The organism is uncultured Microbacterium sp. (genome assembly GCF_900078385.1).
Taxonomy (GTDB): domain Bacteria; phylum Actinomycetota; class Actinomycetes; order Actinomycetales; family Microbacteriaceae; genus Microbacterium.
Genome location: NZ_FLQR01000006.1, coordinates 55900 through 111310, shown reverse-complemented (window position 1 = coordinate 111310; position 55411 = coordinate 55900). Strand labels below are relative to the sequence as shown.

The 55411-nt window shown below is 72.5% G+C and carries 56 protein-coding genes (2 of these 56 running past the window's edge); 33 read left to right on the top strand and 23 right to left on the bottom strand.

Annotated features, from left to right (window positions below):
• The 3 genes from QZL85_RS05485 to QZL85_RS05475 all read right to left on the bottom strand — a co-directional run.
• Positions 1-89, bottom strand: the 5' end (the start) of a protein-coding gene (locus QZL85_RS05485; RefSeq protein WP_295574647.1) for a VOC family protein. It extends 316 nt beyond the left edge of the window; 89 of the gene's 405 nt are visible here — the first part of the coding sequence; its start codon is at positions 87-89; its stop codon lies beyond the left edge, outside the window.
• Positions 90-155: 66 nt separating this feature from the next.
• Positions 156-1121 (bottom strand): DNA-3-methyladenine glycosylase, encoded by a 966-nt coding sequence (locus QZL85_RS05480; protein WP_295574644.1) that lies wholly within the window; start codon positions 1119-1121, stop codon positions 156-158.
• A gap of 757 nt (positions 1122-1878) precedes the next feature.
• The gene (locus tag QZL85_RS05475; RefSeq protein WP_295574641.1) at positions 1879-2583 is read right to left on the bottom strand and encodes a winged helix-turn-helix domain-containing protein; all 705 of its coding nucleotides are present in this window, start codon (positions 2581-2583) and stop codon (positions 1879-1881) included.
• A 383-nt stretch (positions 2584-2966) separates the two neighbouring features.
• On the opposite strand from QZL85_RS05475, the gene QZL85_RS05470 reads away from it, so the two are divergent.
• The 4 genes from QZL85_RS05470 (at position 2967) to QZL85_RS05455 (ending at position 4608) form a co-directional block, all read left to right on the top strand.
• Positions 2967-3545, top strand: coding sequence for a toxin (locus QZL85_RS05470; RefSeq protein WP_295574638.1), 579 nt, complete (start codon positions 2967-2969; stop codon positions 3543-3545).
• Complete coding sequence (locus QZL85_RS05465) at positions 3542-3838, top strand: GNAT family N-acetyltransferase (RefSeq protein ID WP_295574635.1); 297 nt, start codon at positions 3542-3544, stop codon at positions 3836-3838. The genes QZL85_RS05470 and QZL85_RS05465 overlap by 4 nt, the downstream gene beginning before the upstream one ends.
• 96 nt (positions 3839-3934) lie before the next feature.
• Positions 3935-4237 carry a hypothetical protein gene (locus QZL85_RS05460; protein ID WP_295574633.1) on the top strand — a complete coding sequence of 101 codons (303 nt, stop codon included), beginning with the start codon at positions 3935-3937 and terminating at the stop codon, positions 4235-4237.
• A complete protein-coding gene (locus QZL85_RS05455; protein WP_295574630.1) occupies positions 4234-4608 on the top strand; it encodes a hypothetical protein in 375 nt (124 codons plus the stop codon). Before QZL85_RS05460 ends, QZL85_RS05455 begins: the two co-directional genes overlap by 4 nt.
• Positions 4609-4614: 6 nt before the next feature.
• On the opposite strand, the gene QZL85_RS05450 is transcribed toward QZL85_RS05455, so the two are convergent.
• Entirely contained in the window at positions 4615-5451 is an 837-nt protein-coding gene (locus QZL85_RS05450; RefSeq protein WP_295574627.1) for an alpha/beta fold hydrolase, read from the bottom strand.
• 55 nt (positions 5452-5506) lie between these two features.
• Between QZL85_RS05450 and QZL85_RS05445 the strand changes: the two genes are divergently transcribed.
• The 5 genes from QZL85_RS05445 to QZL85_RS05425 all read left to right on the top strand — a co-directional run bounded on the left by QZL85_RS05445 (position 5507) and on the right by QZL85_RS05425 (position 11402).
• Positions 5507-5791: a DUF2277 domain-containing protein gene (locus QZL85_RS05445; protein WP_295574624.1), complete on the top strand. Its 285-nt coding sequence runs from the start codon at positions 5507-5509 to the stop codon at positions 5789-5791.
• Between the two features lie 59 nt (positions 5792-5850).
• Complete coding sequence (locus tag QZL85_RS05440) at positions 5851-6999, top strand: exonuclease SbcCD subunit D (RefSeq protein ID WP_295574621.1); 1149 nt, start codon at positions 5851-5853, stop codon at positions 6997-6999.
• Positions 6996-9995: an SMC family ATPase gene (locus QZL85_RS05435; RefSeq protein ID WP_295574618.1), complete on the top strand. Its 3000-nt coding sequence runs from the start codon at positions 6996-6998 to the stop codon at positions 9993-9995. Before QZL85_RS05440 ends, QZL85_RS05435 begins: the two co-directional genes overlap by 4 nt.
• A gap of 322 nt (positions 9996-10317) precedes the next feature.
• On the top strand, positions 10318-11187 hold the full coding sequence (locus QZL85_RS05430; protein WP_295574616.1) for a GDSL-type esterase/lipase family protein: 870 nt from the start codon (positions 10318-10320) through the stop codon (positions 11185-11187).
• 35 nt (positions 11188-11222) lie between these two features.
• On the top strand, positions 11223-11402 hold the full coding sequence (locus QZL85_RS05425) for a hypothetical protein (protein WP_295574614.1): 180 nt from the start codon (positions 11223-11225) through the stop codon (positions 11400-11402).
• Between the two features lie 21 nt (positions 11403-11423).
• Here QZL85_RS05425 and QZL85_RS05420 read toward each other — a convergent pair whose 3' ends face one another.
• Entirely contained in the window at positions 11424-11981 is a 558-nt protein-coding gene (locus tag QZL85_RS05420) for a nucleoside phosphorylase (protein ID WP_295574612.1), read from the bottom strand.
• 94 nt (positions 11982-12075) lie between these two features.
• Between QZL85_RS05420 and QZL85_RS05415 the strand changes: the two genes are divergently transcribed.
• On the top strand, positions 12076-12663 hold the full coding sequence (locus QZL85_RS05415; RefSeq protein WP_295574610.1) for a hypothetical protein: 588 nt from the start codon (positions 12076-12078) through the stop codon (positions 12661-12663).
• Positions 12664-12666: 3 nt separating this feature from the next.
• On the opposite strand, the gene QZL85_RS05410 is transcribed toward QZL85_RS05415, so the two are convergent.
• Positions 12667-14763, bottom strand: a complete 2097-nt coding sequence (locus tag QZL85_RS05410) for an NAD(+) synthase (protein ID WP_295574607.1) — start codon at positions 14761-14763, stop codon at positions 12667-12669.
• Between the two features lie 82 nt (positions 14764-14845).
• On the opposite strand from QZL85_RS05410, the gene QZL85_RS05405 reads away from it, so the two are divergent.
• Both QZL85_RS05405 and QZL85_RS05400 read left to right on the top strand, forming a co-directional pair.
• Complete coding sequence (locus tag QZL85_RS05405; RefSeq protein WP_295574604.1) at positions 14846-18361, top strand: bifunctional RecB family nuclease/DEAD/DEAH box helicase; 3516 nt, start codon at positions 14846-14848, stop codon at positions 18359-18361.
• Between the two features lie 38 nt (positions 18362-18399).
• A complete protein-coding gene (locus QZL85_RS05400; protein ID WP_295574602.1) occupies positions 18400-18717 on the top strand; it encodes a DUF3467 domain-containing protein in 318 nt (105 codons plus the stop codon).
• Between the two features lie 19 nt (positions 18718-18736).
• Here QZL85_RS05400 and upp read toward each other — a convergent pair whose 3' ends face one another.
• The gene (upp, locus tag QZL85_RS05395) at positions 18737-19369 is read right to left on the bottom strand and encodes a uracil phosphoribosyltransferase (protein WP_295574585.1); all 633 of its coding nucleotides are present in this window, start codon (positions 19367-19369) and stop codon (positions 18737-18739) included.
• A 32-nt stretch (positions 19370-19401) separates the two neighbouring features.
• On the opposite strand from upp, the gene QZL85_RS05390 reads away from it, so the two are divergent.
• Positions 19402-19863, top strand: coding sequence for a nucleoside deaminase (locus tag QZL85_RS05390; RefSeq protein WP_295574583.1), 462 nt, complete (start codon positions 19402-19404; stop codon positions 19861-19863).
• Between the two features lie 12 nt (positions 19864-19875).
• On the opposite strand, the gene QZL85_RS05385 is transcribed toward QZL85_RS05390, so the two are convergent.
• Together QZL85_RS05385 and QZL85_RS05380 are read right to left on the bottom strand one after the other, a co-directional pair.
• Positions 19876-20844 carry a cation diffusion facilitator family transporter gene (locus QZL85_RS05385; RefSeq protein ID WP_295574581.1) on the bottom strand — a complete coding sequence of 323 codons (969 nt, stop codon included), beginning with the start codon at positions 20842-20844 and terminating at the stop codon, positions 19876-19878.
• 17 nt (positions 20845-20861) lie between these two features.
• Positions 20862-21974, bottom strand: a complete 1113-nt coding sequence (locus QZL85_RS05380; RefSeq protein WP_295574579.1) for an alpha/beta fold hydrolase — start codon at positions 21972-21974, stop codon at positions 20862-20864.
• A gap of 100 nt (positions 21975-22074) precedes the next feature.
• Between QZL85_RS05380 and proC the strand changes: the two genes are divergently transcribed.
• Complete coding sequence (gene proC / locus QZL85_RS05375) at positions 22075-22911, top strand: pyrroline-5-carboxylate reductase (protein ID WP_295574577.1); 837 nt, start codon at positions 22075-22077, stop codon at positions 22909-22911.
• 4 nt (positions 22912-22915) lie between these two features.
• Here proC and QZL85_RS05370 read toward each other — a convergent pair whose 3' ends face one another.
• Both QZL85_RS05370 and QZL85_RS05365 read right to left on the bottom strand, forming a co-directional pair.
• Positions 22916-23587: a TrkA family potassium uptake protein gene (locus QZL85_RS05370; protein ID WP_295574575.1), complete on the bottom strand. Its 672-nt coding sequence runs from the start codon at positions 23585-23587 to the stop codon at positions 22916-22918.
• Positions 23580-25022 (bottom strand): TrkH family potassium uptake protein, encoded by a 1443-nt coding sequence (locus QZL85_RS05365; protein ID WP_295574572.1) that lies wholly within the window; start codon positions 25020-25022, stop codon positions 23580-23582. The genes QZL85_RS05370 and QZL85_RS05365 overlap by 8 nt, the downstream gene beginning before the upstream one ends.
• 67 nt (positions 25023-25089) lie before the next feature.
• Between QZL85_RS05365 and QZL85_RS05360 the strand changes: the two genes are divergently transcribed.
• From QZL85_RS05360 to QZL85_RS05340, 5 genes are all read left to right on the top strand, one after another.
• Positions 25090-25485, top strand: a complete 396-nt coding sequence (locus tag QZL85_RS05360) for a helix-turn-helix transcriptional regulator (RefSeq protein ID WP_295574569.1) — start codon at positions 25090-25092, stop codon at positions 25483-25485.
• A 93-nt stretch (positions 25486-25578) separates the two neighbouring features.
• Positions 25579-25770: a helix-turn-helix domain-containing protein gene (locus QZL85_RS05355; protein WP_295574565.1), complete on the top strand. Its 192-nt coding sequence runs from the start codon at positions 25579-25581 to the stop codon at positions 25768-25770.
• Positions 25771-25852: 82 nt separating this feature from the next.
• On the top strand, positions 25853-25951 hold the full coding sequence (locus QZL85_RS05350; RefSeq protein ID WP_003792170.1) for a 30S ribosomal protein bS22: 99 nt from the start codon (positions 25853-25855) through the stop codon (positions 25949-25951).
• Between the two features lie 89 nt (positions 25952-26040).
• Entirely contained in the window at positions 26041-26298 is a 258-nt protein-coding gene (locus QZL85_RS05345; RefSeq protein WP_295574563.1) for a glutaredoxin family protein, read from the top strand.
• Complete coding sequence (locus QZL85_RS05340; RefSeq protein WP_295574560.1) at positions 26295-26594, top strand: Dabb family protein; 300 nt, start codon at positions 26295-26297, stop codon at positions 26592-26594. The genes QZL85_RS05345 and QZL85_RS05340 overlap by 4 nt, the downstream gene beginning before the upstream one ends.
• Before the next feature lie 6 nt (positions 26595-26600).
• Here the strand turns inward: QZL85_RS05340 and QZL85_RS05335 are convergent, their stop codons facing one another.
• Together QZL85_RS05335 and aspS are read right to left on the bottom strand one after the other, a co-directional pair.
• Entirely contained in the window at positions 26601-26783 is a 183-nt protein-coding gene (locus QZL85_RS05335; protein ID WP_295574557.1) for a YegP family protein, read from the bottom strand.
• Positions 26784-26815: 32 nt separating this feature from the next.
• Entirely contained in the window at positions 26816-28156 is a 1341-nt protein-coding gene (gene aspS / locus QZL85_RS05330) for an aspartate--tRNA(Asn) ligase (RefSeq protein ID WP_295574555.1), read from the bottom strand.
• A 111-nt stretch (positions 28157-28267) separates the two neighbouring features.
• Here aspS and QZL85_RS05325 point away from each other — a divergent pair, with 111 nt between their 5' ends.
• Genes QZL85_RS05325 through ccsB form a run of 5 tightly spaced genes read left to right on the top strand, consistent with a single transcriptional unit; the run spans position 28268 to position 33058 of the window.
• Positions 28268-28897 carry a histidine phosphatase family protein gene (locus QZL85_RS05325; RefSeq protein ID WP_295574552.1) on the top strand — a complete coding sequence of 210 codons (630 nt, stop codon included), beginning with the start codon at positions 28268-28270 and terminating at the stop codon, positions 28895-28897.
• Positions 28894-29490 (top strand): TlpA disulfide reductase family protein, encoded by a 597-nt coding sequence (locus QZL85_RS05320; protein WP_295574549.1) that lies wholly within the window; start codon positions 28894-28896, stop codon positions 29488-29490. The genes QZL85_RS05325 and QZL85_RS05320 overlap by 4 nt, the downstream gene beginning before the upstream one ends.
• Positions 29487-30308, top strand: coding sequence for a cytochrome c biogenesis CcdA family protein (locus QZL85_RS05315; protein WP_295574547.1), 822 nt, complete (start codon positions 29487-29489; stop codon positions 30306-30308). Before QZL85_RS05320 ends, QZL85_RS05315 begins: the two co-directional genes overlap by 4 nt.
• A complete protein-coding gene (locus QZL85_RS05310; protein ID WP_295574544.1) occupies positions 30289-32016 on the top strand; it encodes a cytochrome c biogenesis protein ResB in 1728 nt (575 codons plus the stop codon). Before QZL85_RS05315 ends, QZL85_RS05310 begins: the two co-directional genes overlap by 20 nt.
• A gap of 10 nt (positions 32017-32026) precedes the next feature.
• On the top strand, positions 32027-33058 hold the full coding sequence (gene ccsB / locus QZL85_RS05305) for a c-type cytochrome biogenesis protein CcsB (protein ID WP_295574542.1): 1032 nt from the start codon (positions 32027-32029) through the stop codon (positions 33056-33058).
• A 31-nt stretch (positions 33059-33089) separates the two neighbouring features.
• On the opposite strand, the gene QZL85_RS05300 is transcribed toward ccsB, so the two are convergent.
• Positions 33090-35270 carry a YhgE/Pip domain-containing protein gene (locus tag QZL85_RS05300; RefSeq protein ID WP_295574539.1) on the bottom strand — a complete coding sequence of 727 codons (2181 nt, stop codon included), beginning with the start codon at positions 35268-35270 and terminating at the stop codon, positions 33090-33092.
• Positions 35267-38062, bottom strand: coding sequence for an efflux RND transporter permease subunit (locus tag QZL85_RS05295; RefSeq protein ID WP_295574537.1), 2796 nt, complete (start codon positions 38060-38062; stop codon positions 35267-35269). Before QZL85_RS05295 ends, QZL85_RS05300 begins: the two co-directional genes overlap by 4 nt.
• 134 nt (positions 38063-38196) lie before the next feature.
• Between QZL85_RS05295 and QZL85_RS05290 the strand changes: the two genes are divergently transcribed.
• A complete protein-coding gene (locus tag QZL85_RS05290) occupies positions 38197-38832 on the top strand; it encodes a TetR/AcrR family transcriptional regulator (protein WP_295574534.1) in 636 nt (211 codons plus the stop codon).
• Here QZL85_RS05290 and QZL85_RS05285 read toward each other — a convergent pair.
• Both QZL85_RS05285 and QZL85_RS05280 read right to left on the bottom strand, forming a co-directional pair.
• Positions 38829-39815, bottom strand: a complete 987-nt coding sequence (locus tag QZL85_RS05285) for an o-succinylbenzoate synthase (protein WP_295574531.1) — start codon at positions 39813-39815, stop codon at positions 38829-38831. The genes QZL85_RS05290 and QZL85_RS05285 overlap by 4 nt on opposite strands.
• Before the next feature lie 40 nt (positions 39816-39855).
• The gene (locus QZL85_RS05280) at positions 39856-40017 is read right to left on the bottom strand and encodes a hypothetical protein (RefSeq protein ID WP_295574530.1); all 162 of its coding nucleotides are present in this window, start codon (positions 40015-40017) and stop codon (positions 39856-39858) included.
• 89 nt (positions 40018-40106) lie between these two features.
• On the opposite strand from QZL85_RS05280, the gene QZL85_RS05275 reads away from it, so the two are divergent.
• Genes QZL85_RS05275 through metH form a run of 3 tightly spaced genes read left to right on the top strand, consistent with a single transcriptional unit; the run spans position 40107 to position 45022 of the window.
• Positions 40107-40445, top strand: a complete 339-nt coding sequence (locus QZL85_RS05275) for a PadR family transcriptional regulator (protein WP_295574527.1) — start codon at positions 40107-40109, stop codon at positions 40443-40445.
• The gene (locus QZL85_RS05270) at positions 40442-41383 is read left to right on the top strand and encodes a permease prefix domain 1-containing protein (RefSeq protein WP_295574525.1); all 942 of its coding nucleotides are present in this window, start codon (positions 40442-40444) and stop codon (positions 41381-41383) included. The genes QZL85_RS05275 and QZL85_RS05270 overlap by 4 nt, the downstream gene beginning before the upstream one ends.
• A 21-nt stretch (positions 41384-41404) precedes the next feature.
• On the top strand, positions 41405-45022 hold the full coding sequence (metH, locus tag QZL85_RS05265; RefSeq protein WP_295575641.1) for a methionine synthase: 3618 nt from the start codon (positions 41405-41407) through the stop codon (positions 45020-45022).
• A 10-nt stretch (positions 45023-45032) separates the two neighbouring features.
• On the opposite strand, the gene QZL85_RS05260 is transcribed toward metH, so the two are convergent.
• The 4 genes from QZL85_RS05260 to QZL85_RS05245 are packed head-to-tail and all read right to left on the bottom strand — an operon-like array spanning position 45033 to position 50075.
• Positions 45033-46169 carry a hypothetical protein gene (locus QZL85_RS05260; RefSeq protein WP_295574523.1) on the bottom strand — a complete coding sequence of 379 codons (1137 nt, stop codon included), beginning with the start codon at positions 46167-46169 and terminating at the stop codon, positions 45033-45035.
• Positions 46170-46218: 49 nt separating this feature from the next.
• Positions 46219-46614: a glucose-6-phosphate dehydrogenase gene (locus QZL85_RS05255; protein ID WP_295574520.1), complete on the bottom strand. Its 396-nt coding sequence runs from the start codon at positions 46612-46614 to the stop codon at positions 46219-46221.
• Positions 46615-46653: 39 nt separating this feature from the next.
• Positions 46654-49551, bottom strand: a complete 2898-nt coding sequence (locus QZL85_RS05250; RefSeq protein ID WP_295574518.1) for an ATP-binding cassette domain-containing protein — start codon at positions 49549-49551, stop codon at positions 46654-46656.
• Positions 49548-50075 carry a hypothetical protein gene (locus tag QZL85_RS05245; protein WP_295574516.1) on the bottom strand — a complete coding sequence of 176 codons (528 nt, stop codon included), beginning with the start codon at positions 50073-50075 and terminating at the stop codon, positions 49548-49550. The genes QZL85_RS05250 and QZL85_RS05245 overlap by 4 nt, the downstream gene beginning before the upstream one ends.
• A gap of 66 nt (positions 50076-50141) precedes the next feature.
• Between QZL85_RS05245 and QZL85_RS05240 the strand changes: the two genes are divergently transcribed.
• Together QZL85_RS05240 and QZL85_RS05235 are read left to right on the top strand one after the other, a co-directional pair.
• On the top strand, positions 50142-51044 hold the full coding sequence (locus QZL85_RS05240) for a 1,4-dihydroxy-2-naphthoyl-CoA synthase (protein ID WP_295574513.1): 903 nt from the start codon (positions 50142-50144) through the stop codon (positions 51042-51044).
• Positions 51044-52180, top strand: coding sequence for an AMP-binding protein (locus tag QZL85_RS05235; RefSeq protein ID WP_295574512.1), 1137 nt, complete (start codon positions 51044-51046; stop codon positions 52178-52180). The genes QZL85_RS05240 and QZL85_RS05235 overlap by 1 nt, the downstream gene beginning before the upstream one ends.
• 14 nt (positions 52181-52194) lie before the next feature.
• Here QZL85_RS05235 and QZL85_RS05230 read toward each other — a convergent pair whose 3' ends face one another.
• Positions 52195-52581, bottom strand: a complete 387-nt coding sequence (locus QZL85_RS05230; protein ID WP_295574510.1) for a VOC family protein — start codon at positions 52579-52581, stop codon at positions 52195-52197.
• Between the two features lie 56 nt (positions 52582-52637).
• Between QZL85_RS05230 and QZL85_RS05225 the strand changes: the two genes are divergently transcribed.
• The gene (locus QZL85_RS05225) at positions 52638-53618 is read left to right on the top strand and encodes a 1,4-dihydroxy-2-naphthoate polyprenyltransferase (RefSeq protein ID WP_295574507.1); all 981 of its coding nucleotides are present in this window, start codon (positions 52638-52640) and stop codon (positions 53616-53618) included.
• Positions 53619-53639: 21 nt separating this feature from the next.
• Here QZL85_RS05225 and QZL85_RS05220 read toward each other — a convergent pair whose 3' ends face one another.
• Positions 53640-53894, bottom strand: a complete 255-nt coding sequence (locus tag QZL85_RS05220) for a DUF4229 domain-containing protein (protein WP_295574505.1) — start codon at positions 53892-53894, stop codon at positions 53640-53642.
• 65 nt (positions 53895-53959) lie between these two features.
• Here QZL85_RS05220 and QZL85_RS05215 point away from each other — a divergent pair, with 65 nt between their 5' ends.
• Positions 53960-54388: a PLD nuclease N-terminal domain-containing protein gene (locus tag QZL85_RS05215; protein ID WP_295574502.1), complete on the top strand. Its 429-nt coding sequence runs from the start codon at positions 53960-53962 to the stop codon at positions 54386-54388.
• A gap of 1 nt (position 54389) precedes the next feature.
• Positions 54390-55411 carry the 5' portion of a 2-succinyl-5-enolpyruvyl-6-hydroxy-3-cyclohexene-1-carboxylic-acid synthase gene (gene menD / locus QZL85_RS05210; RefSeq protein ID WP_295574500.1) on the top strand. 793 nt of this gene lie beyond the right edge of the window, so 1022 of the gene's 1815 nt are visible here — the first part of the coding sequence; the start codon lies at positions 54390-54392; its stop codon lies beyond the right edge, outside the window.

The following is a 55411-nucleotide window of genomic DNA, read 5'->3' as shown; positions in this document are numbered from 1 at the left end:
AGCTCGAGATCACCGCCGAGGACCGACTGATAGAACTCCAGCGCCTCGCGCGCCGTGTTCTGGAACGAGATGTACGGGTTGAGGTTCATCGGTGTCCTCTCGTCGACGGTGATGCCGCCAGTGTGGCGCGCGCCTCCGACATCCCGCAACGGGTGTCAGCGTGCCCGGTGATCCTCGGGATGCAGGCGCGGCCCGCGCCGCGGCTCGCGCGCGCCGCTGAGCTCGAGGAGTCGGATGACACGCTGCCGCTGCCCGCGCCACGGCTCGAGCAGCGCGAGCATCCCGTCGTCGTCGGTGCGGTGGCCGGTCAGGGCGTAGCCGACCTCGTGGGCCACGTGGTAGTCGCCGACGCTCACGGCATCCGGATCGCCCCACGTGCGGATGCGCGTCTCGGCGCTCGTCCAGATCCCGACGCCGCGCAGACTCGTGAAGAGACGGTCGCGGGCGTCGCCGTCGACGGCGATCGCAGCGGCCCGCTCGATCGATGCGCGCCGGCGCGCCGCTTCGACGACGGCCCGCGACTGCGGCGGTTCGAGACCCGCCCGGTGCCACGCCCAGCTCGGGATGAGGTGCCAGTCGGCGGGCGGAGCGAACATCGGCCTCGGGGTCGGGCCGGGGGCGCGCTCGCCGAACCACGTCAGGACCGCGCGCCACGCACCGAACGCCTGCAGGCCCGTGACCTTCTGCTCGAAGATCGAGCTCGCGAGCGCGTCGAAGACGAGATCGGTGCCGCCGATGCGGAGGCCCGGGTGGCGGCGATGCATCTCCGCGACCAGCGGATGCGGGGACGCGTCGAAGCCGTCCGGGTCGTCGTCCGCGCCGCAGAGGCGCGGGAGCTGGGCGAGGGCCCAGGCGCTGCCGGGACCCCACGCCGCACCGCGCACGAGACCGCGTTCGACGCGGATGGCGAGGGTCGCGATGCCCTCCGGCGTGCGGGTCGCCCGCCAGATCACGCCGGCGTGCGTGGTCTGGCCCGGGTCGTGCGCTCCGCGCTGCTGATAGCGGATCGCGCGTGCCGCGTCGATGGGCGTGCGCGGCCGGTATTCGGTCTCCAGGGGACGGCCCTGCGCGACGGGCGCGGCCGCGCGCCGCGGCATCCGTCCCGTCGCGACCGTCGTCATGATGCCCACCCTATGTCGCGCTCCTGACAGGGCGGTCGGTCGCGCCCGCATGCCGCGCGCGGCCTCGGTGGTCGGAGCCGGGGCCCGGGCCGCGGCATCCCCCGCCCGCGGCAAAGTGCGGGTGGGTCGCGCCTCTACCCGCCATTCGCCGCGGGTGAATCTCGGCCGAACGGTTCGCCCGCGGCCAAGTGCGGGTGTGTGGCGCCTGGACCCGCCATTCGCCGCGGGTGAACGGGAGGAGGGGTATCAGCGGGCGCCTCGCGCCGGGACCGGCGTCCCGCGTGGCCGAATCTCAGCCGTATCGTTCGTCCGCGGCAGACGGCGGGTGCACGAGGCCAGGACCCGCCATTCGCCGCGGGTGAATCTCGGCCGAACGGTACGCCCGCGGCAGAGTGCGGGTGGGTCGCGCCTGGACCCGCCATTCGCCGCGGGCGGACGAGCGGGCGCTCGCCCGCCAGGCGCCGGGACCGGCGTCCCGCGTAGCCGAATCTCAGCCGTCCGGTTCGTCCGCGGCAGACGGCGGGTGCACAAGGCCAGGACCCGCCATTCGCCGCGGGTGAATCTCGGCCGAACTGTTCGCCCGCGGCAGAGTGCGGGTGTGTCGCGCCTGGACCCGCCATTCGCCGCGGGCGGACGAGCGGGCGCTCGCCCGCCAGGCGCCGGGCGCGCACGCGGGCTGCGCTGCCGACAGCTGCTGAGCAGAACCGCACGGCGTCGTGGATGCGGCGAGCCGAGCCCGCCCGCCACCCCGCGCGGCTCAGAAGCGGTCGGGGGAGGGCGTGCCGTGGCCGTAGCGGATGACGACGTCGGCGTGCCGGTCGAAGCGGTAGCCGATGCCGCGCACCGTGCGGACGATGTCCTCGTACCGGCCCAGCTTGGAGCGCAGGCGGCGCACGTGCACGTCGATCGTGCGCTCGCCGGGGGCCTCGTCGTCGCCGGCGTGGCTCCACAGCGACGCGACGAGCTCGGTGCGCTCGATCGTGCGGCCCTCGCGCAGCACGAGGTACTGCAGCAGCTCGAACTCCTTGAACGTCAGGGGAGCGGCCTCGCCGTCGATGTGCACGCGGCGACGCGAGATGTCGATCGTGACGCCTCCGGGCACGTGGTCGTCGGCGGGCTCGTCCTGCTTGGTGCGGGCGACGGCGCTCGGCTCGTGCAGCGCCAGGCGCACCACGTCGACGTCGCGGCCGCCGGCGCCGGCCGGGGCGAGGGCGACCGTCGCGTACGTCTCGGCGTGCGGGGCGAGCTCGGTGATCGTCCGGCGCAGCGCCTCCACGAGCACGGAGAGGCTGACCCCGTCGGCGGCGGCCTTGATCTCGTCGATGCCGACGTACAGGGCGAAGCCACGGGGTGCGGTGCCGGCGGGAAGGGCGGCTGCCGGGGCGGGCGCTGCCGGGGCGACGTCCTCGACGGCGTGGAGGTGACGGGTGGCGGGACGGGTGAGGAGAGCGGTGTTCGACATGGCGAAGTCCTTCAGGGAGGGAACCCGGGGCGCTGGGCCCGGCACGGGTTCGAGTGTGCTGCGCGGTCGGCCGCAGATCGGCCGATGTGCGAGGCAGCCGGCATCCGCATTGTGGGCGGAGAGTGCCGGTGGCTCGGGGGCTGGCGCACCGCGTTCAGAAGCGGCGGGGCAGCCCGGCGGGGATCACCGTGTCAGCGACACATTCGGCAACACATGACAGCACGCTGCGGCATCATGATGCCGGCAGGTCCGTTCGCCTCCAGGGCGGACAGAGTGCGTGCGTTGTCAGTCATAGGCTTGATTATGACGAAGCGTGTCCACATGTGTCAAACCGCACGGATGCCGTCGTCACAACGTGACGGAATGTGACAGATTGCTCAGTCGTGGCTGAACCACCCGCGCGCCGGGTCCGGATCGTCGGCACCTCGGGTTCCGGCAAGTCGCATCTGGCCGTCCAGCTGGCCGATCTCCTCGGCGTCGCACGCCTCGATCTGGACGCCGTGTTCTGGGATGCCGGGTGGGTCCACCGCGACCTCGAGGACGCGCACGCGCAGCTGCGGGCCTTCGTCGCCGCACACCCGGACGGCTGGGTCGCCGACGGAGACTGGACCCGGCGCCTGGAGGGTCTCCTCGATCCGGGCACGCCCGGCGGGGCCGACGTGTTCGTGTGGCTGGACCATCCCCGCCGCCTGGTCATGCGCCGCGTCATCGCGCGGACGCTGCGCCGCAGCATCAGGCGGGAGGAGCTCTGGCACGGGAACCGGGAGCGCGTGCGCGAATGGCTGCGCTGGGATCCCGAGCGCAACATCATCCGGTGGGCGTGGACCAGTCATCCGCGGGTCCGCGCGCGGATGCTGCAGCGCATCGCGGACGGCGATCCCGTGGTGCGGCTGAGCGGACAGCGAGAGGTCGACGCGTGGCTCAGCTCCCTGTCGGCGAACCGGCGTAGCGTGGAGCCATGAGCTTCACGTTCGCGAACGAACCCGACGCCTCGCGGTACACGCTCCACAAGGGCGACGATCTCGTGAGCGTCCTGGACTACCGCGACGACGGTCACACCGTCGCCATGACCCGCGCCTACACCGTGCCCACTTTCCGTGGCCACGGCTACGCCGGCGAACTCGTCGACCGCGCGGTCGCGGACCTCGCCCGGCGGGGCGACCGCGACGTCAGCCCGGTGTGCTGGTACGTCGCCGACTGGTTCGCCGCGCACCCCGAGCGCGCCGCCCTGCTGGCCGAGCGCCGCGCCAGCTGACCACCTCGGCTACTGCACGAGGCCGGGGCCGTCAACCCTCTGGTCGAGCGCGCGCGGGTGCGCGACGGTGGGGGCACGACCGAGAAGGAGCGTGCCATGGACCACGACACACCCGAGGGCATGATCGACGGGGATCCCGCCGGCGGCTGGGAATCCGGCGACGTCGCCGACCAGGAGACGAGCGAGCAGAATGACGCCGCGATGGGACAGACGTCCCTGGCCGACTCCGGACTGCCGACGGAGACCGCCGACCGGCAGGAGGCCGACCCCGGCCAGGCAGGCGGGGAGGGGGTCCTCGCGCCCGACGGCGTGCAGGTCTCCGACCAGTTCGTCGAGAGCGCCGAGGTCCAGCAGGGACTGGACCCCGACATGGTGACCGACGAGCAGGCCGACCGATGAGCGGCACGACGAACGAGTTCGAACACCCGGGCGGAAACTACCCCGACGTCGGCGGCTCCGACGCCAAGGCGCAGAGCAGTGACGCAGGGGTCGGCGGCGCGATCGCCGACGAGCACCCGGATGACCGTGACGCGACCCCGCCGGGGACGCAGGACGCGTCGGCGGCGGGCACGCAGGACGCCCCCGCCATGGACACGGACGCGCCGTCGGGCGACGACCAGATCGACGGCGTGATCGCGCAGACGCGTTCCGACGGCCAGGGGCAGGATGCCGCCACCGTCGAGAAGCTGCTGCGCAGCCGCCTGGCGGACACCGGCCTGCAGATGGGCGAGGATCGCATCGCCGCCGTCGTCGCCGAGATCTCCCGCTGACGGCGGTCAGTCCGACACGAAGGCCAGGATGCGGCCGGCCGCGGGTCGCGCGTCGCGGATGAGCGTCTCGTGCCCGTGGTCGGCCAGTTCGGCCAGCTGCGCGCCCGGGATGAGCGTCGCGACGCGCTCGCACCACTCGCGCGGCGCGACGTAGTCGTCGGCCCCGCGCAGGACGAGGGCCGGTGTCGTCACCCGCGGGTAGACGACCTCGGGGCGGTGCACGAGCATCGCCGTCATCTTGCGCCGGAGATGCGGTCCGGCGCGCAGATACTCCCTGCCGCCGATCAGGAAGACGCGGGGGCTCTCCACGAGCAGGTCGCGCGCCAGGCGCAGCAGCTGACGCGGCGCCGTCCGAGCGGCCGGATCGACGGTGGGGCCGGCGAGGACGAGCGCTCCGACGAGCGATGGATGGCGCACCGCGAGCTCGACGGCCACCTGCGTGCCCATCGAATGGCCGATGACGACGGCATCCGTCTCCCCGCGGTCGCGCAGCAGCGCCGCGACGAAGTCGGCCATCCGCTCCATCGTGGGGGTGCGCGGCGGCTCCGGCGCTTCGCCGTATCCGGGCTGGTCGAGCATCCAGACGCGGCCATGCGGCGCGAGGTGCGACGCGAGGTCGGCGAAGACGCGCCGCCCCATGCCGATGCCGTGGAGGAGGAGGAACAGGCGCGGACCCGCGCCGCGCTCCTCGAGGACCAGTTCGGCGCCGTCCACCGCGAAGGTGGACGTCACGCCCTCGTCGTCGCGGACGCCGGCGAGCCGGTCGACGAGATCGTCCGCCGCGGCGGCGAACTCGGCACCGGGGTCCGCTCCCGCCTCCGGTCCGTCCTCGCTCGCGCCCATCCGTCGAGCGTAACCGGGCCTGTCGTCCGGCGCGGGCTCGTCGTACCGTGGAGGCATGTGCCGCAACATCCATACTCTGCACAATTTCGAGCCGGCTGCGACCGGCGACGAGGTGCACGCCGCCGCCCTCCAGTACGTCCGCAAGATCGCGGGCACGACCAAGCCGTCGAAGGCCAATCAAGAGGCGTTCGACCGGGCGGTCGCCGAGATCGCCCACGCGACGCACCACCTCCTCGAGGACCTCGTCGCCGTGGCGCCGCCGAAGAACCGCGACGAGGAGGCCGCGAAGGCGCGCGCCCGGGCCGAGAAGTCCGGCCGGTACGCCCCGCGCGTGGCCTGATCCGGGGGAGCGCCGCACGCTTCGCAGAGGATGTCGGGGCTCGCTCGTAGCGTGGAGGCATGCGCATCCTGCACACCTCCGACTGGCACATCGGGCGGACCTTCCACGGTCACTCCACGCTCGATGCGTTGCGCGGCGTGCTGGAGACGCTGACGCGGCAGGTGCGCGACGAGAACGTCGACGTCGTCATCGTCGCGGGTGACGTGTTCGACTCCGGTGCCCCCGCGGCGGCCTGCTACACGCTGCTGTCCGACACGCTGCGCGCGCTCGCCGACACGGGCGCGCAGGTGATCGTCACGAGCGGCAACCACGACTCCGCGGCCCGATTGGGCTTCCAGGCCGGACTGCTCCGAGACGGCATCCACGTGCTCACCGATCCCGCGGCGATCGGGACCCCCATCACCGTGGCGGATGCCGACGGCCCGGTGCACTTCTACGGCATCCCGTTCCTGGAGCCCGCTCTGCTGCGCCACCTGTGGCCCGCCGCGCGCTCGCAGGCCGAGGTGCTCGGCCACGCCATGGACCTCGTCCGCGCCGACCTCGCGCAGCGCGCGGGGCGGTCGGTCGCGATCGCGCACTGCTTCGCCGCGAAGGTCGAGCCGACGCCGCAGCTCGAGCGCGACATCCAGCAGGGCGGACTCGACGTCGTGCCGTGGTCGTGCTTCGAGGGCGTCGACTACATGGCCCTCGGCCACATCCACGGCCGGCAGGAGCTCGCGCTGCACGCCCGCTACTCCGGCGCGCCCCTGCACTACAGCTTCGGCGAGGGATCGAAGCCCCGCGGCAGCTGGCTCGTCGACCTCGGTGCGTCGGGCCTCGGCGACGTCACGTGGCTCGAGCTGCCCGTGCCGCGCCGGCTCGTGACGCTGACGGCCCCGCTCGAAGACCTCCTCACCGACGACCGCTTCGCGGCGCACGCCGAGGACTGGGTCTCGGTGGAGTACACCGACGACCTGCCGCAGCGCGAACCGCTCCGCCGGCTGCAGGCCCGGTTCCCGTACTGCGCGAAGGTCGTGCACGCCCCGGCCGTCGTGCCGGAGCGCGCCGGCGGCAGCTACGTCGACCGCGTGCGGGCGGCGCGCAGCGACCGGGAGCTCGTGGATGCGTTCCTGCAGCACGTGCGCGACGGGGAGGCGGCCTCGGAGCGCGAGGCCGAGCTGCTCGCCGACGTGCTGGACGAGCGCACGAGGGTGGAGGCGCTCGCGTGAAGCTGCATCGACTCGAGCTCACCGGGTTCGGGCCGTTCCGCGCGACGCAGACCGTCGACTTCGACGCGTTCGCCGGCGACGGCGTGTTCCTCATCTCCGGGCGCACGGGCGCCGGCAAGTCCAGCATCCTGGACGGCGTGAGCTTCGCGCTGTACGGCTCGGTGCCGCGGTACGACGGCGGCGAACGCCGCCTGCGCAGCGATCACTGCGCGCTCGGCGACCCCACCGAGGTGCGCCTCGAGTTCACGGTCGGCGAGACCCGCTGGCGCGTCGCCCGCGCCCCCGAGTACGACCGCCCCGCCAAGCGCGGCGTCGGCGTGACCACCGAGCCGACCCGGGCCGAACTCGAGGAACTGGTCGACGGGGTCTGGGTGGGCCGTGCGGCCAAGCCGCGCGATGTCGCGCAGCTGCTCGACGGCATCCTGGGCCTCAACGCGCAGCAGTTCCAGCAGGTCATCCTCCTGGCGCAGAACCGGTTCTCCCGCTTCCTGCTGGCCTCCGCCGGCGACCGGCAGACCCTGTTGCGGACCCTCTTCGGGACGCGGCGCTTCGAGCAGTACAAGGACGACCTGGAGGAGCGGCGTCGCGACGCGCAGCGACGACTGGACGGTGCGGGCGAACGCGCGCGCACGTTCCTCGACGTCGCGGAACGGCTCATCGACGAGCGCGCACTCGGCGGAGAGGCGGAGCGTCCCGAGGGACTCGACCTCGCCGGCCGGCGGGCCGCCGCCGACCTCGCGCTGCAGCGCGCCGAATACCACGTCGAGCAGAGGACGACCGAGCGACAGCGCGCGGATGCCGCGGCGGCGGCAGCCGCCGACGCGCACGCGGCGCTCGTCGCGCGCGCCAAGACGCTCGGCGACCTCGTCGCCGCGCGCGCCGAGCTCGCGCTGCTCGAGGACGACGCGCCGCGCATCGCCGACGAGCGCACCCGGCTCGAGCGGGCGCGGGCGGCCGAGGCGCTGCGGGCGAGCATGGCAGCGGCGACCCGCGCGGAGCAGGCGGCGTCGGCCGCACGCTCCGTGCGCGATGCCGCCGACGCCGAATGGATCGCCGCCGGCGGCGACGCGGCCGACGATCTCGTCGCCCTGATCGAGGAGCTCACCGGCGACCTGGCCGTCTGGGGCGCGGCCGAACAGGCCGAGCGCGACCTCGTCCGGACGGAGGCGGACCTGGCGGCGCGCGAGGCCGACGTGGCCGCGCGCGCGCAGGAGATCGCGACGATCGACGAACAGCGGGCACTCGTGCCGGCCGAGCGGGAGCGGTTGACCGCGCAGCGTCAGGAGGACGCGGCCGTCGCCGCACGTCTGACAGATCTCCGCGAGCGGCGCACCGCCCTGCGCGATCGGCTCGCGGCGGCGCAGGAGGCCGCGCCACTCGCCGAAGAGGCCGCGCGCGCCGAGGTCGAGTACGCCCGCCGCAGCGGCGACGCCGGCCGGGCCGCGGACGCCGTGACCGCCCTCCTGCAGCGGCGGCTGGCCGGTCGCGCCGGCGAGCTCGCCGCTGAGCTCGTCGACGGGCAGCCCTGCAGCGTCTGCGGAGCGGTCGACCACCCGCAGCCGGCCGCGGTGTCCGCCGAGCCCGTCACCGACGACGACCTCGCGGCAGCCGAAGCCACCCGCGACGCCGCGGCCGAGGCCGCGCGCACGACGGGGGAGGCCGCCAAGAGCGCACGCGACCGGCTGGCCGACGCGACCGCCCGCGCGGGGGGCGCCGACGCCGACGACCTCGGGGCGCGCCTCGCCGCGACCGAGGCGGAGGTCCGGGACGCCGCCGACGCGGACACCCGGGTGGGGCGCCTCGACGTGCAGCTCGCCGAGCTCGCGCAGCTCGACGAGGCCGCGCGCACGGCCCGGGGCACCCTCGACGCGCTGCACGCGGACGGCACCGCCGCCGTCGCCGGGCTCCGCGCGGCCGCCGCCGCCCTCCGCGCCGACGTGCGCGCCGCGCGCGGGACCCACGACACGGTCGCCGAGCGGGTGGCCGAGGCCCGTGCCCGGCGCGACCTCGCGCGCGCCTGCCTCACCGCCCGCGAGCGCGCCGAGGAGCAGGGCCGCGCCCTCGCGACCGCCGTCGCCGACCGCGACGCCGGCCTCGCGGCATCCGTGTTCGATTCCGTCGCCGAGGCGTCCGACGCGCTCCTCGACGCCGCCGAGCACGCCGCCGTCGACGCTCGCGTCGCCGCGCACGCGGCGGCCCTGACGGCCACGCGCGCACGACTGCTCAGCCTGGAGCTCGAGATCGTGGACGTCGTCGAGGCGCCCGACCTCGCGGCGTCCGAGGCCGCGGCGACGGCCGCCGACACCGCTCGCGCCGGCGCGATCGCGGCGCAGCAAGACGCGCAGAACACCGTCGACACCCTCCGCGGCCTGCTCGAGCGGACGGATGCCGCCTACGCCGATGTCGCGGCGATCGCCGACGACGCCGCCGCCGTCACGCGCCTCGCCGACACCGTCGCGGGCCGCGCGCCCAACACGATGAAGATGGACCTCGAGACCTTCGTCCTCGCGGCGGAACTCGAGGAGATCGTCGCCGCGGCGAACCTCCGTCTGTCGGAGATGTCGTCGGGGCGCTACTCGCTCCACCACTCCGACGCGCGGCAGGCCCGCAACGCCGCCTCCGGGCTCGGCATCGATGTGCTCGACGCGCACACCGGTCTCCGCCGCTCGCCGCAGTCCCTCTCCGGCGGTGAGACCTTCCTGGCGTCGCTCGCACTCGCCCTCGGACTCGCCGAGGTCGTCACGAACCGCGCGGGCGGGTTGCGGCTGGACACCCTGTTCGTCGACGAGGGATTCGGGTCGCTCGATCCCGAGACGCTCGACCTCGCGATGCGCACGCTCGACGAACTGCGCGCGGGCGGACGGACCGTGGGCGTCATCAGCCACGTCGAGGCGATGAAGGAGCAGCTGCCCGCGCAGCTCGTCGTCACGGCGACCGCGGAGGGGCCGAGCATCATCCGCCAGGATGCCGTGGCGGACGCCCCCGGGCTCCGCTAGCGCCGGCACGCGGCGGCGCTCCGCGGTGCGCCGTCCGCGTGCGCGCCGAAGAGTTTCATCCGCGCCGAATGGTGGGCCGGCGCGCCTCTGACCCGCGTTTCGGCGCGGACGACGCGCGGACTGGTCGTTCATCCGCGTCGAATGGCGGGTGGTCGGGCGCCTGACTCGCTTTTCGCCGCGGGCGAACCGCGGGACGGCGAGGGTACGCCAGCGGCCGCGGCCCGCAGCGCACCTCCTATCCGGGCGCGCGCGGCCGGGTGTAGCGTCGGCGCCAACCCGGGGCGGGCCACGTCCCGACACGCTGTCGTGTTTGGAGCCGCTCATGCCTCTGTCCGCCCGGGTGCACCGCACCCCGTCCGTCCTGTCGACGCGCGTGCGCCGCACCCTGGCGGCCGCCACCGCGGCCGTCGTCCTCGTGGGCGGCCTGCTCGCCGCCGCACCCGCCACGGCCGCCCTGCCCCTGCCGACGCGCATGGCGGCGCTCGGCGACTCGATCACGCAGGCGAGCATGACGTGCTCGCTGCTTCTCGTGTGCCCCTCGAACAGCTGGTCCACCGGCTCGAACTCCACGGTCGCGTCGCACGCGACGCGCCTGCGCGCGCAGGGGACCTCGCTCACCGCGTACAACGACGCCGTCCCGGGCGCCGTGGCCGCCGACCTGCCCGGGCAGGCGCGCTGGGCGGTCGCCCAGCGCGCGCAGTACGTGACGATCGAGATCGGCGCCAATGATGCGTGCGCCGACGACGTCGCCGGCATGACGACGACGGCATCCTTCGCGGGGAGCGTGCAGACGACGCTCGCGACGCTGTCCGCCGGCGCCGCGCAGCCGCAGATCTTCGTCGCCAGCATCCCGAATCTCAAGCGCCTGTGGGAGCTGAACAAGTCCAGTCTGAGCGCGCGCATCGCGTGGGCGGCGTTCGGCTTCTGCGATTCGATGCTCGCCAAGCCCACCAGCACGGCGGCCGCAGACGTCCAGCGGCGCGACGCCGTGCAGCAGCGGGTGAACGAATACAACGACGCTCTCGCCGCCGCGTGCGCCGCCACCGCGCGCTGCCTGTTCGACGGCTACGCCGTCGCGAACTACGCGTTCGCGAAGGCCGACATCTCGACGAAGGACTACTTCCACCCCTCGGTCGCCGGTCAGCGCACGCTCGCCGCTCTCACCTGGGCGGTGTCCCCGTACCGGCCGTGACGCGGGTAGCGGCGGCGCTCTCCTAGGCTGAGAGCATGACCCGCAACAGCCTCTGGACGGTCGTCGGCGTCGTCGTCGCCGTCGTCATCGCCTGGTTCCTCGTCGACGTGATCTTCAGGCTCATGTGGTTCGTCGCCAAGCTGGGCATGGTCGCGATCGTGGCTCTCGTGGTCTTCCTCGTCATCCGGATGCTGTTCCGCCGGAGCGAGGACTGAGTCCCGGACGCGTCGACGGCGTCAGACCCCGTAGAGCTCGCGCACGCGGTCGCGCAGCTGCACGCTGCACGCCGCGACGGCCGCGCGCCAATCCGTGATCGCGTCATCCTGCGCGTTGTCCGAGACCGCCTTGAGCACGCGGATGCGGACGTCGAACTGCCCGGCGACCCAGATGTACGCGTAGGTCTCCATGTCAACGAGCGTCCCGCCCAGAGCGCGGATGGCGGACACCGTCGCCGCGTCGTCGACGAAGTGGTCTCCCGTTGCGATGATCGCGCCTCCGCCGGCGCCGGTCGAGACCTGCGACGGGAGCGAGACGTGCTGGCCGGCGATGCCGTCGATGTCCGACACGTCGTGCTGGATCGCCGCGGTGACCTCGTGGACGCCGATCGTCCCGCGGTCGACCGCGCCTGCCGTGCCGACGACCAGCACCTCGTCGTACTCGCCGGCGTCGAGCGCCCGGGTGAGCGCGTGGGTGGCCTGCAGCTTGCCGGGACCCGTGACGAGCCGGTCGAAGCCGTCCAGGGATTCCGGGAAGGCGGACAGTTCGGACTCGAGGGCGGCGACGAGCAGTTTCACCCCTCCATCCTCCCAGGGTTAGGCACGGCCGGTGCGGCTCCCCGTGGACGGCGCAGGTGGGCCAAGATGGGGGAAGGTCGGACGAGGGAGAGACATGACTCTGCAGACGGTTCTTCTGGACACGCCCGAGGGCATTTCGGCGCGACTCGGGTGGGACCCGGGGACGACGGTGCACGACCGCCGGCGCATCATCGCGAAGGAGCTGATCGCGGCCCAGCTGCGGTGCGAGCCCACCGACATCAAGATCGAGCGCGAAGCGCCTCGCGGGTTCGGCTACCACACGCGTCTCATCGCCTCCCGTGACGGTGCGGAGCTCCCGATCGCGATCGTGACGGCCAGCTTCCGCGCCGCGACGGTCGTCGCCATCTGCGATCCGGGGCTCCCCCTGGGCATCGACATCCGCGACCTGCATCCCGAGGACGCCGACGTGCGGCAGATGAAGAAGCACTCGCACCTGTTCGACGAGAACAACATGAGCGACCTGCTGCAGCACTGGGTGCGCGTGCAGGCCGTCCTCGAGGCCGACGGGCGCGGCGTGCGCGTCGCCCCGGATCATGTGCGCCTCGACGCCGGCCGGCACCGCGGCTGGCTGCCCGACCGCACCATGAAGTACGGGCTCGTCGACGCGTCGCGCGACGGGTGGGTCATCACGCTGGCCTACGGCCTGCTCCCCACCGCCTGACGGTCAGTCCACGAGGTCGGGCAGAGCCGCCTTCAGCTCGGCCAGCCAGGCGTTCGCGTTGCCGTCCGACGGGGCGCGCCAGTCGCCGCGCGGCGAGAGCGACCCCGCGGGCGACACCTTCGGCCCGTTGGGGATCGCGGAGCGCTTGAACTGCGCGAAAGCGAAATAGCGCGTGAGGAACACCTGCAGCCAGCGCACGATCTCGGCACGGTCGTAGGCGTAGTGCTCGTCCGCGGGGAAGCCCGGCGGCCAGGCCCCGGCATCCGCGTCGGACCACGCCTTCTCCGCCAGGAACGCGATCTTCGACGGGCGGAGGCCGTAGCGCAGCACGTGGAACAGCGTGAAGTCGTGCAGCGCGTACGGGCCGATCGTGTCCTGCGTCGACTGCGTCTTGCCGTCTTGATCCGCGGGCACCAGCTCCGGGCTGATCTCGGTGTCCAGCACCGACTGCAGCACCGACTTCGCGGCATCCGTCAGCGACGTGCCCGACTCCTCATCGGAGCTGTGCGCGATCACCCACCGGATGACGTGCTGGATGAGCGTCTTCGGAACCCCCGCGTTGACGGCGTAGTGGCTCATGTGGTCGCCGACCCCGTAGGTGGCCCAGCCCAGCGCGAGCTCGGAGAGGTCGGAGGTGCCGACGACGAAGCCGCCGTTCTGATTCGCGAGCCGGAAGAGGAAGTCGGTGCGGACGCCGGCCTGCACGTTCTCGAAGGTCACGTCGTAGACCGGCTCGCCGTCGGCGAACGGGTGGCCGATCCCCTCCAGGATCTGCGTCGCGGTGGGCCGGATGTCGATCGTCGAGATCGTCGCGCCGATGGCCTCGGCGAGGGCGATCGCGTTGGACTTGGTGTGCTCGCTCGTCGCGAATCCGGGCATCGTGTACGCCAGGATGTCGCTGCGCGGCCGGCCCATCCGGTCCATGGCGCGCGCCACGACGAGGAGGGCGTGCGTGGAGTCGAGTCCGCCGGAGACGCCGATGACCGGCTTCGGGGAGCCGATGGCCCGCATCCGCTGCTCGAGGCCGGACACCTGGATGTTGAAGGCCTCGTAGCAGTCCTGGTCCAGGCGCGCCGGGTCGTCGGGGACGAACGGGAAGCGGTCGACGGGCCGCCGCAGCCCGATGTCGGCGGTCGGCGGGTCGAGCGTGAACGAGACGGTGCGGAAGTCCGCGTCGATGGTCTCGGTGCGGATGCCGAGAGACCGCCGGTTGTCGTCGAACGTGCCCTGCCGGAGGCGATCCTGGCGGATCCGGTCGAGGTCGACGTCGGCGACGGCGCGGCGCGGCCCATCGGGGAACCGCTCGGTCTCCGCGAGGAGGTTGCCCACCTCGTAGATCATCGTCTGCCCGTCCCACGACACGTCGTTGGTGGACTCGCCCTGCCCGGCGGCGGCGTAGACGTAGGCGGAGAGGCAGCGCATCGACTGCGACAGGCAGAGGGTCCTGCGGTCCTCGGCGCGGGCGATCGTGATGGGGCTGCCGGAGAGATTCACGAGCACCGTGGCGCCGGCGAGTGCGGCCCGGGAGGACGGCGGAACGGGCACCCAGACGTCCTCGCAGACCTCGGCGTGCACACGGAGGTCGGGCAGATCCACGGCCTGGAAGATCAGATCGGGGCCGAACGGCGCCGACAGCTCGCCGCGATCGAACCACTCTCCGCGCAGGTCGTCGCCGGCGGCGTACCAGCGGTGCTCGTAGAACTCGCGATAGGTGGGGAGGTACGACTTCGGGGCGATGCCGATCACCTCACCCCGGTGGATGACGACGGCGCAGTTGTAGAGACGATTCCCGTGGCGCAGCGGCGCGCCGACGATGAGCAGGGTGCGCAGGTCCTCGCTCTCCCGCGCGATGCGCAGGAGAGCCGCCTCGACGGCCTCGAGCACGGGGTCCTGCATGACGAGGTCCTCGATCGAGTAGCCCGTGAGGCACAGCTCCGGGAAGACGGCCACGGCGACGCCGTCGTCCTGGCACGCGCGCGCGGCGGTGAGCACGGCATCCGCGTTCGCCTGCGGGTCGGCGATCGCGACGGGGATCGTGCAGGCCGCGACCCGCGCATACCCGTGCCGGTAGACGCTCTCGAACGCTGGTGTCGTGCTCATCCGCCCAGTCTGTCAGGTGCGGCCGGTCCCCGGCAGAGGCGCTGTCGGCGGCCCGGGCTAGTGTCGATTCCGGAAGGGGAACATGCGATACATCGAGGACGAAGGCCGGATCGTCTGGAGCGCGAGCGATCTCAAAGCCGCCGCCGAATGCGAATTCGCGTGGCTGCGGGCGATCGACGCGAAGCTCGGACGGGTCGCCCCCGTCGAGGACCCCGAAGACCTGACGCTCGAGCGCGCCGGGCGGCTCGGCACGCAGCACGAGCTGCGGGTCCTCGCCGACTATCGCGCGGAGTTCCCGGGCGCGGTCGTGGAGATCCCGGAGACGCGCTCCTCGGATGCCGAGGGCCTCGCGCGCGCCGTCGCGCTGACGGGGGACGCGCTCGCCTCCGATGCCGCGGTGGTGTACCAGGCCGCGTTCGCGACCGACGAGTTCGTCGGCTTCGCCGACTTCCTCGTCCGCGACGAGGAGGGTCGCTGGATCGTGCAGGACACCAAGCTCGCCCGGCACGCCCGCGTCACGGCGCTCATGCAGCTTGCGGCATACGCCGACCAGCTCGACCGGATCGGCGTGCCGCGGGCGGACCGCGTCGAGCTCCTGCTTGGCGACGGCACCGTCTCCACTCATGCCGTGCGCGACCTGCACCCGGTGTACGCGCTGCGTCGCGCGCGGCTGCGCGCCCTCATCGCCGACCGCGACCTCGCCGCGGGCGCCGCCGGCGCCGCCATCGGGTGGGGCGATGACCGCGGCGCTCTGCGGGTCATCGCGTGCGGGCGGTGCGCGACGTGCGACCTCGAGGTGATCGCGCACCGCGACCTGCTGCTCGTCGCCGGGATGCGGCCCGTCCAGCGCGAGCGTCTCCGGGCGGCCGGCATCCGCACGATCGACGACCTGACGACGGCGGACGCGCCGCCCGCGCGCATGTCGGCGGACACGTTCGCGAACCTCCGCACCCAGGCGCGACTGCAGGTGGCGAGCCCGGCGGGCGGCATCGTCGCGATCGCCGCGGCGCCCCCGCACGACGGCGCCGCGGCGGCGCATCCCTCCTCGCCGCCGCCCGTGCCGACGTTCGAGGTCGTGTTCCCGAAGGCCCTCGGCGCGCTCCCGCGCCCCGACCACGGCGACCTGTTCTTCGACTTCGAGGGCGACCCGCTGTACACCGAGGGCGGGACGCCGCAGTGGGGGATCGACTATCTCTTCGGCTGGATCGACACCCGTGACGTGTACTCGTCGCTGTGGGCGCACAGCTTCGCCGACGAGCGACAGGCCCTCGAGGACTTCCTCGACCTCGTGGCGCTGCGCCGCGCGCAGCATCCGGGCATGCACATCTACCACTACGCCCCCTACGAGCCCACGCATCTGCTCGCGATGGCCGCCCGGCACGGCGTGCGCGAGCGGGACGTCGACCGGCTGCTCCGCGACGGCGTCTTCGTCGACCTCTATCCCATCGTCCGGCGGGCGTTGCGCGTGGGCTCCCGGTCGTACTCGATCAAGAAGCTCGAGCCGCTCTACATGGGCGACGACGTCCGCACGAGCGACGTGCAGCGCGGCGACGATTCGATCGTGAAGTACGTCGAGGCGCGCAGCCACGCCGACGCCGGCGACGAGGCGTCCGCGCAGCGGATCCTCGACGACCTCGCCGACTACAACCGCTACGACTGCGTCTCGACGCGGCGGCTCCGCGACTGGCTCGTCGACCGGGCCCGGGAGGCACAGCTGCGACCGTCGCTGGAGCCGGATGCCGACGAGCGCGCGTACGAGCCGTCGCCGCGCGCGGAGACGCTCAGCCGCCTCGCCGCCGGTATCGACGACGAGCAGGAGTCGGCGGCCCTGCGGCTGGGGTCGGCGGCGATCGACTACTACCCGCGAGAGGCGAAGACCTTCTGGGCGACGCACTTCCTGCGTCTCCGCGAGCCGGTGACGGTCTGGGAGGACACGCGCGACGTCGTCGTGATCGACCGCGACCGCTGCCGTGTCCTGACCGACTGGCATCTCCCGGAGGGTGCCCGGGCGATCCGGCGCATCGTCGAGCTCCGCGGCGAGGTGGCGCCCGGCACGCGGCTGAGCGTGGACGCCACGCCGTTCGCGGTCTACGAGCTGCCGGCGCCGTTCCCGGTCGAGACCAACCCGCGGTGGATCCACACGGCACGCTCCGTGCGGGTCGTCGACGTGCTGGATGACGGCGTCGTCGTCGAGGAGAACGCCGTCCAGGGCTTCACGTGGGCCGAGCTTCCGGTCGCGCTGACACCGGCCGCGCCGCCCCAGGCCGGCAGCCAGCAGGCGGCGATCGACGAGTGGGCAGACGGCGTGATCCAGGGGGCGCCGGCGTTCCCCGCGGACCCCGCCACCGACCTCCTCCTGCGCCGGCCGCCGCGTACGGGCACCGGCACTCTCGCGCGGGGCGGTGAGGACGACGTCGCCGACATCGTGCGCACGCTCGTCGACCTCGACCACAGCTACCTCGCGGTGCAGGGCCCGCCCGGAACCGGCAAGACGTACGTGGGCTCGCACGTCGTGGCCCGCCTCGTCCGCGAGCGCGGCTTCCGGGTCGGCGTGGTCGCCCAGTCGCACGCCGTGGTCGAGCACATGCTCGACCGGATCGTCGAGGCGGGCGTCCCCACGGCACAGGTCGCGAAGGCGCCGAAGGGTCCGCCCACCGGGTCGGAGTCGTTCACCGTCATCGCGAAGAACGCGATGGCCGCGTACATCGCCGACCAGCCGGCGGGATTCGTCGTGGGCGGCACGGCCTGGGACCTGAGCCACGGCGGGCGCATCGCGCGCCGCAGTCTCGACCTCCTGGTCATCGACGAGGCCGGGCAGTTCTCGCTCGCCTCGACGATCGCCGTCTCGGTCGCCGCGCAGCGGCTCCTCCTGCTGGGCGACCCGCAGCAGCTGCCCCAGGTGAGCCAGGGCACGCACCCGGAGCCGGTCGACACGTCGGCGCTCGGCTGGGTCATGGACGGCGCGGCCGTCATCCCGCCGGACCGCGGGTACTTCCTGGCCCAGACCCGTCGCATGCGTCCCGAGGTCGCGGCGCCGGTGTCGCAGCTCTCGTACGAGGGCAAGCTCGCGGCGCACGAGGGCACGTCCGCCCGTCGCCTCGACGGCGTCGCACCCGGCGTCATCCCGGTCGCGCTGACGCACGTCGGGAACGCGACCCAGTCGCCCGAGGAGGCACAGGTCGTGGTCGGCCTCGTCCGCGACCTCGTGGGGCGGTCGTGGACACCGGATGCCGATTCGGCTCCGCGGCCGGTGACCGCGGCGGACATCATCGTCGTGACGCCGTACAACGCCCAGCAGGTGCTGGTCGAGGAGGCGCTGGCCGCCGCGGGGTTCGGTGACGTCCCGGTCGGGACAGTGGACCGGTTCCAGGGCCAGGAGGCCGCCGTCGCCATCGTGTCGCTCGCCGCGTCGTCGGGGCGCGACGCGCCGCGAGGGCTCGAGTTCCTGCTGCTGCAGAACCGTCTCAACGTCGGCGTCTCCCGCGCGATGCACACGGCGTACGTCGTCTACTCGACCGGGCTCCTCGACGACCTGCCGCGCACGCCCGACGGCGTCGCGCGGCTCAGCGCCTTCGCGCGGCTGGTCGGCGCGGCCTGACGACGAGGCTCGTAGACTTCGGGCACGAGGAGGTCGCCATGGCCGAGGAGCGCCGACAGTTCGAGATCGACCTGCCGCCGGAGGCGATCGCCGGCAGCTACGCCGACTTCGCCAACGTGTGGCACACGCCCGACGTGTTCGTCATGGACTTCGTCTCGCTCACCCGCCCGCCCCAGGACGGCACCGACGCCGAGGGCAATGCCATCACGGTCGTGCCGGCGCGGGTCGTGCAGCGCGTACGCATCCCGCCGCAGCAGGTGTTCGAGCTCGCGAAGGCCCTCACGCAGCAGCTGGAGTTCTGGGAGCAGGAGACCGGGCAGCGCCCGCAGCGTCCCCTCGGTCCCGACGCGCTCTGACCTGCGCAGGCGGGGCGCGTCAGACCGTGCCGTAGAGGCGGTCTCCCGCGTCGCCGAGCCCGGGCACGATGTAGCCCTTCTCGTTGAGCTTCTCGTCGATGGCGCCGAGCACGAGCGTCACGTCGCGGTCGCCGACCTGCCGCTCGATGGCGGCGACGCCCTCGGGCGCCGCGAGGATGCAGATCGCGGTCACGTCCTGCGCGCCGCGGTCGAAGAGGAAGTCGATGGCGGCGCCCAGCGAGCCACCCGTGGCCAGCATGGGGTCCAGCACGAAGCACTGGCGATCGCTCAGATCCGTGGGGAGTCGCTCGGCGTAGGTCGTCGGCTCGAAGGTCTTCTCGTCGCGGGCCATCCCGAGGAAGCCCACCTCGGCCGTGGGGAGGAGCTTCACCATGCCCTCCAGCATGCCGAGCCCGGCGCGGAGGATGGGAACGACCAGCGGGCGCGGCTCGCTGATCCGCACGCCGATCGTGGTGGCCACGGGCGTCGTGATCTCGTGGTCCTCGACGCGGACCGATCGGGTCGCCTCGTAGGCCAGCAGGGTGACCAGTTCCTCGGTCAGCTGCCGGAAGACCGGCGACGATGTGCGCGCGTCGCGCAGCACCGTGAGCTTGTGGGTGATGAGGGGGTGGTCGGCGACGTGGACACGCATGGGTCCAGGCTACCGGGGCCTACTCTGAAGCTGTGACTGTCCCGGCCCATGACTCCGCCGCGATGGACCGCGCGCTGCAGCTCGCCGAGGCCGCCGGTGCCGACGGCGACGTGCCCGTGGGGGCTGTCGTGACGGATGCCGAGGGCACGGTGATCGGCGAAGGCCGCAACCTCCGCGAGGCGACCGGCGACCCCACGGCGCATGCGGAGGTCGTCGCCCTGCGGCAGGCCGCCGCCACCCGGGGGACCTGGAACCTCGAGGGGTGCACCCTGACCGTGACGCTCGAGCCGTGCGTCATGTGCGCGGGCGCCGTGCTGCAGTCCCACGTCTCGCGCCTCGTGTTCGGCGCGTGGGACGACAAGGGCGGTGCGGCCGGCTCGCTGTACGACGTCGTGCGCGATCGGCGGCTGCCGGTGCGCGCGGAGGTTGTGGGCGGCGTCCGTGCCGAGGATGCGGCGCGCCTGCTGCGCGCGTTCTTCGACGCCCGGCGCTGACGTCCGCGCCGGTCAGTCGCTCGAGGGCATGACGATCGTGTCGGTGGGCGGCGCCGGCGCGCCGGCCTCGCGGCGCACGATGTCGGGCTCGAGGTAGATCACCCGCGCCGACGGCACGGCATCCCGGATGCGCCGCTCCACGGCGTCGATGTCCAGCGCCACCTCGCCCAGCGCCTTGTCGTGCGGGAAGGCCAGCTTGGCGGCCACGAGCAGCTCGTCCGGCCCGAGGTAGAGGGTCTTCATGTGGATGAGCCGCTGGGTCTCGCCGCCGGCCTCGATGGCCCGGACGATCGCCGCGTGGTCGTCCGGATTCGCGCCCTCGCCGACCAGCAGGCTCTTGGTCTCGATGCCGAGGGTGATCGCCACGAGGATCAGCAGGGTGCCGATCATGAGGGTGCCGATGGCGTCGAAGATCGGGTTGTGCGTGAGGGCGGTCATTCCGACGCCGAACAGCGCGAAGACGAGGCCGGTGAGCGCCGCGATGTCCTCCAGGAGCACGACGGGGAGCTCCGGCGCCTTCGCGTGCCGGACGAAGGACACCCACGACTGCCCTTCGCGGCGCACGTGGTTCGATTCCCGCACCGCGGTGCGCAGCGAGAAGCTCTCCAGCACGATCGCGATGACGAGCACGGCGATCGGGATCCACACGTTCTCCAGCTCGTGCGGGTGGGTGAGCTTGTCGACGCCTTCGTAGATGGAGAACAGCCCGCCGACGGAGAACAGGATGATCGCGACGACGAAGGCGTACACGTAGCGCTCGCGACCGTAGCCGAACGGATGCTCCGCGTCGGCCTCTTTGCGGGCCTTGCGGCCGCCGAGGAGCAGGAGGAGCTGGTTTCCGGAATCGGCGACGGAGTGGATCGCCTCGGCGAGCATCGAGGCCGAACCGGACAGGAACCAGGCGACGAACTTCGCGATCGCGATGCCCATGTTCGCAAGGAACGCCGCGATGATCGCCCTGCTGCCGCCCGATGCACTCATGACGACGAGTCTAGGGTTCAGTCCGAAGAGCTGATGATGATCGCCTCGGTGATGGGAGCCGGGGATGCCGGGTGTCCGATGTAGCCGATGACCTCCAGCAGCGCGCGGCGGAACTCCGCGGGCCGCTCGAGGTGCGGGGAGTGGCCGACGCCCTCCATCGTCACCTCGGTGACCTGCCCGCCGCCGGCGCGGTATGCGTCGAGCACGTCCCGCGTCTGGGACACCATCTCCTGCGCCGGCGCGACCTCCGCACCCGGCCAGCCGGGGATGACGCCGATCTGCCCGAGGTAGTTGAGGTCGTAGAACGAGGTGTCCGACACGATGGCGTCGACGGTCCCGTGCACCCACAGGATCGGCGGCTTGACCGCGAGATCCGCGATGCCGGAGACGTCGAAGTACTTCGGGACCATCGTGTTGAGGACGCCGATGTTCCCTGCGGCGAAGCCCGGCCAGTTCGCGCTGCCGACGCCGTCGCCCGGGTAGTTGCCGACGGCCGTCGACGTCGTCAGCATCGACTCCACCCAGACGTCCTCGTGCGCTGATGTGTAGCCGGGTGCGACGTACCCCGAGCGGAACACGCTCCGCGGGGAGGTCGGCGCCTCGTCGGTCCGGTCCCCGTCGGTCAGCCGCTGCACGAAGTCGGGGTTCGCGCCGCCACCGCCGCAGCCCGCATCGTCGTCGGTGAGACGGGTGCCGTCGCGGCGGGTGCCCCCGAACCCGTACGGGGACACCGGCGCCTGCAGCGTGAGCGAACGCACCGAGTGGTCCAGCGCGTACTGCATCACGACGCCGCCGCCCATCGACCAGCCGACGAGGTGCGGTGCTTCGATGCCGAGCTCGGTGAGCGTGAGATGGATGTCATCGCTGAAGTCGCGCACGCCCCGCGTCGCGTCGATGGGGGCGTGCTCGGTGCCGCCGAACCCGCGCAGATCGATCGCGATCACCCGCAGATCGCCGGGAAGGTCCTGCATGAGTTCCTGCCAGAACAGGCTCGAGGAGACGTTGCCGTGGATCAGCACGACGGTGCGATCGGCCGGCGTGGCCGGGTCGTCGCCGTCGCGCTCCACGATGTTCACGCTCAGTCGATCCGTGTCGACGAGTCGGGCAGTGATTCCGTCGAAAGGCCTCATGGATCCGACTATAGACCCGCGCCCATTTCATGTGAACGGGGTTTCAGGTCCGGCGGAAGGCGGCTGCCGGCATCCCGTTCGCGGGTGGGAGGATGGGGGCATGGCAGACGACACGCTTCCCCCGATCGCGATCCTCGGCGCCGGCTCGATGGGCGGTGCGATCCTCCAGGGTCTCGTCCGTTCGGGCCTCGCGGGGTCCCTCACCGCGACGAACCGCAGCACCGCGAAGGCGGCCGAGCTGTCCGGGCTCGCCGGGGTGTCCTCCATCGCGCTGGAGAGCGACCCGGACGGCAACCGCGCAGCCGCCGCGGCCGCCGACATCGTGCTCATCGGGGTGAAGCCGGCGATGGTCCCCGATCTGCTCCGCGAGATCGCCCCCGACCTGCGACCCGGAACCGTCATCGTGAGCCTCGCTGCCGGCGTCACGCTCGCGACGTTCGCGTCGCTCCTCGGCGACGACGTCCCCGTCATCCGCTCGATGCCCAACACGCCGGCCGTCGTCGGCAAGGCCGTCACGGGGATCGCCGCGGGCCGTGCGGCGACCGCCGCCCATGTCGCGGTGGTCCGGCGCCTGTTCGAGACGTGCGGTGCCGTCATCGAGCTCGACGAGGAGGAGATCGACGCGCTCGGCACGATCTCCGGCTCGGGCCCCGCGTATGTCTTCCTGCTCATCGAGGAGCTCACCGCCGCCGCGCGCGCCAAGGGTTTCGCCGAGGCGGATGCGCGCCTCATGGTGGAACAGACCTTCATCGGCGCCGCGGCCCTGCTGGATGCCACGAAGGAGGACCCCGCCGAACTGCGCAGACGCGTCACGAGCCCGAAGGGGACGACGGAGCGCGCCATCGCGGTGCTGCAGGACGCGCACCTCGCCGAGCTGTTCGGCGCGGCCACCGATGCCGCGCTCGCGCGGTCCCGCGAGCTGGCTGCGGGAGCCTGACCCGTCAGCGGTCGAGGGCCGCGAACCGCTCGATGTCGGAGTTCGTGCCGGACACGATGATGAGGTCGTGGTTGGTGACGACCGTGTTCGCCTCGGCGTAGCGGAACGGCTTCCCGGGGCTCTTCACGCCCACCACCGTGACGTTGTACTTCGTGCGGACGCCGGATTCGTTCAGGCCGACACCGCGGATGAACTTCGGCGGGTACATCTTGGCGAGCACGAAGTCGTCGTCGAAGCGGATGAAGTCCAGCATCCGCCCGCTCACGAGGTGCGCGACCCGCTCGCCGGCCTCCCGCTCGGGGTAGACGACGTGGTTCGCACCCACGCGGGCGAGGATCTTGCCGTGCGACTGGGAGACCGCCTTCGCCCAGATCTGCGGGATCTTCAGGTCGACGAGGTTCGCCGTGATGAGGACGGATGCCTCGATGGACGAGCCGGTCGCCACGATCGCGACCTGGAAGTCCTGGGCGCCGATCTGCTTCAGGGCGTCGATGTTCCGGGCGTCGGTCTGCACGGCGTGGGTGACGCGCTCGGACCACTTCTGCACGAGTTCGAGGTTCGCGTCGATGGCGAGGACCTCGCGGTCGAGGCGATCCAGTTCCCCCGCGCAGGCGGCGCCGAAGCGGCCGAGGCCGATGACGAGAACGGGGGCGTCGCCCCGGATCTGCTCAACCAACGATCGGCCTTTCCACCGGCAGCGAGTAATGCTGCGTACGGGATGTCGCGGCCACCGCCGCGGCGAGAGTCACTGTACCAACGCGCCCCATGAACATGGTGAGCGAGAGGACATAGACGGCGGGTTCCGGCAGCTCGGCGGTGACGCCCGAGGACAGGCCGACCGTGGCGAAGCCGGAGATGACGTCGAAGAGCACCATCTCGACGGGCGCCTTCGTCATCTGCGCGATCGTGATCGTCGACAGGGCCACGATCGTCGAGCCCCACGCCACGACCGACAGCGCGACGCGCTGCACGTCGCTCGGGATACGGCGGCCGAACGCCTCGACGCTGGGACGGCCCTTCGCCTCGGACCAGACGGCGAGGGCGAGGACGGCGAGGGTGGTCACCTTGATGCCGCCGGCCGTGGAGGCCGAGCCGCCGCCGACGAACATGAGCATCGACGCGGCGACGAGGGAGGAGCCGTTCAGTTCGCCGATGTCGATGACGGAGAAGCCGCCGGAGCGGGTCATGGCGGAGAGGAAGAGTGCCTGGAACGTCGTGTCCCACGCGTCGAGCGTGCCGAACGTCGCGGGGTTCTCGTACTCGAGCAGGACGAACACCCCGGCGCCGATGAAGAACAGCAGCACGGTCGTGATGAGCGTGAGCTTGGCGTGCAGCGACCAGCGGCGCACGTGCCACTGATGCCGCCACAGCGTGAAGATCACGGGGAAGCCGATGGACCCGAGGAACACGCCCGCCATCAGCACCGTGAGCATGAAGTAGTTGTCCGCGAACGGCTCGAGGCCGCCGGTGTTCGGGGTGAACCCGGTGTTCGTGAACGACATCGCCGCGTAGTACGGGGCCTCCCACAGGGCCGTGAGCGGGTCGACACCGCCGAGGATCAGCGAGGGGTAGAGGAGGACCGCGAGGACCGCCTCGATGGCCAGGGTCGAGAGGGCGACCGTGGACAGCAGCTGGCCGACCTCGCCGAGGCGCACCGTCTGCCCCTCGTTGACCGGCCCGCCGTGCGCGCGCATGGGGTTCGAATCGCCCGCGGCCATGAGCTTCGCACGCAGTCCGAGGCGCTTGGAGATCACGAGGCCCAGGATCGAGGCGAGGGTCAGGACGCCGAGCGCGCCGACGTTGACGCCGATGTAGATCATGACGTGGCCGACGGGCGACCAGTGGGTGCCCATGTCCACCGTGGACAGGCCCGTGACGCAGATGGTCGACACCGCGGTGAAGAGCGCGTCCGCGAGCGGCGTGGGCTGCTCGTCGGCCGCGGCGATCGGCAACGAGAAGAGCGCCGTGAACAGCAGCACGAGTGCGGAGAAGATGAGGACCGCGAATCGCGACGGCGAAGAGGTGGCGGAATGGCGCGTGCGCTGCCAGATCCCGCGTCCCCGTTCCCGGAACACGCGCCGGAGGCGCGCACCGACGGACTCGCCCGCCATGTGACGCCCCTCTCCTGAAGATTCGTTGTCATGGTACTCCGGCGCGGCCGAGGGCTAACCTATGGGCATGGCGGACATCTTCGACGTGATCGCCGACGGTACCCGTCGGGACATCCTGCAGCTGCTGCTCGAGCGTTCCCGATCCGGGGAGCGCGGAACGAGCGTGTCGCACATCGTCGCCGCGCTGGGCGTGAGCCAGCCCACGGTCTCCAAGCATCTCAAGGTGCTGCGCGAGGCCGAGCTGGTCTCGGTGCGTGAAGTCGGCCAGCACCGCTACTACAGCCTGTCGCCCGCGCCCCTCGACGTGCTCGACGACTGGCTCATCCCCTTCCTCGAAGAGGACGGGCCGGAGTCCGTGCCGCTCCCGGAGTCGGCCGCGCACGCCGCCGAGATCGTCGGCCGCGCCGCGGCATCCGCGAAGCACGCGCTCGAGAGCGCCCTCAAGAAGCTGCCCGGTCGCTGAATCACAGGTGTCACACCGGTTTACACGCGTTGTCTCCTGCCCCTAGGATCGTCATAGCATTCGCGAACAGAACACTGGGGACAAGGGGACACGATGGCTGAGCTGTCGGACGTGCGCTTTCTGACCGTCGCTGAGGTGGCGGATCTCATGCGCGTGTCGAAGATGACGGTCTACCGCCTCGTCCACGCCGGTGAGCTGCCGGCCGTGCGGTTCGGCCGGAGCTATCGCGTGCCGCAGACGGCGGTCACCGCGGCTCTGCAACGGCCCATCGCCGATGTCGGCTAGAATGACCTGAGGCATTTTCCGCAGTGCCCGTACCCGGACGCGAACGTATCGCGTCCAGACCCCAGACATAGTGAGGTTTTCCGTGGGTTCTGTCATCAAGAAGCGCCGCAAGCGCATGGCGAAGAAGAAGCACCGCAAGCTGCTTCGCAAGACTCGCCACCAGCGCCGCAACAAGAAGTAAAGCGGCCACCACACCGAGCGCCTGCCCTTCGTGGCGGGCGCTTCGTGTTTCCGGCGCGCCCGCGCACTGCGCGGTGCCAGGATGGAAGGGTGACCGCGCTCACCCTCGTCTCCAAGCCCGACTGCCACCTGTGCGACGTCGCGCGGGAGATCGTCGAGACCGTCGTCGCCGACCTCCCCGAGGGCGCCGTGGATGTCGAGGAGCTGTCGATCGCCGACGATCCCGCGCTGCACGCGCAGTGGTGGGAGAAGATCCCGGTCGTCCTCATCGACGGTCGGCTGCACGCGCACTGGCGCGTCTCGCCCGAGCGGCTGCGCGCCGCGCTCACCGAGGAGTCCTCCGTATGATCCGTCACATCGTCGCGTTCCGCCTTGCCGCGGAGGATGCCGGCACCCGCGCCGAGCAGGCCGCAGAGGCCGCCCGCCGGCTCAACGCGCTGCACGGCGTCGTCCCCTCGCTGCGCGCGATGAGTGCGGGGGGAAACGTCCTCTATCCCGACACGAACTGGGACCTCGTGCTCGTCGCCGATTTCGACGACGAGGCCGGCCTCGACGCCTACCAGGTGCACCCGGCGCACACGGAGGTCACGGCGTACATCGGCGGCATCCGCGCGGAGCGGGTCGCCGTCGACATCGAGCTGTAAGACCCGCTACTTCCCGATCTCGACGACCTCGGCGCCGGGCGCGTTGTTCTTGACCGACTCGATGCCGCCCAGGGCGCTCGCCTTCGACGCATAGCCCTGACTGGTCGCGATGACCTGCCCGTTGGTGGCCTTGAGGTTGAAGCGCCAGTCGCCGCCCTTGTCGACCCAGAGCTCGAATGTGCCTGCCATGTCGGATCCCCTCCGTGGCGTCCCGCGCGGGCTTACGGCGCGAGGCGCGTGGGACCGCGGAAGAGGTAGGTGACCTCGCGGATGGAGGACTCGCCGAGCAGCAGCATCAGCACGCGGGCAAGGCCCATGCCGAACCCGCCGTGCGGCGGGGCGCCGTAGCGGAAGAAGTCGAAGTAGAAGTCGAGGTGCTCGGGCTCGAGCCCCTTCTCCCTGGCCTGCTCGATGAGCACGTCGACGCGATGCTCGCGCTGCGCGCCCGTCGTGATCTCGACGCCCTTGAAGAGCAGGTCGTAGCTCTTCGTGAGCCCGGTCTCCTCATCGCGCATGTGGTAGAACGCGCGGATCTCCGGGTGGTAGTCGGTGATGAACACGAACTGGTGGCCGTAGGTCTCCTCGACGTGCGCGGAGATCTGGCGCTCGCCCTCGGGGTCGAGGTCGCCGTCGGTGCGCGGCACCTCGTAGCCGCGGGCCTTGACGATCTCGAGCGCCTCGGCGAGCGGAATGCGCGGGAACGGGATCGCGGGCACCTGCACCTCGATGCCGAACAGCTCCTCGATCTCGGCGCCGTGCTTGTCCTTGACCGCCTGGATCGCGCTCTGCAGGAGCTCCTCCTGCATCGTCGCGACGTCTTCGTGCGACTCGATCCAGCTGATCTCCGCGTCGATCGAGGTGAACTCGGTCGCGTGACGGCTCGTGAAGGAGGGGTCGGCGCGGAAGGCGGGGGCGATCTCGAAGATCTTGCCGAAGCCGGCGACCTGGGCCATCTGCTTGAAGAACTGCGGCGACTGCGCGAGGTAGGCGGTCTGGTCGCCGAAGTACTCCAGAGAGAACAGCTCCGCATTGGACTCGGAGGCCGTGGCCATCAGCTTGGGGGAGTGGACCTCGATGTAGTCGCGCTCGACCCAGTAGCTGCGCATCGCGTGCTCGAGCGTCGTCTGCACGCGGAAGATGAGGTTGTTGCGGCGCTGCCGCAGGTCGAGGAAGCGCCAGTCCATGCGCTTGTCCTGACCGCTGTCCGGCGCGATCGGCGTCTCCGGAAGCGCGGCCGCGGCGACGTCGAGGGCGGCGATCTTGATCTCCACGCCGCCGAGCTTCACGCGCTCGTCGTGCTTGAGCTCGCCCGTCACGGTGAGGAACGTGCCCGTGCTGAGCTCGGAGATGAGGCTCGTCAGCGCGAGAGCACCGGCATCCTGATCGGCGATCTCGGGGTTCGCGCGCGTGGCCGGGTTGACCAGCTGCACGGCGCCCGTCTCATCGCGGAGGATGACGAACTGCACCTTCTTCTGGTCGCGGACGGTCTCCACCCATCCCGACACCGAGACCGGGCCGTCGGGGAGGCTGTGCAGCTGCTGGACGAGAACGCGTTCACTCACGATCGTCCAGTCTACGTGGGCGGGGGTCCACGGCCGACGGCGGCCGGTTCCCGCCCGCAGCCCGCCCGGCACTCAGCCCGCCCACAGAGCCCGCCCACGTAGACTTGCCGGGTGCCAGCTGCCCGCCTCCATCTCGTGCGTCACGGGGAGGTTCACAACCCCGATCGCGTGCTCTACGGGCGCCTTCCGGGGTTCCGGCTGAGTGTCGCGGGCCACCGGATGGCGCGCGCCGCGGCCGAGCACGTCCACGCGATGAAGCGGCCCCTGGGCGCCCTGGTGGCGTCGCCGCTGGAGCGCACCCGCGAGTCCGCGCAGCCGTTCTCCGAGCTGTTCGGCGCCGAGCCCGTCATCGACGAGCGCGTCATCGAGCCGACCAACGTGTTCGAGGGCAAGGTCATGCGCCGGGCGCTGCGCAACCCGCTGAACTGGCGCCATCTGCTCCGGCCGTCGGTGCCGAGCTGGGGCGAGCCGTACGCGCAGGTCGTCGCGCGGATGGATGCCGCCATGCGCGACGCGTGGAGCCGCACGGCATCCGGTGACGTCGTCATCGTCTCGCACCAGCTGCCGATCTGGGTCACGCACCTCGCCGTCGCCGGCGAGCCGCTGCGTCACGACCCGCGGCACCGCCGCTGCGCGCTCTCCAGCGTCACGAGCTTCGAGCTGGACGGCGATCGGTGGCGCGAGGTCTCCTACGTCGAGCCGGCCGTGACCGACGGCGCCGTGGACGTGGGCGCGGTATGAGACGGATCGCCGCCGCCGCGCTCGCCCTCGCTCTCGCGGCGACCCTCGCCGCCTGCACGAGCCCCAACGACCGGCTGAACGACCTCTACGAGTCCGGCAGCAACCAGGGCTTCATCTCCGGTGACGGATCGTTCGAGGAGATCCCGCTCGCCGAGCGCGGTGAGCCGGTCGTCTTCGACGGCGTCGCGGTGGACGGGTCTGCGGTCTCGAGCGCGGACTACGTCGGCGAGGTCCTGGTCCTGAACTTCTGGTACGCCGGATGCGGGCCGTGCCGCGCCGAAGCGCCGCTCCTGGAGGAGGTCTACGGCGCCGTCTCCGACGAGGGTGCGGACTTCCTCGGCATCAACATCTACGACGGCCCCGCGCAGGCCACGAGCTTCGAGGCGACGTACGGCATCTCCTATCCGTCGCTGCTCGCGCGCAGCGACGCCGACCTGAAGCTCGCTCTGCAGAGCGTCGCGCCGATCCAGGCCGCCCCCACGACCCTCGTCCTCGACAAGCAGGGCCGCGTCGCGGCGCGGTTCATCGGGCAGCTGGCGAGCGCGTCGATCCTGAAGACGCTCGTCGCCGACGCCCTCGCGGAGGATCTGTGAACGCCGGCGCGATCGTCTTCGACGGCGCGCTGTGGCTCGCGATCCCGATCGCCGCGCTCGCCGGTCTCGTCTCCTTCCTCTCGCCGTGCGTCCTCCCGCTCGTGCCGGGCTACCTCGGCTTCCTCGGCGGAGCCGTCGCCCCGCGACAGGACGCGCCGCCCGCGGACGACCCGGCCGACGGCATGGCGGGCGGCGCGCAGTCCTCGCGCGTCGCCGTGAAGGCCTTGACGGATGCCGCGGGCCGCGGCCGGCTGCTGGTGGGCGTCCTGCTCTTCATCGCCGGCTTCACCGTCGTGTTCGTCGCGATGGGCGTCTTCGCCGGCTCGCTCGGCCGCCTGTTCGTCGAGTACCAGGACGTCATCACCCGCATCCTCGGCGTAGTCGTGATCGGGCTCGGGCTCGTCTTCGTCGGCGTGTTCGGGTTCGCGCAGCGGACGTTCCGCCCGCAGCTGCGACAGGGCCTGGGTCTGATCGGCGCGCCGCTCCTCGGCGTCGCGATGGGCATCGGCTGGGCGCCCTGCATCGGCCCCACCTACGCCGCCATCCTCTCGATCGCGTACTCGCAGGCCGACCCCGGCCGCGCCGCGGTGCTGGCCCTCGCCTACTCGCTGGGGCTCGGCATCCCGTTCGTCCTCATCGCCGTCGGCTTCGGGTGGGCCTCCCGGTCGGTGGCGTTCCTGCGCCGGCACATCCGGGTCGTCAACATCGCCGGCGGCCTGCTGTTGATCGTCCTGGGCGTGCTCATGGTGACGGGCCTGTGGACCGCGATCATGTCGCAGCTCGCGGGGGTGATCGGCAGTGTCCAACTCCCGCTCTGACGTCAGCGATCCGCTCCGTCCGGCCGATCACGCCGACACGCCCGCTCCGGACACCGCGATCGCCCAGCCGCGACTCGGCGTCGTCGGATGGCTGCGCTGGGGATGGCGGCAGCTCACGAGCATGCGGACGGCCCTCGTCCTGCTGCTCCTGCTCGCGATCGCCGCGATCCCGGGCTCGATCGTGCCGCAGCGCAGCGCCGATCCCAACGGCGTCACGCAGTGGCGCACCGACAACCCCGACCTCTTCCCCGTGCTCGACGCGCTGCAGCTGTTCGACGTCTACACGTCGGCGTGGTTCTCGGCGATCTACATCCTGCTCTTCATCTCGCTCATCGGCTGCGTCATCCCGCGGACCAGGCACCACTGGTCGGCGCTGCAGGCCCGACCGCCGCGGACGCCCGCGCGGCTGGCCCGCCTCGACGACCATGCGGAAGCCGTGGTCGAGCTGCCGGAGGGGGCGGATGCCGCCGCCGCGGCGGCCGAGGCGATCGACGCCGCGCAGATCCAGCTCAAGAAGGCCGGCTATCGCGTCGAACGCTACGACGCGCGGGATGTGGCGTCGGTCTCCGCGGAGCGCGGCTACCTGCGGGAGACCGGCAACCTCGTCTTCCACGGCGCCCTCGTCGGCGTGCTGCTGGCGGTCGGCATCGGGGGCGGCCTCACCTATACGGGCCAGACCGTCATCACCGAGGACGACAGCTTCGTCAACTCGCTGGGCCTCGGGTACACCTCGTTCAACCCCGGTCGCTTCGTCGACACCGGCAGCCTGCCGCCGTACACGCTGACGCTCGACCGGTTCGACGTCAGCTACACCCCGCTCGGCGAGGCAGGGCAAGGGCAGGCCGGCGACTTCGCGGCGCACCTGACGGTGCGGGAACCGGAGGGCGAGCCGCGGGACGGCGTCGTCCGGGTCAACCATCCGCTCGACGTCGCGGGCGACCGGATCTACCTCATGGGCAACGGCTACGCGCCGACCGTCACGGTGCGCGACCCGGAGGGCGACGTGGTCTTCAGCGAGTCCGTGCCGTTCCTGCCGCAGGACGCCAACATGACCTCGCAGGGCGTCATCAAGATCGCCGACGGCCTCGACGAGCAGCTCGGCCTCGTCGGGTTCTTCTACCCGACCGCCGCGACGATGCAGAGCGGCGCCGTCACGTCGGCGTTCGGCGACCTGCTGAACCCGCTCATGACCCTGTGGGTGTACGCCGGAGACCTCGGCATCGACGACGGCACCCCCCGCTCGGTCTACACGCTCGATCCGGACGGGATGACGCAGGTCGCCGGTGGCGACAGCGGCGTCGAGTCGCTCGAGCTCGCCCCCGGGCAGACCGTGGATCTGCCGGGCGGCCGCGGCACGATCACGTTCGAGGACGAGACCGCGAGCGGTGCGGTCGAGAGCGTCAAGCGCTACGTCTCGCTGTCGGTGCACCGCGATGTCGGGGCCCCGTGGGTCCTCGCGTTCGCGACGCTCGCCGTCCTCGGCCTGCTCGCGGCGCTGTTCGTGCCGCGCCGCCGGCTGTGGGTCAAGGCGACGCCGGAGGGGTCGACCCTGCGCGTCGAGTACGCCGGTCTCGCGCGCGGCGAGGACCCCGCCATCCGCGGCGCCGTCGCCGACCTCGCGCGCGACCACGCCGCGGCGCTCGCGCGCCTCGCACCTGCGGGTGCGGCGGCGGTCGCGCCCGGGGTTGCGCCCGGAACCCGCCCGTAGACTGGAGATCATGTTGGACACCGGTTTGTCGATGGATGCCGTCTCGGTCGTGCTGGTGTGGACCGCCGTCGCCGTGTACACGCTGGCGTTCATCGCCTACACGATCGACCTCGCGCGTCGCTCCGACCTCGCGATCAAGGCGAAGGACGCCGCGGGCGCGCGCGTCCTCGTCGGCGTCGGGGGCGGGGGACTCGCCGGCGGCGTCGCGGAGCGCGGTCCGGATGCGCTCGAGGTCGCGCCGTCGCAGCGCCCGCGGTACCTGTGGGCCCGCATCGGGACCTCGCTGACGGTGCTCGGCTTCCTCTTCCACGTCGCCGCCGACGTGCTGCGCGGCATCGCCGCGGGCCGGGTGCCGTGGTCGAACATGTACGAGTTCGCGCTGACCGGCACGATGCTCGTGGTGGCCGTCTACCTCGTCGTGCTGTTCCGCTACGACCTGCGCTTCCTCGGCTCCTTCCTCACCGGCCTCGTCATCGTGCTCCTCGGCGGCGCCGCGCTCGCCTACTACGTCGAGGTCGTGCCGCTGGCCGATCCCCTCAAGAGCGTGTGGCTCGTCATCCACGTCTTCGTCGCCTCGCTCGCGACGGCCGTCTTCGCGCTCGCCTTCGCGCTGTCGGTCCTCCAGCTCATGCAGGCGCGCCGCGAGCGGCTCACCGTCGCGGCATCCGGCGATGCGGATGGGGCAGCCGTCGCCAAGACCGGCCCCGGGTTCCTGCGCACGCTGCCTGGGGCGGACGCGCTCGAGTCGCTCGCCTACCGGTTCGCGATCGTCGGCTTCATCCTCTGGACCTTCACGCTCATCGCCGGCTCCATCTGGGCCAACGACGCATGGGGCCGCTACTGGGGCTTCGACACGAAGGAAGTCTGGACCTTCGTGATCTGGACCCTGTACGCCGGATACATCCACGCCCGCGCGACCCGCGGCTGGCGCGGCACCCGCTCGGCGTGGCTGTCGATCATCGGCTTCAGCGCCGTGATCTTCAACTTCACGATCGTGAACCAGTTCTTCAAGGGCCTGCACGTCTACAGCGGCCTGAGCTGACCGCGTCCGCGCGCGGCGGCCACGCGGCGGGTCAGGCGGGAGAGGCCACCAGCACGGAGCGCGGCGACGCCGAGCGGCGACGCGCCACGGCCACGATCGTCGCGACGAACGCGAGGCCGGCCCACACCAGCATCCCGACGACGCCGGGGATGACGCCCTCGGCGGGCGTCAGCGATGCCAGCAGCGCCGTGTACGCCGGCGCCGTCGGCGCGAGGCCCGCGATCGAGGACAGGGCTCCCGGCACCGTCGAGACGATGCCCGTCGCGACGGCGAGGACGCCGACGAGCGCCGAGATCCACCGGCCCGCCCCGCCGAAGACCGCCACGAGCGCCTGGTTCACGGCCGCGAACGCGACGCCGGCGACGACGCTGAGTGCCGCGAAGAGCGCCCACGTCCCGACGTCGTACTCGGCTGCGAACTGCACGACGCCCGCGACCAGCAGGCCCTGCAGGGCACCGATCCCGGCCGCGGGGGCGAGGCTGCGCAGCGCCAGCAGGACAGACGGGCGGCGCGAGCTCAGCGCGTGCCGGGGCACGGCCTGCAGCGCCACGAAGGACGCGAGTCCGCCGAACCACAGCGCGAGGGTCGCCAGGAGCGGCACGGCGGAGGCGCCGAAGATGCTCGAGCCGATGCCGTCCGCCTGCACGGGGTCGGCGACGACGGACGCCAGGTCCGTGGCCTCCGCGTCGGTGTACGACGGCAGCGAATCCGCCGCCGTGTCGAGGCCGTCCGCGAGCGTGCCCGTGCCGTCCGCGAGCGTCGTCACGCCGTCCGAGATGCTGCCGGCACCGTCGGCGAGGAGGCCGACGCCGCCGGCCAGGTCCTCGGCCCCGGTCGCCGCCGCGGCGGCGCCGACCGCGAAGGTGTCCGCGCCGTCCGCGAGCTTCGCGGCCCCGGCGGAGAGCTGCGTGGCGCCGCCGGCGAGGCCGGTGGCGCCGGTGGCGAGCCGCCGCGCGCCGTCCGCGGCCGCGGTCGCGCCGTCGGCGAGCTCGGTGATGCCTCCGGCGAGGCTCGTCGCGCCGTCTGCGGCGTCCTTCAGGCCCTGGGTCAGCTGCGGGCCGAACTGGGCGAACTGCCCCACCTGCGCGGCGATCAGGCCGGACTGGTCGATCACACCCGTCACCTGAGGCAGCACCGCGTTGGCGTCCGATGCGACCGCGGCGAGGTCGGCGCACAGCTGCGCGGAACCGCCGGCGGCGGCGCAGTCGGCGGCGAGCTGCGTCAGCTCGGCGGCCGCATCCGTGATCGTCGCCTTGATCTCCGCGCTGTCGGCGGCGACGGCGTTCGCACCGTCGACGACCGCCTGCGGCACCGCGGGGATCTGCGCGGCACCGGCGGCGAGCCGCTGCAGGCCCGCAGCCAGATCGGTCGCGCCGGCGGACACGCCGCCCGCGCCGGCAGCCCAGGTGTCCAGCCCGTCCGCGGTCGCGGTCGTGCCGGCTGCGAGCTTCGTCGCACCGTCCCCGAGCCCCGCGGCGCCGTCGGCGATGCCGTCGGCCCCGTCCGCGAGATCGCCGGCCCCGCCGGAGAGCTTCCGCACGCCGTCGGCGAGCGAGCTCGCGCCGTTCGCGGCATCCGCTGCCCCCTCGGCCCACGTCCGGGCGCCGTCGGCGGCCTGCGTGCCGCCGTCCGCCAGCGCCTGCGCGCCGTCGGCGGCCTCGCCGAGCTGATCGCCCAGCGTCGTGAAGCCGAGGAAGACGTTCTCCAGGTACACGCTGGAGAGCTCGCGACCCATGAGGGATGCCGCGGCCTGGGTCACCTGCGCCGTGATGGCGTCGTCCACGATGAGGCTGTCCGGCGCGGTCGTGACCGAGATGGTCGCGTGCTCGGGCTCGCCGCCGGGCGCCGTCGAGGTCGCGGCGGCGGAGAAGTTCTCGGGGATCGTGATGACGGCGTCGTACGTGCCGTCTGCGAGGCCCTCGCGGGCATCGTCGGGGTTGGAGATCGTCCAGTCGAGGTTGCTCGGCTGCTCGTCGGATCCCTCGACGAGACCGGCGGTCAGCTGCCGACCGAGCGGAACGGTCTGCCCGTCGAGGGTGACCGGTTCATCGTTGTTCACGATGGCCGTGCTCATGCTGTCGAGGCGCTCGGTGGGGTTGTAGAGGGCCGCCACGAGGATGCCGCCGATGACGACGGGCAGCAGCAGCACGCCGACCAGGGTCAGCCACGTGACGGGTGTGCGGGACCGGGCTCGTTCGATGGGGAGAGTCATGCGGAGATCACCTGCGTGTCGGAGGGGGCGGGGTGGGGGCTGAGGGCGAGCGTCGTGACGCTCGGGCGGTGCGCATCGGAGAGGATGTCGAGAGCAGGTCCGTCGCGGCGGGCCGAGGCGACGACCGTGAGCGCGTGGCCGCGCTCACGGACCGCATCGGCCGTGTCGCGCAGCAGCGCGGCGGCCTGGTCGCGCTCGGCGCCGACGAGGGTGTCGATGCCGTCGATGACGACGAGACGGGTACCGCCGGCGAGTGCGCGGCGCAGCTCCCGCAGCGGGTCGGCGGCGCCGTCGAGCAGAGCCACGCCGACGTGCGCGCGCACCCACGCGGCGCGCCCGGGCAGCAGGTGGCCGGCGACCCGCAGCAGGCCGTCGCCGACCGGGATGCGTCCGGCGACCATCAGCACGAAGGCGCGGCCGGCGCGCGGGTCGGTGCTCGTGACGACCAGCGTGTCGCCGTCGCTCACGCTGACCGCGACCTCGGAGAACAGCGTCAGATCGCCGACGCCCCGCCCGCCGTCGGCGCGGACCGCGAGGCCCTCGCCGGACAGGGGGCGCGTGTCGCCGGGGGCGGGCCAGTCGGCGTGCGCGAGCTCGCGCTCGACGGCCTCGCCCTCGATGTCGAAGTGGGGGAGGACGCGTTCGAGCCAGCGCGGCATCCACCATGCCTTCTCGCCCAGCAGCGCCATGACGGCCGGGACGAGCGTCATCCGCACGAGGAAGGCGTCGATCGCGATGCCCGCGGCGAGGCCCAGCGCGATCGGCTTGATCGACGAGTCGCCCTCCGGGACGAACGCCGCGAAGACGGCGAACATGATGACGGCGGCGGCCGTGACGACGCGGGCGGATGCCGTGAACCCGCTCCGGACCGCTGCGACGGCGGTGGCGCGCTCGGCGCGCCCGCCGCGGGAGCGGTTGGCGTGCACGAAGTCCTCGCGCATGCGTGAGACGAGGAAGACCTCGTAGTCCATCGCGAGGCCGAACAGGACGCCCATGAGGATGATCGGCATGAAGCTGATGACGGGACCCGTGCGCGTGACGTGCAGCAGGTCGGCGAGCCAGCCCCACTCGAACACCGCCGCGACGACGCCGAACGACGCGGCGACGGAGAGCAGATAGCCCGCGGCGGCCTTGATCGGCACCCAGATCGAGCGGAAGACGATCATCAGCAGGATGAGGGACAGCCCGACGACGAAGATGCCGAACGGCACGAGGGCCGAGCCCAGGCGGTCGGAGATGTCGATGCCGACGGCGGTGAAGCCCGTGACCTTGAGGTCGACGCCGTACTCGTCGAGGAGCCGGTCGTGCTGGTCGCGGAGTTCGCGCACGAGGTCGGCGGTCGCGGGGTCGTCCGGGGCGGTCTCGGGGACGATCTGGATGAGGCCGGTGTCCGCCGTCTCGTTCGGAGTCGCGAGGGCGACCTCCTTGACGCCGGGGATGCGCTCGACCTCCTCCTTCAGATCGGCCATGAGGCCGAGCGGGTCCGTGGAGGTGACGATCGTGCCGGTCATGATCAGCGGCCCGTTCGTTCCCGGACCGAAGTGCTCGGCGGTGAGGTCGTACGCCTGCCGGGCCTCGCTGGACGGGGGCTGCACGCCCGCGTTGGGCAGGGCCAGCTTGAGGCTCGCGGCCGGGATCGCGACGATCCCGAGGAGCGCGACGACGGCGATCGTCGTGATGACCGGATGCCGGGTGATGCCGGTGACCCAGCGGTCGGCGAAGCCGCGGGCCGGACGCGCCGTCTTGCGGGGACGGCGACGCCGCGGCGCCCAGCCGACGACGCGACCCTTCGCGAATCCGAGGAGCGCGGGGGTGAGCGTGACGGCGACGAGCACGGCGATGGCGACCGCCACCGCGGCGGCGATGCCCATCGTGGTGAGGAACGGGATGCCGGCGAAGCTCAGGCCGATCAGCGCGATGAGCACCGTCACGCCGGCGAACACGACGGCGGAGCCCGCCGTGCCGGTGGCGCGGGCGGCGGATTCCTCGGGCTCGACTCCGGCGCGCACCTGGTCCTGATGTCGGGCGACGATGAACAGCGCGTAGTCGATGCCGACGGCGAGGCCGAGCATGATCGCGAGCAGCGGCGTCGTGGAGGAGATCGAGGCGAACGCCGTCGCGACGTAGATCAGGGCGATCGCGAGACCCACGCCGATGAGGGCGCTCGCGAGAGGGAAGAACGCCACCGCGAGCGAGCGGAAGGTGACGATCAGCACGAAGAGCGCGAGCAGCACGCCGACGGCCTCGGTGAGGGACATCGCGGGGACGGAGGTGGAGAACAGGTCGCCGCCGATGGCGACCGAAGAGCCCTCCGGCATGTCCGCGCGGACATCGGAAGCCACCGTCCGCAGCTCGTCCTTCGTCGCGGCGGAGACATCCGTGGCCTGGCCGTCGAACTGCAGGCGCACGATGGCCGCCTGGCCGTCCTCGGACACGAGCCCGGCGACCATCTCGTCGAACGGATCGGTCACGGCGATGACCCCGTCGATGTCCTGCAGCTCGTCGACCGCCGAGGCGATGACGCCGGCGTTGTCCCCCTCGTCGAGGCGGTCTCCCTCCGGCGCCACGACGACGAGCTGCGCGCTCGTGCCGCTGGCCTGCGGGAAGGTCCGCTCGAGGAGCTCGATGCCCTCCTGCGCCTCGGTGCCCGGGATCGTGAAGGCGTTGTCGGTGCCCTTCATGAACACCAGCGCGCCGCCGCCGGCGAGCGCCAGGAGCAGCAGCCACGCGACGAGGACCCGCCAGGGGTGACGGTACGACCAGCGGCCGAGGGAGAACAGAAGAGTGGACACGGACGCTCCGAGCGCTATTTGATCAGCAGGTTCCGATACAACGCTGTATCCGATACATAGATGTATCCTAAGTGTGCCTGACCTCGCAACCCTGAGGGCTGGGTGTGAAGATTGACGGGACGGGAGGTGTCCGGATGATCGAGGTGTCGGCCAAACCGGGCTCCCGCCGACGCGAGCAGACCCGTGCCCGCCTGCTCGACGCGGCCCACGAGGTCTTCGGCGACGTCGGCATGGCAGCGGCCTCCGTGGAGGCGATCTGCGAGCGCGCCGGGTTCACGCGGGGCGCCTTCTACTCGAACTTCGAATCGAAGGAAGAACTCTTCCTCGCCCTCATCACCCAGCTGTCCGAGGACAAGCTGGAACAGGTGGCCGGGCGCGTCCGCGAACTGGCGTCCGGCTCGCGAGCGCTCGACGCCACGGCCATCGTCGACCAGGTCGTCGGGGTCTCGCTCGGGGACCGGATGGAGCCGCAGCTGATCGCCGAGATCCGGGTGCAGGCGCTGCGCGATCCGCGCATGGCGGCGGCCTACCTCGCGTGGCAGGACAGTCTGCGGGTGCGGGTGGAGCAGATCATCGAGCAGGTCATCGACGCCTACGGCGTGCGACTGCGGCTGCCCGTCCCGGATGCGGCGCAGCTCCTGCTCGACCTCTCCGACGACACGTGCACCCGCGCGGCCATGGAGGGCCGGACGCGGGAGGAGATCGGGGCGCTGCTCAATGCGCGCCTCGAGCGTCTCGTCGTCGTGCTCGTCGAGGCGCCCGCGGTCTAGTCGCTCGTCACGAGCGCGTGGCAGCGCGCCAGTCGTGCGACCCACCACGCGCGCCGGTCCTCTGATGCCGCGAGGGCGGCGAGCCGCTCGGGATCCGGGGTGACCCTGCCCACCGTGAGTCCCCCGCCCTCGGGGAGGAGCGGCGGCGTGACGATGTCGGCGGTGAACAGGGCGGAGGTGCCGAGACCGCAGTCGAAGTCGAGCTCGGGCAGCGCCGCCGCGAGGGCGACCCCCATCGACAGTCCGACGCTGGTGTCCAGGGCGCTCGAGACGACGGCGGGGAGACCGGCTTCGTCCACGATCTCGAGGGCACGGCGGACGCCGCCGAGCGGCTGCGCCTTCACGACGATGATGTCGGCTGCGCCCGCGCGGGCGACGGCGAGCGGGTCGGCGGCCCGGCGGACGCTCTCATCCGCCGCGATCGGGATGCCCATGTACTTCACGCGCCGCCGCAGTTCCACGAGTTCGTCGACGCTCGCGCACGGCTGCTCCGCGTACTCGAGGTCGAACTCGGCGAGGGCGTGCAGGGCGTGCTCCGCCTCGTCCACGTTCCAGCCGCCGTTGGCGTCGACACGGATCCGCCCCTCGGGACCCATCGCCTCGCGCACCGCCCGGACCCGCGCGACGTCGTCGGCGAGGCGCTGCCCGGCCTCCGCGACCTTGACCTTGGCCGTCCGGCATCCGCCGAAGCGGGCCAGGACGCCCGCGACGGATGCCGCGTCGACGGCGGGCACCGTGGCGTTGACGGCGATACGGGTGCGGACCGGTGCCGGCTGCGCCGCCCACCCGAAGTCGATCGCCGCGGCGAGCCACGCCGATGCCTCCGCATCGTCGTACTCCGGGAACGGGGAGAACTCCGTCCATCCCTCGGGGCCCTCGAACACGACGGCCTCGCGGACGTCGATGCCGCGGAAGCGCGTCGCAAGGGGGAGGGCGACGACATGGGCGCCGGCGAGGAGCTCGGGCAGCGAAGGCAGGGTCATACGCCCATCCTGCCCGTCGCGGACGCGGCGCGAGGGTGATTCAGAAGTGCAGCCCCGTGAATCGGGTGCTGCGGATCTCGTACTGCGCGTCCACCATCGGATCGCGCGTCGGGCGGCTCTGCGCGGCCCGCTGCTCCTCGTGGGTGACCGGCTTCCCGAAGATCGCATGCCTGATGCTCGTCAGCACTCGCTTCGCTGCCATCGTGTCCTCCTGCGCTCATCCTGACACCCGCGCGGGAATATGCGACGTACGCTAGACAATAGTGTGCGAGACACAGTACAGTGTCAGGCATGACCGATACCGAAGCGCTCGACACGCATCTGCAGGAGCTGCGGCGCGGGACCATCGTCCTGGCATGTCTGCGCCTGCTGACGCACCCTGGCTACGGCTACGGGCTGCTCGAAGAGCTCCAGGGGCGCGGGTTCGACACCGATGCCAACACGCTCTACCCCCTGCTCCGTCGCCTGGAGAAGCAGGGACACCTCACGAGCGAGTGGAACACCGATGAGGCGCGGCCTCGGAAGTTCTACCGCACGAGCGCGGCGGGTCACCGGCTCGCCGCCGCCCTCACCGACGACTTCCACGCGATCGCGGGCGCGATCGCCGCTCTTCCGCAGGAGGAATCATGAACGCCACCCTCACCGATCGCTACATCCTCGCCGTCACACGTTCGGTGGCGGAGAAGCAGCGCGACGACGTCGCCGCCGAGCTGCGGGCCTCGATCGCCGACCAGATCGACGCGCGCGTCGAGTCCGGCGAACCGTCTCCCGAAGCCGAGCGTCAGGTCCTTCTCGACCTGGGCGCGCCCGATGTGCTCGCCGCCGGGTACATGGACCGGCCGCTGCACCTGATCGGCCCCCGCTACTACCTCGACTGGCTCCGGCTGCTCAAGCTGCTGCTCGCCGTCGTGCTGCCGTGCGCGGCGTTCGGCATCGCGCTCGGCCAGGTGCTCAGCGGCGCGGGATTCGGCACGGTCGTCGGGTCCACGATCGCCGGCGTGCTCAACGTCGGTGTGCACCTCGCCTTCTGGGTGACGCTCATCTTCGTGATCCTCGAGCGCACGGGCTCGCGTCCGCCGCGCGAGGAGGACGGCTGGACCCTCGAGGGTCTGCCGCAGCCGCGGGAGACCGGCGCCACGTTCGGCGACATGCTCGGGACGCTGGTCTTCCTCGCCCTCGGCGCAGGGGCGATCCTGTGGGACCTGAACCTCGGGTTCGTGCCGGGCGAGGACGTCTCCTTCCTCGACCCCGGTCTCTGGCCGGCGTTGGTGACGGGCCTCTTCGTCGTGATGGCGCTGGAGGGCGCACTGGCCGTCGTCGTGCACGTGACCGGGCGGTGGACGTTCCCGGTCGCCGTGGTCAACGCGGTGCTCGGACTCGCCGTGGCGGTGCCCGCACTGTGGCTGCTCTTCCAGGACCGGCTGCTGAACCCGGACTTCTTCCCGACCGTCCTCACGTCCGGAGACGGCACCGACGTGCACCGGATCCTGGCGGTCATCGCCGGCTTCGGGATCGTGGCCGTGACGCTGTGGGACATCCTCGACGCCTTCCGCAAGGCGCGTCGGTAGACTTCCGCGGTGACCCGCCCGCTGCCCCGCTTCCCGCTCGACATCGAGGCGGTGCCGCGGCCGGCCCGGTCCTCGGCGCTCCTGGAGGCCCTCGCCTCCCGTGTCGTGATCGCCGACGGCGCGATGGGCACGATGCTCCAGCGGCACGAGCCGACGCTCGCGGACTATCAGCAGCTCGAGGGCTGCAACGAGATCCTGAACGTCTCGCGGCCGGACATGATCGCGGCGATCCACGACGAGTACCTCGCGACGGGGATCGATGCCGTCGAGACCAACACCTTCGGCGCGAACTGGTCGAACCTGTCGGACTACGGCATCGATGACCGGATCGTCGAACTGGCGGCGGCGGGCGCCCGCATCGCGCGCGAGCGCACCGAGGCCGCCGAGGCCGTCGACGGCCGGCTGCGCTGGGTGCTCGGCTCGATGGGGCCGGGCACCAAGCTCCCGAGCCTCGGCCACACGACCTACGAGCACCTCGCGGCGACGTTCGCGCTGCAGGCCGAAGGGCTCATCGACGGGGGAGCCGATGCGTTCCTCATCGAGACGTCGCAGGATCTCCTCCAGACCAAGGCCGCCGTCAACGGCTGCAAGCGGGCTGTCATGGCTCGCGGCATCCGTCTGCCTATCTTCGTCGAGGTGACCGTCGAGACGACCGGCACGATGCTGATGGGCAGCGAGATCGGCGCGGCCCTCACGGCGCTGCAGCCCCTCGGCGTCGACGCGATCGGGCTGAACTGCGCGACGGGTCCGGCCGAGATGAGCGAGCACCTCCGCCACCTGTCGAAGCACTCTCCCGTCGCGGTCGCCTGTATGCCGAACGCGGGGCTTCCGGTCCTCACCGCCGACGGCGCGCACTACCCCCTCACACCCGACGAGCTCGCGACCGCGCACGAGCAGTTCGTCCGCGAGTTCGGCATCGGGCTCGTGGGTGGCTGCTGCGGCACGACGCCGGAGCACATGCGGGCCGTGGTCGAACGCCTCGAGCCGTATCGGACGGGCGGCGCGGTGCCCCGCGCCGCCGACCTGGAATCCGGTGTCGCGAGCCTCTATCAGCACGTCCCCTTCGACCAGGACGCCTCCTACCTCGCGATCGGCGAGCGGACCAACGCGAACGGCTCGAAGGCGTTCCGCGAGGCGATGCTGGAGGAGCGCTGGGACGACTGCGTCGACATCGCGCGCAACCAGATCCGCGTCGGTGCGCACCTCCTCGACGTGTGCGTCGACTACGTCGGACGCGACGGCGCCGCCGACATCCGCGAGGTCGTGTCGCGGTTCGCGAGTGCCTCGACGCTCCCGCTCGTCATCGACTCCACCGAGCCCGCCGTCATCCAGGCGGGGCTGGAGCTCATCGGCGGGCGTCCCGTCGTCAACTCGGTGAACTACGAGGACGGCGACGGCCCCGATTCCCGCTTCGGGCGCATCATGCCGCTCGTCAAGGAGCACGGCACGGCCGTCATCGCCCTGACGATCGACGAGCAGGGCCAGGCCCGCACCGCGGAGGACAAGCTCCGGATCGCCTCGCGCCTCGTCGACGAGCTCGTCGGCACGTGGGGCATGCGCGTCGGCGACATCGTCGTGGACTGCCTGACCTTCCCCATCGCGACCGGCCAGGAGGAGACGCGGCGCGATGCCATCGAGACGATCGAGGCCATCCGCGCCCTCGTGGCGAAGTATCCCGGCATCCACACGACCCTCGGCGTCTCGAACGTCTCGTTCGGCCTGAACCCGGCGGCACGGTCGGCGCTGAACTCCGTGTTCCTCCATGAGGCCGCCGCGGCGGGGCTGAGCTCCGCGATCGTGGATGCCGCGAAGATCGTGCCGCTCGCCTCGCTCCCCGACGCGCAGCGCCAGGTCGCGCTCGATCTCGTGTGGGACCGGCGCGAGTACGACGCCGACGGGAACATCACCTACGACCCGCTCGCCGTCATGCTCGACCTGTTCGCGGGCGTCGACACCGCCGCGCTCCGGGACCAGCGGGCCGCCGAGCTGGCCGCCCTGCCCGTCGGGCAGCGGCTGGAGCGGCGCATCATCGACGGCGAGGCGAAGGGCCTCGAGGGTGACCTCGACCTCGCCCGCGCGGGCGGGCTCACGGCCCTGCAGATCATCAACGAGCATCTCCTCGAGGGCATGAAGATCGTCGGCGAGCGGTTCGGGTCGGGCGAGATGCAGCTGCCGTTCGTGCTGCAGTCCGCCGAGGTCATGAAGACCGCCGTGGCGCTGCTCGAACCGCACATGGAGCGCTCGTCCGCGTCGGGCAAAGGCCGGATCGTCCTGGCGACCGTGCGCGGCGACGTGCACGACATCGGCAAGAACCTCGTCGACATCATCCTCACGAACAACGGCTACGACGTCGTCAACCTCGGCATCAAGCAGCCCATCGCCGACATCATCGCGGCGGCCGAGGAGCACGGCGCCGACGTCATCGGCATGTCCGGCCTGCTCGTGAAGTCGACCGTCGTGATGAAGGAGAACCTGCAGGAGCTCCAGTCCCGTGGGCTCGCCGGCCGTTGGCCCGTCATCCTCGGCGGCGCCGCGCTCACCCGCGCGTACGTCGAGGACGACCTGGCGGGGCTCTTCGACGGCGAGGTCCGCTACGCGAAGGACGCCTTCGAGGGCCTCGCGCTGATGGAACCGCTCGTGAAGATCGCGCGCGGGGCGGATGCCGCGTCGGTCGGCCTGCCGCCGCTGAAGAAGCGCATCCACCGCGCCGGGTCGCTCCTCACCCTGACCGAGCCGGAGGCCATGCCCGCCCGCTCGGATGTCGCAGCCGACAACGCCGTGCCGGCGCCGCCGTTCTGGGGCACCCGGATCGTCCGCGGCATCGCCCTCGCGGACTACGCCGCGTTCCTCGACGAGCGCGCGACGTTCATGGGCCAATGGGGGCTGAAGCCCGGTCGGGGCGAGGACGGGCTGTCCTACGAGCAGCTCGTCGAGACGGAGGGTCGCCCGCGGCTCCGGTACTGGCTCGACCGCATCCTCGCCGAGGGGATGCTGGACGCGTCGGTCGCGTACGGGTTCTTCCCCGTCGTGAGCGACGGCGACGACGTCGTGGTCCTCCATCACGGGGACGACCGTGCCGGTGCGCTGGGCACCGCGGGCCTGCTCGCGCCGGACGGCGGCTCGGGCGGCCAGGTCGGCGCGGAGCGCCTGCGCTTCCACTTCCCGCGGCAGCGTCGCGACCGGCACCTGTGCCTCGCGGACTTCGTGCGCGCGCGCGAGTCCGGGCAGGTCGACGTCCTGCCGGTGCAGCTCGTGACGGCGGGCGCGCGGATCGACGCCGTGACCGCGAAGCTGTTCGCGGAGAACCGGTACCGCGACTACTACGAGCTCAACGGGCTCGTGATGCAGCTGACCGAAGCGCTCGCCGAGTACTGGCACGCCCGCATCCGCTCCGAGCTCGGCTTCGAGGGCGAGGACCCGGCCGAGGTCGCGGGGCTCTTCAAGCTCGAGTACCGCGGCGCCCGGTTCTCGCTCGGCTACCCCGCGTGTCCCGACATGGAGGACCGCCGCAAGGTGGTCGAGCTGCTGCGGCCGGAGCGGATGGGCGTCGAACTCAGTGAGGAGCTGCAGCTGCATCCCGAGCAGTCCACCGACGCCTTCGTGTTCCACCACCCCGAGGCCAAGTACTTCTCGGTGTGAGGCGGGCCGTTCAGCCGGTGGGGGTGTAGATCCAGACGTCGGTCGAGGGGCGGCTGTCCATCCCCGCCCACGTCGTGCCGCCGACGGCGATCAGCACGTCGCCGGCCCACACGGCCGCGCCGACGGTCTCCGCCGCGCCGGGCGGCGCGTCCAGGGGCGACCACGCGCGGGCCTCGTCGTCGTAGAGATGCCCTGCTGCCACGGAGTAGCGCCCGCCGCTGACGTCGCCGAGCCAGCTCTCGCGCGGTGCCGGCGGGTCGGGGAGCGCCGACCAGGCGCCCGACGGGAGGGTGATGACGCCGCCGTACGGGTACACCCGGCCCCAGTTGTTCACTTCGCCGCCGTCGGCGCCGCCGAGCTGCGGCGCGATGAGCCGGTCGCCGTGGACCGCCCATGACCAGCCGCCGATCTGGCCCGTGTCGGGCAGGCGCGTCCACGTGCCGGTCTCCGCGTCCAGCAGGGCGGCCAGCGTGAGCGAGGGGACCTCCGAGCCGGGGCTCGGGACCAGTTCCTTGGCGGTCAGCACGACACCGGCCGCGGTCGGCGTCAGCATCCGATCGAACGCCGGGCCGATCGGATCGTCGGGGAGCTCCGACCAGGCGCCCGCGGCCGCGTCGTACGCGTAGTCGGGGACGACGCCGCTCTCATCGCTGCCCGAGACGAACAGGATGCGGTCGCCGTCCGCGACGGGCATGTGCCAGGTGACCGCGGCCGGAGCGTCGAACTGGGTCCACGCGTCGGCCTCGAGGTCGTAGGAGAGCAGCCGGGTCTCCGCGCCGTCGAAGGCGGATACGACGAGGTGTCCGGCGGCGTACGCGCCGGAGGACATCCCGAAGGCGAAGGGCGCCGACGCGATCTCATGCCAGGTGTCGGTGGCCGGATCGTACGCGGCGCCGTCGGCCGTCACGTCGGGAAAGGCACAATCGGCGTTCGGCGGGCAGGGCGGGCCGACGGAGCCCCCGACGACCAGGACCTCGGACCCGGTCCACGCGACGGTGGCGAACTCGCGCGCGTCCAGCGGGAAGTCCGCCGCCTGCTCCCAGTGCGTGCCGGATGCGGCCGGCACGAGGGTCGCACAGGCCGACAGCGACGCGGCGGCCATGAGCGCGCCGATCGACGCCACCGCGTTCGCGAAACGAGGCCTCATGACTCAGGAGTGTCGCAGACCGCGACGCCGTCTCGCTCGGCGCTGCGGGTCAGGCGACCTTCTGGCCGCACATCCCGCACACGCCCGTGGGCGGAACCTGCACGAAGCAGTCCGGGCACAGCGTGACGGGACGCTCGACGACGGGGGCCGCCGCGGCGCGGCGCGGTGGCAGGGCACGGTCGCGCCGCGCCGTCTCGCGGCGGGTCTCGACGATGGCGGCGACCGTCGGCTCGGGCCGGTGGGTCGCGCAGTAGAAGCGGACGAAGCCCGCGTGGTTGTTCGGATGCCGGTGCTTGACGGCCCAGAGTTCGGTCCGCGGATGCGGCGCGGCATCGACGCCGCAGCCGGCGCAGCGCGTCGGTTCGCCGGGCTGGAGGTCGGCGACGAGCATCGGCGTCTCGAACGGGAGACTGTTTCGCCAGTCGGATGAGGTGGTGATCTTCATGGCAGGTCCTTCCGGCGGCATCCTGAGAAGGAGTCGCCCCTACCAGTTTCCCATGCTGACGCGCGGTGCGGGGACCACCGGCTGCGTGACGGGCGCGGGGGCGACCGGTTTCGCGCGCCGGAGAGCGGCGAGGATGGGACGGCCGACGAGGGTCAGGCCGAGGACGGTCGTGACGGCGCGGAGCGTGTCCCATCCGGCCGTCGACGTGAGGAGCGAGTAGACGAGGAAGCTGCCGAGGTTCTCGCCGAGGGAGCCGCCCGGCAGATAGGAGATCCCGGTGCCGGATCCGACCGCGAACGGCCAGAACCACAGGTTCATCAGCAGCCCGAAGAGGTAGGACGCCGCGACGCCGTACCCGCACAGGAGCGCGATCTCGGCGCGACCGCGGATGCGGCGGGGGAGGAGGCCCGCGAGGGCCCCGACCCAGCCGCACGCGAACATCTGGAACGGCAGCCACGGTCCCACCCCGCCCCACACGATCGCGGACAATCCGACGGCGGCGGCACCGAGGAGCAGCCCGAACCGGGCGCCGTACGCGCGCCCCGCGAGGATCAGCAGCACGAAGAGCGCCTCCACGCCGCCCACGCCGGTGCCGGCGATGCGGATCGCGGCCCCGATCGCGGCCAGCACCGCGAGGAGCGCGAGCGTGTGCGCCGATCGCACCGAGCCGTCGAGCGCCGCGAAGACGACGAGGACGGCGACGGGAGCGAGCGCGAGGGCGATGAACGGGACGGCGGCGTACGCGTCCCCCGGAAGGGCGGATGCCATGAGCGGCCACGTGAACGCCGCGAGGGCCGCGAGGTTCGCCGCGACGAGGGCCGCCCGGCGGAGGCCGGCCGCCCGCGAGGACGGGCGCGGGGCGCCGGCGGGATGGGGCGCGGGGGACGGGGCGGCAGGCTTCGGGCGCGCCGGCGTCCGCGCCCGGGCGGATGCCGCGGGGCGCGTCGCGTCGACCCCAGGCGCGGCGGGCTCGCGACCGAGGGCCTGCTCGGCGGCCGCCGGCTCCCGCAGCCGGCCCGCGCGGATGGGGATGACGCGCGCGCCGAGCGCGCCGGCGAACGCGGCGTCGTGCGTCGCGATCAGCACGGCCGCGCCGGCATCCGCCTCGGCGGAGAGCGCGCCTGCGACGAGGATCCGGGCCTCGGGATCGAGGCCGCGGGTCGGTTCGTCGACGAGCAGGACCCGGGGGCGGTGCGCGGACTGCAGGGCGATCGCGAGACAGCGGCGCTCGCCGACGGACAGGTCGCGCGGATGCTGGGGGAGACGCCGGATGAAGGCCGGGTCGCCGACATCCAGGCCGAGGAACGCCGCGAAGCGGCGGGCGGTGGCATCCTGCGGCAGCCCGGCCCGCCGATCGGCATGCCGGCACTCCAGGGCCACGCGGTCGCGCAGGAACAGGTCGTCGGACGCGTCAGGGACGAGGGCGATCGCCCGCCCGCGCGGCGGTGCTCCGTCGACGCGTACGTCGCCGGCCGCGCGGCGCGCCGGAACCGCGATCGCCGCGAGGAGGCTCGATTTCCCGGCGCCGTTGGGCCCCGTGAGTGCGGCGATCTCGCCCGCATCCAGGCGCAGTGCGGCATCCTCGACGACCGTCGCGGCCCCGTGCCGCACCGTCACCCCCGACACCGAGAGCCCCGTCGCCTCCCCGATCCGTCGGAGGTCGGCGTCGCGCCGAGTGGACCCGACCGGACGCGCCGCCGACGCGCGGATCTCCGCGGCAGCGGCCGTCACGGAGGCGACCGCGTCCTCGAGTCCGCCGTCCGCGATGCGCAGGATGCGGTCGGCCGCGGCCGCCAGATCGGCGATGCGGTGCTCCGCGACGACGACGCACACCCCCGCCTCGTGCGCGAGGACGTCCAGCAGACGCGCGATGCGCGCCCGGGCCGCCACGTCGAGGTCGGCGAGAGGCTCGTCGACCACCAGCAGGATCGGCTGCTCGACGACGGCGGCCGCGATCGCGACGAGTGTGGCCTCTCCCGCCGACAGGCCGGCGAGGGGGCGGTCGAGGAGCGCCGTGATCCCGACCCGCCCGGCGACCTCCGCGACATGCGCGCCGACGATCACGGGTGCCACCCCGCGCAGCTCGAGGGCCAGGCCGATCTCGTCCGCGACGCCCGTCGTCGCGAAGGCGTCCCGCGGGTTCTGCAGCACCACACCGACCGCGCGGGCGGTGTCCCGTGGCGGGACGGCGGACCGGTCGAGCCCGACGACGTGCACGCCCCCCGAGAGCGAGCCGCCGTCGACGTGGGAGTGCAGCCCGCTCAGGGTGCGCAGCAGCGTCGACTTCCCCGCGCCGGTCGGCCCCGACACCACGACGAGCGTGCCCGGCTCGAGCACGAGCTCGTCGATGCGCAGCACCGGGGCGTCGCCGAACCCGACCGTCGCGCCGCGCAGGGAGACCGGCTCGGCGCACGCGCCCTCGAGTCCCCGCCCGCCGTACCCGCGGAGCTCGAGGGCGGCGGCGACGGCCGTCGCCCGTTCGAGGGTGCGCTCGAGGACGGGGGAGAGGATGCGGGCACCCTGGCGCTCGCCGCGCAGCTGCCGCGCGAAACGCACCGCCCGGACGGCGTCCGCGAGCGCGGGGAGGGTCGCCCACGCGACCGACAGCATCCGCGCGATGCCGCGGAACGGGCCGCGCCGCGCCCCCCGGGCGAGGAGTCGGGGCAGATCGAGCGCGGCGTTGAGCACCCCGAAGACGAGGATCGTCGCCGCGATCGGCACCGCGCTGATCGCGGCCGCCCACAGACCGTCGGTCGTGGCGGGGCCGAGTGCGACGACGTGCGCGAACGGCGGTGGCAGACGCAGGCTCGGCAGGTCGAGCAGGACGGTGCCGTTCCCGTCGGCGCCGTGGAACAGCACCCGGTAGACGACCCGGACGACGATGAAGCCGGCGGCGAGGGCCGCCGCGGCTTTCAGCGGTCCGGGCCGGAAGCTCACGGGGTCGGCGCTGCCGGTTCGCCGTTGAGGGTGAAGAGCAGCTCGACGCTGTCGCCCGGCTCGAGGGAGAGGGTCGAGGCGCCCTCCGTCGCGTAGCCCCACTCGCCGTCGGCCGGTTTGACCCACAGCGACCAGTACGCGAAGGCGGCCGGCATGGTCTCGCACGTCTCGGTGTACGCGGTGCCGTCGTCGGACGTCAGCACCTCGTCGGCGGCGGGGGACCCGTTGACGCGGCACACGATGTCATCGGGGTACTGCGTCGTCCCCACCGTCTCCACGCCCGCGTCGGCGAACGCGTCGGCCGCGAGGACCGCGGCATCCGCCAGCACGCACGTCTCGGACGACACCTCGTCGGCCGCGGCGAGATCGCCCGCGTCGACGATCACGCTGACGCCCGCGCACTCGCCGTCGGCGGAAGCGCTCGCTGTCGGGCTCGAGGGGGAGGCGGTCGGGGAGGAGGAACACGCGCCGAGCGTGAGGAGGAGCGCGGCCGCGGCCGCGAGGGTGAGGAGCTTCGAAGTCACCGATCCAGCGTAGGCCGCGGCATCCCTCGCCGCCGGGCCGGCGGACCCGGCGCGTAATCTGGTCCGGTGACCGTTTCCGACCTGTTCGACCCGACCGAGTGGATGCCGGCCCCCGGCGCCGACGGCTACTCCGACATCACGGCCCACGTCTCCCTCGACGGGCGGATCGCGCGCATCGCCTTCGACCGGCCCGAGGTGCGCAACGCCTTCCGGCCGCACACCGTCGACGAGCTGTACCGCGCGCTCGACATCGCGCGGCAGGACCCGAAGATCGGCGTCGTGCTGCTCACCGGCAACGGCCCGAGCGCGAAGGACGGCGGCTGGGCGTTCTGCTCCGGCGGCGACCAGCGCATCCGGGGCCGTGACGGCTACAAGTACTCGGACTCCGAGACCGCCGTGGCCGACCCCGCCCGTGCCGGACGCCTGCACATCCTCGAGGTGCAGCGGCTCATCCGGTTCATGCCGAAGGTCGTCATCGCCGTGATCCCCGGGTGGGCCGCGGGCGGCGGGCACTCGCTGCACATCGTGTGCGATCTGTCGATCGCCTCCGCCGAGCACGGCCGGTTCAAGCAAACCGACGCCGACGTCGGCTCCTTCGACGCCGGCTACGGGTCGGCCTACATGGCCCGCCAGGTGGGACAGAAGGTCGCACGGGAGGTGTTCTTCCTCGCCGAGGAGTACTCGGCCCAGCGCGCCTACGAGATGGGCGCCGTCAACCGCGTCGTCCCGCACGCCGACCTCGAGCGCGAGGCCATCGCGATGGCGCGCACGATCCTGGGGAAGTCGCCCACGGCGATCCGGATGCTGAAGTTCGCGTTCAACGCGGTCGACGACGGCATGGTCGGCCAGCAGGTGTTCGCCGGCGAGGCCACCCGGCTCGCCTACGGCACGGACGAGGCCGTCGAGGGCCGCGACGCGTTCCTCGAGAAGCGCGAGCCGGACTGGTCCGCGTACCCGTATCACTACTGATGCGACTCGAGCCGGTCGACACCGCCGACGCGCGGGCCGTGCTCCGCGCGCTGCGCGGCGCCGTCCTGGGCGCCGGTCCCGCCGTCGCGCTCGGCGCGACCGCGCCTCGGGACGTCCCGGCCGGCACGGCCGTCGTCGTCACGACCTCCGGATCGACGGGCTACCCGAAGAGCGTCGTGCTCAGCCGCGCGGCACTGACCTCCGGTGCCCTCGCGACCGCCGACCGGCTCGGCTCCGGCTCGTGGCTGCTCGCGCTGCCGCCGTCCTACATCGCCGGCGTGCAGGTGCTCGTACGCGCGCTGGTCGCCGACCGCGAGCCCGCGATCCTGTCGGGTCCGTTTCATCCGGCGGCCTTCGCCGCCGCGGCCGCCGGCATGGCCTCCAGCGAGGGTGGCCGGCGCGTGCCCACGTACACGTCGCTCGTCCCGGCCCAGCTCCAGACGCTGCTGGACGCCGGTGAGACCGACCCGCGGATCATCCCCGCGCTCGCCTCTTTCGAGGCCATCCTCGTCGGCGGCCAGGCGCTGCCGGCCGCGCTCGCCGCGCGCGCGGCGGCCGCGGGGGCGCGCGTCGTGCGCACGTACGGCTCATCGGAGACGAGCGGGGGCTGCGTCTACGACGGCGTCCCTCTCGACGGCGTCGGCGTCCGCGTGACGGACGGCGAAGTGCAGCTGTCCGGCCCCATGCTCGCGGACGGCTATCTCGACGACCCCGAGCGCACGGAGGCGACGTTCCTCCGCGATGCGGACGGCACCCGCTGGTACCGCACGGGGGATGCCGGCACGTTCGACGGCGGGATGCTCCGGGTCACCGGGCGCATCGACAACGTCATCGTCTCCGGCGGGATCAACGTCTCGCTCGACCGCGTCGAGCATGTCGTGCGCGCCCTCCCCGGCCTCGCCTCCGCGGTCGTCGTCCCCGTCGCCGACGAGCGCTGGGGACAGGCCTCCGTCGTCGTGGCGCCCCGCGCCGCGGGTCGCGACGCGGACGATCTCCTCGCCGTCGTGCGCCCCGCCGTCGCGGACGCCCTCGGCGCCCCGGCCCGCCCCCGCGCCGTCGTGCTCGTCGAGGAGATGCCGCACCTCCCGAGCGGCAAGCCCGACCGCGCCGCGCTGCGCGCCCTCGCGGACGGCTGAGCGCACGGCGCCGCTCAGCGGTCGGCCGTGAAGGGTCCCGTCGCGATGACGCAGAAGCGGTTGCCCTCCGTGTCCTCCAGGACGATCCAGTCGGCATCCGCGGGATAGCCGTGCCAATCGACCTCCCGCGCACCGAGCGCCCGCAGCCGCTGCACCTCGGCCGCCTGGTCCTCGGCGTACAGGTCGAGGTGGATGCGGGGCGGGTAGTGCTGCGGGTAGCCCGTGACGGACAGGGCGATGCTCGCCTCCCGTCCTGACCAGTGCGCCTTCTCCGGCGGGTCGAGGATCGTCCAGTCCTCCGACGGCGCGCTGCGGTGCCGATAGCCGAGCGCCGCGGTCCAGAACGCGCTCGCGCGGGCGATGTCTTCGACGGTCAGAACGATCGTGCCGATGCTCAGCATGCCCGCCATTGTCGCCGCCGGGGCCGACATCGGCCAGGGGCCTACAATGACTGCTCGTGGCAGCCAGCACCCGGAAGAAGCGCCCCCAGGGCGGATCGAAGAAGAAGCACCCCCGCGGGAACCCGCAGAAGGCGCACGTCCCGCGCGACCCGCGGGCGGTGACGCCGGCGACACTGGGCGACTGGATCGGCGCCGCGCGCCTGCGGACCCTTCCACTCGCGGTCACCCCCGTGCTCATCGGCACCGGCGCGGCGCTGCTCGTCGAGCCGCGGCTGCACTGGGTCATCTCGCTGGCCTGCCTGGTCGTCGCGGTCGCGCTGCAGATCGGCGTGAACTATGCCAACGACTACAGCGACGGCATCCGCGGCACCGACGATCACCGGGTGGGTCCCGCGCGGCTCACGGCTTCGCGCAAGGCCGCACCGCGCACCGTGCTCCTCGTCGCGCTGGTGTTCTTCGCGCTGGCTGCGATCGCCGGCCTCGCGGTCGTCGTCCGGACGCAGCACTGGTGGATGCTGCTGATCGGCGCCGCGGCCATCATCGCGGCCTGGTTCTACACGGGCGGCAAGCGCCCGTACGGGTACGCCGGACTCGGCGAGCTGTTCGTCTTCGTCTTCTTCGGCCTCGTCGCGACGATCGGGACGACCTTCGTGCAGGTCGGCATCGTGCCGCAGGAGGCCTGGTTCGGCGCGGTGGCGGCGGGGATGCTGGCGTGCGCCGTGCTGCTCGCGAACAACCTCCGCGACATCGACCAGGACCGCGTCGCGGGCAAGCGCACCCTCACGGTGCGGATCGGCAAGCGCGCGACCCAGGTGCTGTACACCGTGCTCGTCCTGCTGCCGTTCGGGATCGCCGTCGTCCTCGCGCTCGTCTACCCGATCGCCTGGCTGACGCTCCTCGCACTCATCCCGGCGGCCGCGGCCATCCTCATCGTCTGGACCTACCGTCTGCCGCGGGAGCTCGTCGTCGCCCTCGCGCTGACGTCGCTGACCTCGATCGCCGTCGGCGGCTTCCTGTTCTGGGCCTTCGCCGGCTGACGGGGACGACCGCGACGCGGCTCAGGCCGCGTCTTCGGCTTCTTCGTCGCTCGGCGCGGTGCGCTCCTGCGCGCGCCGACGGCGGAGCCCCGAGGTCATGTCATCCAGCGGCTTGCGCAGGAGGAGCAGCGACAGGCTGAGCCCGATCAGTGCCGCGAAGATGGCCGCCAGCCAGTAGTACTCGCGGAAGATCGGGAACAGCATCATGATCCCGAACGGCACGAGGAAGAACAGCAGACGCAGCACCGAGTAGACGAGGGCGGAGCGGGCGCGCATGCCTCCAGCTTACCGGCCGCCGACTCCCGCACCCCGGTCGCGCTTCCCCCGCCTAGGATGGAACCGTGGCGCGAGTCCTGCTTCCTCTGGCTCTGCTGCTGATCGCGTTCTGGGTCTTCAGCATCGTCGACTGTGCCCTCCAGCCGCCCACCCGCCACCGCGGCGTGAGCAAGCCCGTCTGGCTGCTCATCGTCATCCTGCTCCCCGTCGTCGGCGGCATCCTGTGGCTCGCGGTCGGCCGGACCAAGCCGCGCACGCCGCCGGTGTTCCGCGCTCCCGACGACAACCCCGACTTCCTCGGCCGCATCGGCACGATCAGCGATCAGGATGAGCGCATCCGGCGCCTCGAGGAGGAGCTCGCCGCCCTCGACGCCGAGGCCGAGGACCCGCCGCGCACGCCGCCGCAGCCCGGAAGCGCGACCGAGACCCCGTCCGAGGCCTCCGGCGACGGCGACTCCGACGAGCCGACCGGTCCGCGCGGCAGCCGCAGCTGAGATGACCGCGACCGCGAGCGCCGACCGCGCGCCGGCGACCGACGCCGCCGCTGCGCTGCTCGGACGACTCGTCGAGCGGGGCGTGCGGCATATCGTCGTGAGCCCCGGGTCGCGCTCGCAGGCCCTCGCGCTCGTCGCCGCCGAGCTCGAAGCGCGCGGCGCGGCACGGGTGCATGTGCGGATCGACGAGCGCGTCGCCGGCTTCACCGCGCTCGGCATCGGGCGCGAATCGCGGATGCCGGCGATCGTGCTCTGCACGTCGGGCACGGCCGCCGCGAACCTTCTGCCGGCGGCCCTCGAGGCCCATCACGCCGGCGTCCCGCTGCTGCTCCTCACCGCCGATCGCCCGCCCGAGCTCCGCGGCGTGGGCGCGAACCAGACGACCCGCCAGCCCGGCATGTTCGCCCCGAACACCCGGCTCGAAGCCGACCTGCCCGTCCCGGAAGAGGTCGACGACGACGGCACCGGCGAGCAGTCCGCGATGCTCCGGCAGATCGCCGACGACGCCCTCGCCGCGGCGCTCGGCGCGGGAGCCCGCTCGCCCGGCCCCGTCCACCTGAACCTCCCCTTCCGCGACCCGCTGGCCGGGGCCCTCCCGCCGTGGCTGGGGATGCCGGGGATCGAGCTCTCGGCATCCGTCGCCGACGACGACACCGTCGCGGATCCCGACGCCGATCCCGCGGCCCAGGAGCCGTCCGGCGCGCTGTATCAGGGCGGCGGCGGCATCGGCGAGGCCGATCAGCCGACCGACGCCGAAGACCATCCCCACGTCCTGGAGCGAGGTCCGCGCACGATCGTCGTCGCGGGCGCCGACGCGGGACCCGCCGCCGAAGCGCTCGCCCACGCGGGCGGCTGGCCGCTCGTGGCCGAGATCGTCAGCGGCGCGCGCTTCGGGCGCAATCTCGTGCACGGCTACCGGGGGCTCCTGGCCGACGAGCACCTGGGCGGCCGGATCGAGCGCGCCGTCGTGTTCGGGCATCCGACCCTCAGCCGCGAAGTCGTCGCCGTCCTCTCCCGCGACGA

Excerpts from the sequence above, each read along its gene's own strand:
- QZL85_RS05480 (WP_295574644.1), bottom strand. The coding sequence starts at position 1,121 with ATGACGACGGTCGCGACGGGACGGATGCCGCGGCGCGCGGCCGCGCCC.
- QZL85_RS05475 (WP_295574641.1), bottom strand. The coding sequence starts at position 2,583 with ATGTCGAACACCGCTCTCCTCACCCGTCCCGCCACCCGTCACCTCCAC.
- QZL85_RS05465 (WP_295574635.1), top strand. The coding sequence starts at position 3,542 with ATGAGCTTCACGTTCGCGAACGAACCCGACGCCTCGCGGTACACGCTC.
- QZL85_RS05460 (WP_295574633.1), top strand. The coding sequence starts at position 3,935 with ATGGACCACGACACACCCGAGGGCATGATCGACGGGGATCCCGCCGGC.
- QZL85_RS05455 (WP_295574630.1), top strand. The coding sequence starts at position 4,234 with ATGAGCGGCACGACGAACGAGTTCGAACACCCGGGCGGAAACTACCCC.
- QZL85_RS05450 (WP_295574627.1), bottom strand. The coding sequence starts at position 5,451 with ATGGGCGCGAGCGAGGACGGACCGGAGGCGGGAGCGGACCCCGGTGCC.
- QZL85_RS05445 (WP_295574624.1), top strand. The coding sequence starts at position 5,507 with ATGTGCCGCAACATCCATACTCTGCACAATTTCGAGCCGGCTGCGACC.
- QZL85_RS05440 (WP_295574621.1), top strand. The coding sequence starts at position 5,851 with ATGCGCATCCTGCACACCTCCGACTGGCACATCGGGCGGACCTTCCAC.
- QZL85_RS05430 (WP_295574616.1), top strand. The coding sequence starts at position 10,318 with ATGCCTCTGTCCGCCCGGGTGCACCGCACCCCGTCCGTCCTGTCGACG.
- QZL85_RS05425 (WP_295574614.1), top strand. The coding sequence starts at position 11,223 with ATGACCCGCAACAGCCTCTGGACGGTCGTCGGCGTCGTCGTCGCCGTC.
- QZL85_RS05415 (WP_295574610.1), top strand. The coding sequence starts at position 12,076 with ATGACTCTGCAGACGGTTCTTCTGGACACGCCCGAGGGCATTTCGGCG.
- QZL85_RS05410 (WP_295574607.1), bottom strand. The coding sequence starts at position 14,763 with ATGAGCACGACACCAGCGTTCGAGAGCGTCTACCGGCACGGGTATGCG.
- QZL85_RS05405 (WP_295574604.1), top strand. The coding sequence starts at position 14,846 with ATGCGATACATCGAGGACGAAGGCCGGATCGTCTGGAGCGCGAGCGAT.
- QZL85_RS05400 (WP_295574602.1), top strand. The coding sequence starts at position 18,400 with ATGGCCGAGGAGCGCCGACAGTTCGAGATCGACCTGCCGCCGGAGGCG.
- upp (WP_295574585.1), bottom strand. The coding sequence starts at position 19,369 with ATGCGTGTCCACGTCGCCGACCACCCCCTCATCACCCACAAGCTCACG.
- QZL85_RS05385 (WP_295574581.1), bottom strand. The coding sequence starts at position 20,844 with ATGAGTGCATCGGGCGGCAGCAGGGCGATCATCGCGGCGTTCCTTGCG.
- QZL85_RS05380 (WP_295574579.1), bottom strand. The coding sequence starts at position 21,974 with ATGAGGCCTTTCGACGGAATCACTGCCCGACTCGTCGACACGGATCGA.
- proC (WP_295574577.1), top strand. The coding sequence starts at position 22,075 with ATGGCAGACGACACGCTTCCCCCGATCGCGATCCTCGGCGCCGGCTCG.
- QZL85_RS05365 (WP_295574572.1), bottom strand. The coding sequence starts at position 25,022 with ATGGCGGGCGAGTCCGTCGGTGCGCGCCTCCGGCGCGTGTTCCGGGAA.
- QZL85_RS05360 (WP_295574569.1), top strand. The coding sequence starts at position 25,090 with ATGGCGGACATCTTCGACGTGATCGCCGACGGTACCCGTCGGGACATC.
- QZL85_RS05355 (WP_295574565.1), top strand. The coding sequence starts at position 25,579 with ATGGCTGAGCTGTCGGACGTGCGCTTTCTGACCGTCGCTGAGGTGGCG.
- QZL85_RS05340 (WP_295574560.1), top strand. The coding sequence starts at position 26,295 with ATGATCCGTCACATCGTCGCGTTCCGCCTTGCCGCGGAGGATGCCGGC.
- QZL85_RS05335 (WP_295574557.1), bottom strand. The coding sequence starts at position 26,783 with ATGGCAGGCACATTCGAGCTCTGGGTCGACAAGGGCGGCGACTGGCGC.
- QZL85_RS05320 (WP_295574549.1), top strand. The coding sequence starts at position 28,894 with ATGAGACGGATCGCCGCCGCCGCGCTCGCCCTCGCTCTCGCGGCGACC.
- ccsB (WP_295574542.1), top strand. The coding sequence starts at position 32,027 with ATGTTGGACACCGGTTTGTCGATGGATGCCGTCTCGGTCGTGCTGGTG.
- QZL85_RS05300 (WP_295574539.1), bottom strand. The coding sequence starts at position 35,270 with ATGACTCTCCCCATCGAACGAGCCCGGTCCCGCACACCCGTCACGTGG.
- QZL85_RS05290 (WP_295574534.1), top strand. The coding sequence starts at position 38,197 with ATGATCGAGGTGTCGGCCAAACCGGGCTCCCGCCGACGCGAGCAGACC.
- QZL85_RS05285 (WP_295574531.1), bottom strand. The coding sequence starts at position 39,815 with ATGACCCTGCCTTCGCTGCCCGAGCTCCTCGCCGGCGCCCATGTCGTC.
- QZL85_RS05280 (WP_295574530.1), bottom strand. The coding sequence starts at position 40,017 with ATGGCAGCGAAGCGAGTGCTGACGAGCATCAGGCATGCGATCTTCGGG.
- QZL85_RS05275 (WP_295574527.1), top strand. The coding sequence starts at position 40,107 with ATGACCGATACCGAAGCGCTCGACACGCATCTGCAGGAGCTGCGGCGC.
- QZL85_RS05270 (WP_295574525.1), top strand. The coding sequence starts at position 40,442 with ATGAACGCCACCCTCACCGATCGCTACATCCTCGCCGTCACACGTTCG.
- QZL85_RS05260 (WP_295574523.1), bottom strand. The coding sequence starts at position 46,169 with ATGAGGCCTCGTTTCGCGAACGCGGTGGCGTCGATCGGCGCGCTCATG.
- QZL85_RS05255 (WP_295574520.1), bottom strand. The coding sequence starts at position 46,614 with ATGAAGATCACCACCTCATCCGACTGGCGAAACAGTCTCCCGTTCGAG.
- QZL85_RS05235 (WP_295574512.1), top strand. The coding sequence starts at position 51,044 with ATGCGACTCGAGCCGGTCGACACCGCCGACGCGCGGGCCGTGCTCCGC.
- QZL85_RS05230 (WP_295574510.1), bottom strand. The coding sequence starts at position 52,581 with ATGCTGAGCATCGGCACGATCGTTCTGACCGTCGAAGACATCGCCCGC.
- QZL85_RS05220 (WP_295574505.1), bottom strand. The coding sequence starts at position 53,894 with ATGCGCGCCCGCTCCGCCCTCGTCTACTCGGTGCTGCGTCTGCTGTTC.